Here is a 57,671-nt window from a genome sequence, read left to right on the forward strand (position 1 = left end):
CATTAACATAAGAAAATAGTAACGTGCTTTTAACTTCAAAAATAGTCTAAATCCTTAAGTTGATGGATGTGGGGTACTACCACATCGCCGTCAAGCTAAGACGTTACACTATCCATAGAGCAAAAAATACGTTATTCCTTCCTCTGATTCTGCAGAAAGAATAGCGTATTCTTCCATTAAAAAAGTGGCTTTAATTAAGAGGTATATATACGGAATACCATTAGCATTTCTCTCATTTTCCACTTTAATGTATGGAATGAACTATTTGACGCAAATAACTTCTTCTAATAATAGGGTAGTAAATTATTTGTCCACTAATAAAGCTCGTGAATATGAGAATAGAATTTCCTGCAATAGGTAAGTCTATGTGTCTGCTCTACGCTAAAAACCTTATTGCCAAGAAGGCCACGCTACTGTGAAGAACAGAAATCAAAATAGGTATAAAAAATAATATGCTAATTTGTTGGGTTACAATTTTTTTTATCTCTCTTTTAGTTAACCCTAATCTAGAAAGCATTTGAAATTGGCTTTTATCTCGATCTAAATCTGTAAATAAACGGAAGTACAAGAAACTAATTGTAAATATAAAAAATACAATTCCTACTAGTACACTAAGAATAGATAGTATCGCATGCACTTGTTTACTTTCTAACCATTTTAATACCGGGGAATCAAATATAAAAGATCTATATGCGTTTGTATAATCATTTGGAATTATCTTTGTAAGTTTTTTAGCCACATTTTTATTAGCACAACGAGTTAGCGGCCCGTTAGCGTATGAACAGAGTGTAGCAAGCGGCGAGTCATAGTGGATAGTGAACTTCTGTCATATTTATAAAGAATAATAAAATTTGAGTGGGATCCTGCTGGATTAATAGCTATGTCATAAAAATCATGACATTTTGACACTACCGTATGTGACAGAAAAACAATTAGTATCAAAGAGCAGTTTTTAATACATTAACAATAAATGAGGAGGGGAGATTTTCATTGCGTATGATAAAAATATAAAGAGGCATGAAAGGTGAAACAGGTATGACCTATTTATGAAAAATAAATCAGTAACGAGAGTGTTTTAAGGAAAAGAAGTAATTTTTATGATTAACATACATGTGGAAAAAGAGGGATTTACTATTTGTTAGGATTCAATAGCGTTTGTGAAAATAATATTGAGTAAGATAATTGCAAATTTACCTCGTTTTTTATCTGAATTTTCTAATTTGATTATTTCAACTTTATGAAGATAGTAGCTAGAAAATTTGTGTGATAGTATTTTAAATAGAAAAAAAAGACAATTCTGAAAAGAGGGTGTAATTTGGATGGTTTAACTATTATAAATTTTAGGGTTAGATAGCTGTTAATGGATTATTTTCATTGAGTAGAGTTTTAGCTTGTAGAATATGAAAATCAAAGAAAGTTGTTCAGATAAATTAATGAAATATTATCGTTTTTTACTGTGGTTGTAATGACGATATAACTAGAAATCATTTAATTTGTCCACGTTTATAGGTGAAAAAGATTATTTAGAGTCAGAAGTGAACGTATAAAAACTAAAAATAAATATATTTGAATGCATAAATTATACCAAAGATATTGAATTTTATAGTTATTGAAGTTTGAATACTATTAAATTTCGGATGGATATATGTAGAGTTATAAATTATGTGCAAAAAAGAGGTATTGTGTACACCAAAACATCCGTTTTAGTAAATTTAAGGAGCACATTTTATGAAAACTACCGATTCAAAAGGCCTATTAGGAAATAGGGTTTATTTACAAGTTTTCTCTGCCTATTCATTGCTTATGCTTGGTGTTTTTATTGATATGTTAGCGATTATGACTATAGTTGGGTTTGAATGGGAAGTAGATCCTACTATGATTGGATTGATCCCTGTTGCATATGCACTTCCTGGAATTATTTTTGGCTCATGGGCAGGTGTTATTGCAGATCGTTTTAGAAAAATTCCAATTATGATGTTCTGTAATTTGATGGTTGGTTTAATAACAATTGCTCTTTTATTTGTACAAAATATCCACTGGCTCTTAGTGGCATTAATGATTCGTTCCATTTTTATTGTTTTCTATTATCCTGCACAACAAACACTAACAAGACAGATTGTATCCCCAGATTTGCTTACTAAAGCAGTAAGTATCAACGGAATAGTAGAGCAGGGTACCAAGATAGTAGGCCCACTTATAGGGGGCATGTTGCTGAGTTGGTTTCAGCCAGAGTTCTGCCTCATTATAAGAGCTATAAGTTGTTTATTAGCTACGTTAGTTCTGATACCCACAATAAAATTCAAAGAAACTATATCGAAAGAACTTGTTGAAAAGCAAAAGCAAAGCACTTGGGCCGCTTGGGTACAAGGGTGGGGCTATGTGTTATCTAATCGGATAATATTATCAACTATGATTTTCGTTACAATAGCCATGGCAGTATTACAATTAGTAGACTCACAATTCCCGACTTTATTTAAGAGCTTATTCCCACATGATAAAAGTAAAATGGGATATATCATTTCTATTATTGGTCTTGGCGGAATACTTGGTGCATTACTAACTCAGAAATTAAAACAATTTCAATATGGTTGGGTAGTATGTGGAGGCATGGTTTTAATGGGAATTGGTTTTGGGGGGATTGGTTTGATAACGCCCGGTACGGTCTTCGTTTTGGCCTATCTGATTAGTTTTATCGCTGGTATTGGAAGTGGGCTGATGCTTGTATCTAATCAAGTCATTTTACAAATAGAATCTGATCAAGATCAAGTAGGAAGAGTATTTGGTATTCAAAGCAGTTTAACAAACGCAGTTCTAATTATTTCTCCTGCTATGAGTGGCCCATTAGTGCATTTGTTTGGAGTAACTCAACTCTATGTTTATGGCGGGATTGGGCTTGTTGTCATTGGAGTAATTGGAGTTTCACTGCAGAAATATTTATGGGCTAAACATAAACACGAACCTATAAGAGCAAATAATTTTTGAAGGGAAGATTTTTTATGACCAATGAGGAATGTTTTCCATTAAGTCACCCGCAGCGAAGAATATGGTATACAGAAGTTATTCATTCTGATAAAGGGATATGTAATTTAAGATTTTTATTTAAACTTCATCGAAAAATGAATTATTCAAAATTAAACCAAGTTGTGAATCGTGTTATCAGTGAAAATGACGGTCTGTGCATTAGATTAAAAGAAAATGGGCATCAGGAACCTAAACAATATTTTATTAAACATGAAGAACAAGAATTTGAGTTTTTCGATTTCAGTAATGTGGAGAATTCAGATTTACTTGAGGAATGGATTGAGCAGAAAACAAAAGAAACGTTTACATTATTTAATTCGAATTTATACTATTTCGCCTTAATAAAATTAAACGATAATGAATGTGCAGTCTTTGGAAATGTTCATCATATTATCATGGATGGTTTATCAATTCAAATATTTACTGAGCAGATTGCAAAACATTATTATGAAATGCATAACGAGACTGAGGAAGGCGAAATTAAAAATTCATATGTTCAATTTCTGGCTAATGAACAAACATACTTGAATAGTAGTCGCTTTCAAAAAGATCAAAAATTCTGGTTAGAGGAATTTAAAACACTTCCATCTGTGACCGGATTGAAGCCCTATAATACGTACCAAGTTAGTACCAAAGCATCACGCGAAACGTTTATATTATCAGAGCATTTGAAGAGAAAAATAGAATTGTTTTCCGAAAATTACAAATTTAGTTTATATACTCTTTTTGTCGCTACTTTCTCGTTGTCCATGTATCGGTGGACTTCATCGCTTGATATTGCATTAGGAATGGCTTACGGCAACCGTATGACTAAAATGGAACGAAAATTGATTGGAATGATGGTGAGTACAGTTCCTTTAAGAATGGATATTGACCCAGAAGAAGAAGTGCTTTCATTTATTGGTAGGGTGTCCAGAAAACAAAGTAAATCATTAAGACATCAGAAATATCCATTTGATTTATTATTAAAGCAGATTAATAAAGAGAATAACAGCAATGTGAGACTTTTCGGAACTACGATTGATTATAGGGATCGTGATGAAAGTGGTGACTCACTATGGATCGCAAACCGTGAAGAGGTACAAGATTTTGCAGTGCATATTGAAAATCTAATTGATATAGACTCTTTACATGTACATATTGATTATCGTGAGGAGCTATTTTCTAAGGAAGAGATAAAACGCTTTTTTAACGTTATGTTAGCGATAATGGAAAACACTTTTGAAAACCCAAAGCAGAAGGTAGCTGAAATCGAAATTATTTCTGATGAAGATAAAAGAAAAAGTTTAGTTGAGTTCAACAATCCTAAGCTGGATTTCCCACCTCGGGAAACTCTTCATGAATTGTTCGAACGACAAGCAATGATTTATCCAAACGCTATTGCAGTTACGTATGAAAAAGAAAAAGTTACTTATAAGGAGCTTAATGAACGTGCAAATCAGTTAGCTCATTATCTGCAGAAAAAGGGAATAGGACCTGATACTTTAGTTGGACTGTGTGTTGAACGTTCTCTCGAAATGATTGTAGGTATTTTAGGGATTTTGAAGGCTGGTGGGGCTTATGTTCCACTTGATCCAACATATCCAGAGCAGCGACTTCAATATATTTTAGAGGATGCAAGCATTCAGTTATTCGTAACGCAAGAAAGTTTAAAAGAATTGAAATGGTTACCAGAAAATGTTGAATCGATTTGCCTGGATCGTGATCAAGAAGAGATTGGGAAAGAAAGTAAGACCTTGCCGGTTTCTAATGTGAATTCCCAAAACCTAGCTTACGTAATCTATACTTCGGGATCAACAGGGAATCCAAAGGGCGTTATGATAGATCATCACAATGTCATTCGGTTATTTAAATCGACGGATTGTTGGTATCAATTTAATGAAAAAGATACTTGGACGCTTTTTCATTCTTATGCATTTGATTTCTCAGTATGGGAAATTTGGGGAGCATTATTATATGGTGGAAAATTAGTTGTTGTTCCGTACTGGATTAGTCGATCGCCAAAAGATTTTTATCAATTATTGGTGGAGGAAGAAGTCACAGTTCTAAATCAGACACCTTCCGCATTTCGACAATTAATACGAGTGTGTGAACACGAAGATAAGAATAAAAACTTGCAGCTGCGTTATGTGATATTTGGCGGAGAAGCGTTAGAACCCATTAGCTTGTTACCGTGGTTTCAAAGATATGGGGATAAAGAACCACAGCTAATTAACATGTATGGAATTACAGAAACTACAGTTCATGTTACGTATTATCCAATTACTCTAGATGATGTGCATCATGCTTCGAGAAGTAATATCGGAAAACGGATTCCAGATTTAGAAGTGTATATATTAGATGCTTATCAACAACCTGTTCCTATAGGTGTAGATGGTGAGCTTTATATTGGCGGGGCAGGGCTTGCACGTGGGTATTTAAATAGACCTGAATTAACAGCAGAGCGCTTTATATCTCATCCATTTAGTAGTGATCCGAAAGCAAGATTATACCGGACAGGAGACTTAGCGAGGTATTTGCCAGATGGGAATCTGGATTATCGTGGAAGAATTGATCATCAGGTTAAAATACGTGGTTTCCGAATTGAGATTGGGGAGATTGAGTCTACTTTAAATGCATATGCATCTATAAAAGAGGCAGTTGTAATTGTAAGAGAGGATCAACCGGGTGATAAACGATTAGTAGCTTATGTTGTAGGAGATGGAAATGTAGGTGCGTGGAGAGAGTATCTTAAAGCGAAACTACCGAGCTATATGGTACCTTCGGGATATGTGACGATGGAAGCCATTCCACTTACAGCTAACGGCAAAGTTGATCGTGAGTCCTTACCTATGCCGGAGGAAAAGCAGATTAATAGTGAATGTATTGACCCTCGGAATAGTAATGAACAGATACTCGCTACCATTTGGAAGCAAGTATTAGGTATTAAAAAGGTGGGAATCTATGATAATTTCTTTGAAATTGGTGGCGACTCGATTCTCAGTATTCAAATCATATCTCAAGCAAGTCAATTAGGGTTAAAACTTACTCCAAAGCAAATGTTTGAATGCCCAACTATTGCCGAGCTGGCACAATTGGCTATAGAAACGCAGGGAGTACAAGCGGAGCAGGGGATTGTAACAGGAGATGTGCCTCTTACTCCAATTCAGTACTGGTTCTTCGAGCAAGAACATCCACATCCAGAGCATTGGAATCAATCAATGCTTTTAAGAGTAAAAGAGAGATTGGATGTGAAGTTACTAGAGGGAGCAATATTAAATTTAATCAAACATCATGATGCTTTACGTTTTCGGTACGAGCAGTTACCAAACGGAACATGGAGGCAGAGAAATGAAGGAACTGATGAGCTGTCAGTACTCCATGTTGTAAAACGGAACAAAGTTAATGAAAAAGAGTGGAATAAAATAATACAAGAAGAGATGAACATTAATCAAGCTAGTTTCAATTTAGTTACTGGTCCGTTAATGAGAGTAGTTTACTTTGAGGATAACTTGACTGGAAATGATCGAATATTCTGGGTGATTCATCATTTAGTAGTAGATGGAGTATCGTGGAGAATTCTATTGGAAGATTTACAGGTGGTATATAACCAGATGAAACAAGGTCAAAGAATTCGCTTACCTGCGAAAAGTACATCTTTTAAAGAATGGTCTGAACGACTCCAGACATACAGTGATTCGGGTATTTCAAAAGAAGTACAGATTTATTGGAATGAACAAGTAGAAAAAGAAACGATGACAATTTCAATGGACTATCCAATACAAGAAACAACAGAAGAATCTATTGATCAAGTGACGAGGACTTTAGGAGTAGAAGAAACACAAGCATTGTTACACGAAGTTCCAGTCACTCATAAGACAAGGATTAATGAGGTACTATTGGCGGCATTAGGACAAGCTATCGTCGATTGTACAAATCAGCAAACGGTTTCTATTCATCTAGAAGGACACGGGAGAGAAGAGATGATTGAAGGTATTGATTTATCACGGACAGTGGGCTGGTTTACGAGTATTTATCCTGTTCATCTAAATTTTCAAGGAACTAAAACACCAATTGAAGGCTTAAAGGCTGTCAAAGAACAATTGCGTCGAATTCCGAATCACGGAGTAGACTATGGTATTTTACGTTACTTGAATAAAGAAATACTTCCGTTTTATCAGCAAAAGCCTTCAATAAGCTTTAACTATTTGGGCCAATTTGATCAGGTGTTTTCAAAGGAATCTTTGTTTATGCAAGAGGCAGGGTTTACATTTTTAGATCATGCTCCAGACTCCAAGCCATCTCATCTAATTGATGTTATCGGAATGGTGAAAGATGAAAAGTTACATTTTATTTGGATGTATAGTAGAGAACAGTTTTCTAAATTAAAAATTCAAGTAATAGCAGATGGTATGTTGAGGCATCTTCGCCAACTTATAAATAAACCAACAACAGAGTCAGCTTTTACGGTATCAGATTTTGCTGATGCAGAGGATCTTACGGAAGAAAGCTTGAGCAAAGTATTACTTAAATTAACAAAGAAGAGGGTGTAAAAATGGGAGACGTTATTGATATATATGGTTTATCACCTTTGCAAAAAGGAATACTGTTTCATACTTTATACGATCAAGATGATGAATATTCTTTTTCCTATATTGTACAAGTAGGTTTCTTGCTCGGGGGGCAATTGGATGTTGCTACTTTTGAAAAAGCTTGGGAATATGTTATTCAACGACATGAGGTTCTGCGCTCAGTATTTGTTTGGGAGGAAGTAGAAAAACCTCTACAAGCAGTTTACGAACGTCTTCCTTTTACTATTCATCAAGAGGATTGGAGTACCCATTCACATGAGGAGAAGGAGAAGAAATTACACCAGTTTTTGACTGCAGATCGTAGGAAAGGATTTTTATTGGATGAAGCACCATTGATGAGAGTCACTGCGATTAAAGAAGCAGAAGGGGAAACGAGAATTATTTGGACACATCATCATATTTTGCTAGATGGTTGGAGTGTTTCATTGGTGTTTAGTGAAGTAATGGAAGTTTATCTCAAGATGATAAAGGGAGAATTGTTGAATCTTCCTAAATCTCTTCCTTATAAAAAATATATCCAGTGGATAAATAAACAAGATCAAAGTCAAGCAGAGGAATTTTGGAAAGAAGAATTAAAAGGGTTCTATGCACCTACGCCATTAGCGATGGAAAGAAAGGATCAAGGGCAGGAGAAGGGCTATGGAGAGTGTGTTTATCAGGTATCTGAGGAAATCACTGAGAATTTACAAGAGTGGGTACGAAATAGTCGATTAACATTGAATACATTAGTACAAGGAGCATGGGCCTATTTGATGGGTAGGTATAGCGGTGAAAGTGACATCGTATTTGGCGTAACTAGCTCTGGACGTCCTACTGATTTGATAGGAGCAGAGAATATGGTAGGCCTATTTATTAACACATTACCTACTAGAATTCGATTAACGGATAATACATCTGTAGTAGATTGGCTTCGTAAAATACAGATGAAAGAAATGGAACGAAGACAATATGAGTATAATTCATTGATAGATATTCAAGGGTGGAGTGAGGTTCCGCGAAATAGCTCCTTATTTCATACCTTGTATGTGTTTGAAAATTATCCAATTCAAGGTGAGAGAAATGATGATTTAAGATTACTAGATGTTAAAAGCGCGGAACAAACAAATTATCCTTTAACACTCATTGTAATGCCTGGTAAGAAAATTACTTTAAAGTTGATGTATGATCGAAGCTATTTTAATGAAGAAACAATAAATCGGATTCAGAATCACTTATTGCAAATATTAATCCAGATGACGAAGAGCCTAGATTCAAAACTCTTTGAAATTACTCATTTAACAGCGGAAGAACAGATACAGTTATTAGAGGAATGGAATCATACTCAAGTAAATTATTCGGCTGAAGGCATGATTCATACGATGTTTGAGGAGCAAGTTAAAAAAACGCCTGAAGCAATCGCGGCTATTTACGAAAATGAACAAATTACCTATAAAGAGTTGGAGGAGCGTGCGAATCAGCTAGCTCATTATTTACAAAAGCGTGGTGTAGGCTCAGAGTCTCTGGTTGGGGTATATATAGAACGTTCATTACAAATGATGATAGCGTTATTAGGTATTCTAAAATCAGGAGCAGCGTATGTTCCACTTGATCCTACTTATCCAGAGAGTCGGCTTCAATATATATTAGAGGATGCTGGAATCGAAGTACTAGTGACGGAAGAGAATTCTAAAAATTTGTTTGTATCTGAAAATGTTGAAACGATTTGTATGAATAAAGATTATAATGCAATTGAAAAAGAAGAAACAACCCCATGTATAAGTGGTGTAACAGGAAGAAGTTTAGCGTATGTTATGTATACTTCAGGATCTACAGGGAATCCAAAGGGAGTAATGATTGAGCATCATTCAGTAATCAATTATCTAGAATGGATGCAACATAAATATCCACTTTCTGAAAAGGATGTGGTCTTGCAGAAAACGCCATTCTCATTTGATGTCTCTGTTTGGGAGTTGTTTTGGGGTATTCACGTTGGTGCAAGTGTATCTTTCCTGCCTCCAGGTGGAGAAAAAGATCCTTCTATTATAGCTGAAGTGATTAAAAAACATCAGGTTACTATAGTTCAATTTGTACCTTCGATGTTATCTGTTTTCTTAGATTACTTCAATCATATTGAATTGAACATGAATTGTTCGTCCATACGCCATGTATTTTCTGGTGGGGAAGAACTAAGTTCAGGGTTGGTTAGACGATTTCAACAGAAATGGAATCATAGTGGACAAGTGAAATTAACCAACTTTTATGGACCAACTGAAGCCACTATTTATGTGAATGCATTTGATATTCAGCCAAATCAAGAATTTGTTTCTATTGGGCAGCCGATACAGAACACGCAATTATATGTATTAGACCAAAATCAACGCTTGCAATCAATAGGAATTGAGGGTGAGTTATATATTGGTGGTGCTGGTTTAGCACGTGGATACTTAAATCGTCCGAATCTTACTGCTGAAAAATTCGTTTCGCATCCATATCGATTCGGGGAACGACTATATCGAACAGGAGATTCAGTAAGATATCTAACTGATGGAAATTTAGAATTTATAGGTAGAATGGACCATCAAGTCAAAATGCGTGGTTTTAGGATTGAATTAGGAGAAATTGAAGCGACTTTAGAAAAATGTTCGTTTATTAAAGAGGCTGTCGTATTAGTTAGAGAAGATCGTCCAGGTGATCAACGATTGGTTGCATATGTTATGAGCGATGGAAATACCCAAGAGTGGAGAGAGTATTTACAAAACCAATTACCGAATCATATGATTCCAGCGCACCTTGTAGAGTTAGAACACTTCCCGCTTACTCCGAATGGGAAAATTGACCGAAAGGCCTTGCCAGCACCTGATGAGCAAACTATTGGAGGTTTAAATGTTCTACCTCGGACGCCATCGGAAGAGCTTATTGCCTCGGTTTGGAGTCAAGTGTTAGGAACTGAAAATATCGGTATTCAGGATTCCTTCTTTGAACGGGGTGGGCACTCACTACTCGCTACTCAAATTGTTTCTCGATTACAAGAATTGTTCCAAATCAAAATCCCATTACGTGAACTTTTCAAGCACAATACAGTGGAGGCATTGGCGAAACGAGTAGATCAGTTACGAAAAGAAGATAAAAAACGAGAGGCTGCCCCCCTTGTACCTATGAAACGAGAAGAAGCTATTCCGCTTTCCTATGCGCAGAAACGTCTATGGTTTATTGATCAATTAATGTCAAATAGTGCTATGTACAATATTCATGCAGCGTGTCGCTTAACAGGTAAATGGTCAATTGAAGCGTTGGAGGTCGGATGGAATCAGTTGTTGGAGCGTCATGAATCATTACGGACGATAATTCTAGAACAAGAGGGTGAACCTTTCCAACAGGTTCAATCTCATGTATTCAGACATATCCCTCAATTGAATCTAACAGATCTCTCTTTGGAAGATAGGGAAAGAGAAATGCAACGGCTCATTCAAAACGAAGCGGAGGAACCATTTCATTTTGGACAAGGTCCTCTGATTCGAACACGAATATTGAAAGTGGACAGAGAAGAATGGGTTCTCATTTGTACGATGCATCATATTATTTCAGATGGATGGTCAATGGGGATTTTACTTGAAGAATGGATGGCTTTTTATGAAGGAGTAATAAGCGGAAAACCGGCGGAATTGAAGGAGTTATCTATCCAATATGCAGACTTTGTCATGTGGCAGAAGGAATGGCAAAAAGAAGAGAATTTGGATCAGCACCTTCAATATTGGAAGGAAGAATTGGCTGGGGAGCTACCGATTTTACAATTACCGATGGATCGTCCTCGGCCTGCGGTTCAAACTCACCGTGGTGCAAGTCAGTCCTTAATGGTGGCGAACTCCCTACAGGAAAAGCTCAAAGATTTAAGTCTGCAAGAAGGATGCACTTTATTTATGACATTGATGGCAGCGTATCAAAGCTTCCTTTCTCGTTATACAGGACAGGATGACATCTTGGTTGGAAGCCCAATCGCTAATCGAAATGTTAAAGAGATTGAGGGATTAATAGGTTTCTTTGCAAATACGTTGGTTTATCGAGCTGATTTCAGTGAAAATCCGACGTTCCAAGAACTTTTGTCGCAGGTAAGAAAAAAAGCACTAAAAGCATACGAGTATCAGGACATCCCATTTGAGAAAGTGGTAGAATCCGTAAAGCCGGAACGAAATACAAGTCATTCACCAATATTCCAAACCATGTTTATTTTACAGAATACGAAGCAAGAATTTCCTCAGCTATCTGAAAGACAAATGGAACTCATGGAAAGCCATGCTTCTGTAGCGAAATTTGATTTGAGTTTATTTGTTACTGAGACGGAAGAAGGATTATCACTAACCTTTGAATACAATACTGATTTGTTTGATGATACAACCATTGAACGTATGGCAAGTCATTTTGAGCATTGGTTAAATCAAATTGTCTCTCATCCAAAATGTTTATTATCAGAATTGAATATGTTATCCAAAGTAGAATATAAGCAATTACTAGAAGAATGGAATGAATCAGCTGTTATAGATATAGAAGAATGCGCGATTCATACATTGTTTGAAGAACAAGTGGAAAAAACACCAGAAGCAATTGCAGTAGTATGCGAAGATGAAGAACTAACATATCGAGAGTTGGACGAACGCTCGAATCAGCTGGCACATTATTTACAAAAAAATGGTGTAGGTTGCGAATCATTGGTTGGGATTTGTGTTACACGTTCATCTGAGATGATTGTAGGCCTCTTAGGAATTATGAAGGCAGGAGGAGCATATGTCCCAATAGATCCAGCGTATCCTGAAAGTCGACTGCAATACATTTTAGCGGATGCTCAAATAAAGGTACTAGTAACACAGGAAAAATTACAACAAAAAATGGTTATACCTAAATCCGTTGACGTGATTTGTATTGATCGTGATCGAGCAGAAATAGAACAAGAAGTAACTACGGTGTGTTCGAGTGAAGTGACGGGTGATAACTTAGCCTATATTATCTATACTTCAGGTTCCACTGGAAATCCAAAGGGAGTAATGATTGAGCATAGGAATACAGTAACAATGATTCGTTGGGCGCATCACACATATTCCCGAAAGGATTTAGCGGGAGTGTTGGCCTCCACTTCGCTATCCTTTGATCTATCTGTTTTTGAAGTGTTTGTTCCCCTAACGATGGGTGGTAAGGTGATTGTCGCTGAAAATGCTCTACATCTAGACAAGTTGTCTACCAAGGATGTGACTTTAGTCAATACTGTGCCATCCGCAGCGAAGGAACTGGTTCGAGCAAAAACACTCCCTTCTTCGGTAAAGGTGGTGAATTTGGCTGGAGAACCATTGCCATATTCACTTGTTCAAGATTTATATGAGAGAAGTACGGTTGAGAAGGTGTACAACCTATATGGACCGTCCGAAGATACTACGTATTCCACTTATATGGAATTAGAAAAGGGTGTCGTCCATAGGGTACCACCAATTGGTAAACCAATATTCAATACAGAAGTATATGTACTAAGTATTGAACAAAAAATGGTTCCAATTGGTGTAGTTGGTGAGCTGTACATTGGTGGATCAGGATTAGCACGTGGATACTTAAACCGTCCTGACTTAACGGAAGATCGTTTTATACCGCATCCATTTAAAGAAGGGGAGCGAGTATACCGGACTGGAGATCTTGTAAGGTATCTGCCGGATGGAAATTTGGAGTATCTTGGCCGAATCGATCATCAGGTAAAAATTCGTGGGTTCCGGATTGAACTAGGAGAAATTGAAGCGACATTACAAAAGCATACATTAGTTAACGAAGCTATTGTGACGGTGAGGGAAGATTATCCTGGTGATCTACGTTTGATTGCTTATGTTGTAGGAGATGGGGATGCTCAAAAGTGGCGTGATTATCTCAAGGACCAGCTACCAAATTATATGATTCCAGCCTATTTTGTCGGATTGAATGCATTTCCACTCACTCCAAATGGAAAAATTGATAGGAAGGCCTTACCAGCACCAGAGAAACAGGAGATAGCAAGTGGTTATATTGCTCCTCGTACGCCTACGGAAAAAACAATCGTTTCAATATGGAATGAAGTTTTAGGTATGGAAAACATCGGAATTCAGGATTCGTTTTTTGAAATAGGTGGTCACTCATTACTTGCTACGCAAGCTGTTTCCAGTCTTAAAGAGGCTTTTGGAATTGAGATACCATTGCATGATTTATTTATGTTTCATACAGTGCAGCAATTGGCAGAACAGATTGATCAATTGCTCCATAACAAAAATCAAGAAATGCAGAATGATAGTAAGGAGAATGTAAGTCTTCAAGACTATATTCAAAAAGAAGCAGAAGTGAGTAATGATGAAGAATTACTTGAACTGCTTAAGCAATTAGAAGAGCTATCAGAGGAAGAAGCACAAGGAATATTTGAGAGTAATTTAGTTGAGGAAGGGGTAAAAAAATGAGAAGTGATTTACTTGCAAAGCTGAGTTCACTTTCTCCTGAGAAGAGAGCTTGGCTTCAGAAGCAAATGCAAAAAAAGGAGAATAAAGAAGCGCTCCCGTTGTCTTATGCACAACAACGTTTGTGGTTTATGGACAGATTTAATCCAAACAGTTCTTTATATAATATTCCAACGGTATGGAATCTAAAAGGAAATTGGATACCTGAAGCATTAGAAAAGGGATTCAATCGACTTATTGAACGTCATGAATCATTACGAACTGTTTTTAAAGAAGTAGAAGAACAACCTGTACAACAAATTGTCGAATTCCTTCCTAGAGCATTACCTGTAAGAGATTACTCTCAACTTCCTCTAGAAGTAAAAGAAAAAGAGGTAGATAGTTTAATTGCGAGAGAAGCGCAAGAACCATTTGATTTAATGAATGGTCCTTTAATTCGTAATCACCTTGTTCAATTAGAAAAGGATGAATGGTTATTACTGTGTACGATGCATCATATTATTTCTGATGCTTGGTCCATTGGTATATTCATGAATGAATTACTTGCTTTCTATGAAGAGGAAACGGGCGGAAATCCTGCTAAATTAAGTTCATTATCCATTCAGTATGCAGACTTTGCGAAGTGGCAAAAGGAGTGGTTGCAAGGTGATGTGCTAAATCGTCAGCTTACGTATTGGCAGGAAGAATTGTCTGGTGAGCTCCCTATATTACAACTGCCAGTGGACCGACCTCGACCGGTTACGCAAACTTATTCTGGGGATACGCATCACGTGATTTTTCCTTCTAGATTACTCAGTCAATTAAAAGATTTAAGTCGACAAGAAGGATCTACCTTATTTATGACTTTAATGGCTGCATATCAGAGCTTTCTTGCACGTTATACAGGACAAAAAGATATTCTAGTCGGAAGTCCGATTGCAAATCGGAATCATAAGGGAGTAGAAGGATTAATTGGTTTCTTTGTTAATACGTTGGTTTACCGATCAGATTTGAGTGGCACCCCTACTTTTCGGGAGATTTTGAACCAAACAAAGAAAAAAGCGTTAAAAGCTTACGAATATCAAGATATACCATTTGAAAAAGTGGTAGAAGCTGTGCAACCTGAACGAAGCATGAGCCATTCTCCTATCTTTCAGACCATGTTTACGCTACAGAATATAAAACAAGAAAGACTAGATTTGCCTGGTAGAAGTATTGAAATGGTAGAAAGTAATATGTCTATTGCAAAATTTGATTTGAGCTTAACTGCCTATGAAGTGGAAGAAGGTCTATTTGTCTCATTTGAATACAACACGGATTTATTTGACAGTAGTACCATTGCACGTATGGCAGGCCATTTTGAGAACTGGCTAAATGAAATCGTGCATCATCCAGATGAATCATATACAAAGCTGTCAATGTTATCAGACACTGAGCAGAAACAACTCCTAGAAGAATGGAATGATACAGAAGTAGTTTATGGTCATGATTGTATGATTCATGAGCTATTTGAGCAGCAAGTTGCACGTACACCTGATGCAGTGGCGGTAGTTTATGAGGGTGGAAAGCTAACGTATCAAGAACTCAATGAAAAATCGAATCAATTGGCACATTTTCTACAAAAACGAGGTATTGGACCTGAATCATTGGTTGGTATATGTATTGAACGTTCTCCTGATATGATTATTGGTCTCTTTGGGATTTTGAAAGCAGGTGGGGCTTATGTCCCACTGGACCCAAGTTATCCCGAAAACCGTCTGAGATACATTTTAGAGAATTCACAAATTCAAGTGCTGTTAACAAAAGAGGCACTACAGGACTGGTTACCTAAAGATATTCAAGCAATTTGTTTAGACAGGGATCAAGTAATGATTTCTAAAGAGAGTAATTTAGCTCCGGTGAGTGGAGTAACAGCAAATAACTTAGCCTATATCATATACACTTCGGGTTCAACGGGAAATCCAAAGGGGGTAATGATTGAACATCATTCGGTTATCAACCGCCTACAGTGGATGCAGAAAAAATATCCATTGTCCGAGGAAGATACAATCCTACAAAAGACACCGTTTTCGTTTGATGTTTCCGTTTGGGAATTATTTTGGTGGTCATTTGTAGGAGCACGTGTTTGTTTGCTTCCACCAGGAGGAGAGAAAGATCCTGCAGTGATTGAGGAGTATGTTGAACGATATCGTGTGACCACCATGCACTTTGTTCCGTCCATGTTATCTACTTTCTTGGATTATATGGAACAATATAATTCAAAAAGGGATGTATCGTCTTTAATTCATGTTTTTACTAGTGGAGAAGCATTAAACTCTGAGCAGGTTCGCCGGTTTAAGTGGATCTTTTACAATGTTCAGCAAACACAGTTAATTAATTTGTATGGTCCTACTGAAGCGACTGTGGATGTGACTTATTATGATTGTGATTTAGAAAAAGAATCAATGCTTATTCCAATTGGTCGTCCAATTGATAATACAGAGTTGTATGTGTTAGATCAATATCAACAGGTGGTCCCAATTGGTGTGTCGGGGGAACTTTACCTTGGAGGAGTAGGATTGGCACGTGGCTACTTCAATCGACCAGATTTAACTACTGAACGTTTTATTCCGCATCCCTTTAAGGAAGGGGAACGATTATATCGAACGGGTGACCTGGTGAGATATATGAATAATCGTAATTTAGAATATATTGGAAGGATAGATAACCAAGTCAAAATTAGAGGATTCAGAATTGAATTGGGAGAAATTGAAGCAGCTTTACATGATCACTCATCTGTAAAAGAGGCTGTTGTGTTGGTGAAGGAAGATCGACCAGGAGATAAGCAGTTAGTAGCTTATGTAGTGGGTGAAGGGGATACTGGAGAGTGGCGTGAATATCTCAAGAAGCAACTGCCACATTATATGGTTCCGGCATACTTTTTCAAAATTGAAGGGATGCCACTCACTCCAAATGGTAAGGTGAATCGGAAAGCCTTACTGGAATTGGAAGCACAGTTCATAAGTGAAGATATTACTTCATCACGAACACCAGTGGAGGAGCTCATCGTTTCCGTATGGAGCCAAGTGTTAGGTGTAAAAAATATTAGTGTTCAGGATTCCTTTTTTGAAATCGGTGGTCACTCACTACTAGCTACTCAAGTAGTGTCACGTTTACAGGAAATCTTTCAAATCGAATTACCAGTACGTGAACTATTTGAGTATGCAACGGTGGAGTCACTGGCAAAGCGATTAGATCAGTTACGTAAAGGAGATAGAAAACGAGAGATTCCGCCACTAATGCCGATGGAACGAGGAGAAACTATTCCACTATCTTATGCGCAACAGCGCTTATGGTTTATTGATCAATTTACACCTAATAGTGCCCTTTATAATATGCCAATGGTATGCCGCCTTACAGGGAGTTGGCTACTTGAGGCACTGGAAACAGGATGGAACCAACTAATAGAACGTCATGAATCATTGCGGACGGTCTTTCATGAAGTGAACGGTCAACCCGTACAGCAAATTGAACCGTATGCTTTTCAATCAATTCCGAAAACGGATTTAACTATGCTTTCTCCAGAAGACCGAGAAGAAGAAGTTAAACGTTTGATTCAACAAGAAACAGAAGTGCCATTTGATTTAGCAGAGGGCCCACTAATCAGGACAAGTATTTTGCAAGTGGGAGAGGAAGAATGGATTCTCCTTTGTACTTTACATCATATCATTTCAGATGGATGGTCGATGGGAGTCCTACTTAAAGAATGGATGGCATTCTATGAGAAAGAAACGGATGGAAAGATAGCAGAACTTGAACCATTACCGGTTCAATATGCCGACTTCGCTCAGTGGCAAAAAGGTTGGCTGAAGGAGGAGGTGCTTGATCAACAACTCCAATATTGGAGGGAAGAATTGTCTGGAGAGCTTCCTGTACTCCAACTTCCTATGGATCGTCCGCGTCCTGCAATACAAACTCATCACGGGTCGACATACACACTGGTTCTGCCAAGCACGCTACATGATAACTTGAACAAACTTAGTCGCAAAGAAGGGGCTACACTCTTCATGACGCTGTTGGCTGCATATCAAAGTTTTCTATCCCGTTATACGGGACAAGAAGATATTCTGGTCGGAAGTCCAATTGCGAATCGAAATTATAGAGAAATAGAAGGACTAATTGGTTTCTTCGTCAACACGCTGGTTTATCGAGCTAATCTGAGTGGTAGACCGACATTTCAAGATGTTCTGTCTCAGGTTCGTCAAAAGGCATTGAAGGCATATGAATATCAGGATATCCCTTTTGAAAAAATTGTAGAAGTTGTGCAACCAGAGCGGAGTACAAGTCATTCGCCAATCTTCCAGACCATGTTCATCTTGCAAAATATGAAACAAGAGTTCCCGGTGTTATCTGGTAGAAGTATTGAAATGATAGAAAGCCATAGTCCAATTGCAAAGTTTGATTTAAGTGTAATGGTAGCTGAGACAGAAGAGGGATTGCTTTTTACTTTTGAATACAATAAGGATTTATTCAATGCATCTACTATTGAACGGATGGCAGGACACTTTGAGAAATGGCTACACGAAGTTTCTCATCACCCACAAAATCCGTTGCATGACCTGAGCATGCTATCGGAACCCGAGCGTACTTTGTTATTAGAAACATGGAATGACACTGTAATGGAAATGTCCCATCAGGCTCTTATTTGTGACAGATTTGAGGAACAAGTAGCAAGGCGCCCTGATGCGATTGCCGTTTTTGATCAAACAAAAAAGTGGACTTATGGTGAACTGGATGCACAAGCAAATCAGTTGGCAAATGTTTTACAGCGAAAAGGAGTCGCTCCAGAGTCAGTGGTGGGAGTTTATCTTCCGAGGTCAGCTGAGCTCATGGCAAGTTTACTAGGCATTTTAAAAGCTGGTGGAGCTTATGTTGTTTTAGATCCGTTGTATCCAAAATCAAGGTTAGAATACATGATTGAAGATGCAGGAATTCAATTTGTAGTGACGGCGGAAGGACAAGAAGGCCATTTCGCACACGTCGAAACGGTGAGGTTAGAAGAATTAACAGTGGAAAGCGTAATCGCACCTACACGTCAGTTAAATCCAGAGAACCTAGCTTATATTGTCTATACCTCTGGTTCTACAGGAAAGCCAAAGGGTGTCATGGTTGAATATCGCTCATTAATGAATATGGTTTCTTGGCATCAAGAAGTTTATCGTATTACAGCAGAGGATCGTGCGACCCAGATTGCAGGGATTGCTTTTGATTCGGCTGTCCAGGAAATTTGGCCGTATCTAACTGCTGGTGCAGCACTCTACTTGTCAACAGAGGAACTGAGAATTAATCCAGAAGCACTAAGGGACTGGCTCATTGATTCACGAATAACAGCTAGTTTTGCACCTACACCTATTCTGGAAAGACTCTTGAAATTATCTTGGCCAGATAAAACGGATCTTCGTTTTATCCTTACAGGTGGGGATCAATTAACGCAGTATCCATCTAAAGATATTCCTTTTGCGGTAATTAATCAGTATGGTCCATCGGAAAATACCGTTGTTACTACAGATTGTTATGTGCCTGTAGGAGTGACAACCGGTACGCCATCGATTGGTCGGCCGATTGCGAATACAGAAGTTTATGTATTAGATTCTCATCTTCAGCTAGTACCAATTGGTATAATTGGAGATCTCTATATTGGAGGGAAGAGTCTTGCACGTGGATATGCTAATCGCCCGGATCTCACAAAGGAAAAATTTATTCCACATCCTTTCAAGTCAGGAGAACGTCTCTATTACACAGGAGACAAAGCAAGTTATCTTTCTGATGGTAATCTCCAGTTCCATGGTCGTATAGATGACCAAGTAAAAATTCGTGGTTTCCGGATTGAATTGGGAGAAATAGAAGCTGTTTTGCAGGCGCATTCTTCTGTGAAAGAAGCAGTTGTATTGGTACGAGAGGATAATCAAGATGACAAGAGATTAGTAGCTTATGTAGTTGGTGAAGGAAGTGTACATGAATGGCGAGAACATCTACAAACACATTTACCAAATTACATGGTTCCAACAAACTTTATTGAGATGGAATTTTTGCCACTTACACCGAATGGAAAACTTGATTTGAAGGCATTGCCTATACTTAGTGAACAATCCGCCGAAAATACTGTATACCCACGAACTCCGCTGGAAGAACTTATCGCTTCAGTGTGGAGTCAAGTGCTAGGAATAAAAGAAATTGGTGTTCAGGATTCTTTCTTTGAGCTTGGTGGTCACTCTCTACTTGCTACACAAGTGGTCTCGCGCTTACAAGAAGTCTTTCAAATCAAATTACCGGTACGTGAACTGTTCGAATATCCAACGGTCGAGGCACTATCGAAACGAATAGATCCGTTGCGTAAGGGGAGTGAAAAACGAGAAATTCCACCATTGATGCCGATGGAACGAGGAAATAATATTCCGCTGTCATATGCCCAACAGCGCTTATGGTTTATTGATCAGTTTGAACCTAATAGTGCACTTTATAATATGCCAATGGTATGCCGCCTTACAGGGAATTGGTTACCTGAAGCATTGGAGTTGGGATGGAATCAGTTAATAGAGCGTCATGAATCTTTGCGGACGGTATTTCATGAAGAGGAAGGTCATCCTGTGCAACAGATTCAACCTTATATTTTCCGTCCTCTTCCGCAAATGGACCTAACTAAGCTTTCATTAGAGGAGAGAGAAAGAAAGTTGCAGCAATGGATTCAAACTGAAGTTGAATCTCCATTTGATTTAGAACAAGGACCATTGTTCCGTGGACAAATCATAAGAATTTCAGAAGAAGAATGGGTTCTTCTGTGTAATATGCATCACATTATCTCAGATGGATGGTCGATGGAAATCTTGCTTCAAGAATGGATGACATTTTATGAGAATGCGATTGGTGAAAAACAAGCAGAGCTGGAACCACTACCAGTTCAATATGCCGATTTTGCTCAGTGGCAAAGAGGATGGTTGAAAGATGAAGTACTAAATCAACAGCTTGCATATTGGAAGGAAGAATTATCTGGTGAGTTACCAGTCTTAATGTTGCCAATGGATCGTCCGCGTCCGCCAGTGCAAACCCACCATGGATTAACTCATAATGTGCTGTTGTCACGCTCATTACTGGATAAATTAAACGAACTAAGTCGTCAAGAAGGGGCCACGCTTTTCATGACCTTATTGGCATCGTATCAAAGTTTCCTTTCCCGTTATACGGGACAATCGGATATTATTGTTGGCAGCCCAATTGCAAATCGAAATTATCGAGAAATTGAGGGGCTGATTGGTTTCTTTGTCAACACATTGGTTTATCGGGCTGATTTAAGTAATGCACCGGTATTTCAAGAGTTGTTGTCTCAAGTGCGGATAAAAGCATTGAAGGCGTATGAGTATCAAGATGTTCCGTTTGAGAAAATTGTAGAGGTTATCCAACCTGAACGAAATACAAGCCATTCCCCGATTTTCCAAACCATGTTTACTTTGCAAAATACGGGACAGGAGCTACCAGAACTACATGGAAGAAATATAGAAGTAATGGAAAGTAATGCTCAAATCGCTAAGTTTGATTTAAGTTTAACTGCTGCAGAAGTGGAAGAGGGTTTATTGCTTACTTTTGTTTATAGGACGGATTTATTTGACAGCTTAACTATTGAATCCATGGCTGAACATTTTGGAAACTGGTTGAATGTAATCGTGGAGAATCCTGATAAATCATTAGCTAAGTTGCCTATATTATCAGGATTACAGCAAAAAGAGTTGGAAGAGTGGAATAATAATGCTGTAGTATATCCACGGGAAAGTGCGATTCATCAGCTGTTTGAAGAGCAAGTAAATCGTACACCTGACGCGGTGGCAGTGGTAGATGAAAAACAGCAGTTAACATATCGAGAGCTTAATGAAAAAGCTAATCAATTGGCCCACTATCTTCAGCAATGTGGGATTGGGACTGAATCATTAGTTGGACTTTGCTTTGAGCGTTCAGTTGAGATGATTGTTGGTATTATGGGGATCTGGAAGGCTGGGGCAGCATATGTTCCATTGGACCCATCCTATCCAGAAAGTCGTCTACGATATATTTTGGAGGACACTGGAATTCAAGTATTAGTTACGAATGAGTCATTAGAAGATTGGATACCCAAAGAAGTCAAGGCAGTTTGTCTAGATAGGGATCAAGCAATGATTTCAAAAGAAAGCATTCTTTCACCAAAATGTGAAGTAACAGGAGAAAACCTAGCGTATGTTATCTATACTTCGGGATCGACGGGGAATCCAAAGGGTGTCTTGATACAGCATCATTCTGTAATAAACTTGTCGCATGGTTTACAAAAAGAGGTTTTCGAACATGAGATACCATCTAACATGCATGTCGGTTTAAATGCGTCAATTGCCTTTGATGCATCTATTCAACAATTACAAATGCTGTTATATGGTTCAAGTTTGTATATTATTCCGAATGAAGTACGAAGTGATCCGGAACAGTTTGTAGCTTATATTAGGGAGAACAAGTTAGCAATCTTTGATATAACACCTTCTTTGCTTCAATTACTTATAGATGCCGGATTGTTAGAAACGTACGATGGCGTTCATGTTCCAAGTAAGGTATTGGTTGGCGGCGAAGCGATTATGCCGTCATTATGGGAACAGTTAGTAGAGACTGATAAAATTGAGTTTTATAATGTATATGGTCCTACAGAATGTACGGTTGATGCAACATGCTATCATATCAAAAAAGATAGTGAGAGAGTAACGATTGGGCGTCCGTTGCCTAACGTTCAAACTTATGTATTGGATAGAAATGGGTTGCCAGTTCCAGTTGGTGTGATGGGTGAACTTTATATCGGAGGAGCGGGTCTAGCGAGGGGATACTTAAATCGTCCAGAGTTAACATCCGAACGATTTATTTCTCATCCATTCAAAGAAGGCGAGAGATTATATAGAACAGGCGATCTCGTGAGATATCTTCCTGATGGTAATATAGACTATTTAGGAAGAATTGATAATCAAGTGAAGATTAGAGGATTTCGAATCGAACTTGGGGAGATTGAGTCGACTTTACAGGAGCATGACTTGATAAAAGAGGCAGTTGTAATAGTTAGGGAAAATCAGTCGGGAGATAAGAGGTTGGTAGCTTATATAGTGGGCGAAGGCAGTTTAGAAGAATGGCGCGAGTATCTTAAAATAAAACTGCCAATCCATATGATACCTTCCTACTTTGTCGAAATGGAAGAGTTACCGCTAACCATAAATGGAAAGATTGATCGGAAATCATTGCCTATACCAGATTATCAAGGAACACAAGAAGGCTACGTAGCCCCAAGAAATGAACGTGAACACAAGCTTTCTATCATTTGGGAACGTGTGCTGGGTTCAAAACGTATTGGTATTTATGATAACTTTTTTGAAATTGGTGGAGATTCAATTCTTAGCATTCAGATTGTCTCTCGTGCGAAGCAAACTGGTTTACAATTGACACCAAAACAAATATTTGAACACCAAACGATTGCTGAGTTGGCGCAGGTAGTCAAAGAAGAACAAGGTGTACAAGCCGAACAAGGAATTATAACTGGAGATACGATACTTACACCTATTCAGCAAGGTTTTTTTGCACAAAATCATCCTAACCCACATCATTGGAATCAATCCATGTTCTTTAGAACGAAAGAGAAACTGGATATAGTATCACTGGAGAAGTCAGTGCGTAATCTTCTACTTCATCATGATGCCCTGCGTTTAAGATATGAACGTTTACCTGATGGGGCTTGGAAACAGTGGAATGAAGGAATAGAAGAACAATTGATACTTACTGTCATTTCATTAGCCGAAGTGCCGGAAGCCGATTGGCATCAATTTATTCAAAAAGAGATTAATATTGCACAAGAAAGTTTGAATTTACATGATGGTCCGTTAATGAGAATGGTTTATTTTGATGAAGGTGAGAAGACTGGCCGATTATTTTGGACAATTCATCACTTAGCCGTGGATGGTGTTTCTTGGCGAATTTTATTGGAAGATTTGCAAACAGCGTATACTCAAGCGATTCAAGGGCAGAAAATTCAATTACCTATGAAGAGTACATCCTTTAAAGAGTGGTCGGAAAAATTACATCATTACGCTGAAACTGGAATATCACAAGAAGTGCTGCATTACTGGGAGCAGCAGTCTGAACAAGACGTAGTTAAACTGCCGATAGATGGTACTATAAGTAATTCAGTAAGCGCAGTAACTGAGGAAATTACTGTGGTGTTAAATGAGAATGAGACCCGTATGTTATTGCAAGAGACTTTAAGCACTCACCGTGTCCAAATCAATGAACTATTATTAGCAGCATTGGTACAAGCTACAGCAGCATATACAGGGCAGAAGATATTGAGCGTGGATTTAGAGGGGCATGGTAGAGAAGAAATTATTGAAGATGTTGACTTATCGAGAACCGTGGGATGGTTTACAAGTATTTACCCTGTTCACTTAAATATTACTAGTGCTAATACGCCAATTGCAGCATTAAAAGCAGTTAAAGAACAAGTTCGCAAAATTCCTAATAAGGGTGTTGATTATGGAGTGTTGCGTTACATGAACGCAACAATGTGTGAGCAATTGAGCTCTCAACATACACCGTCTATTAGTTTTAACTATCTTGGACAATTTGATCAAATGTTTTCTAGAGATGCAATGTTTATGCCGGAGAACGAATTTAAGCGTTTAGATCATGCTGCCGGTTCCAAGCGATCGCATGTAATTGATGTAATTGGGGTTGTAACGAATGGAAAACTTCAGTTCACTTGGGTATACAATGTTGGACAATTCGCCAAATCAACGATTCAAAATATTGCACAGAATATGCTATATCAACTGAGCAGATTGATTCAACCTTCAGATAGAGAATCTGCACTGACCATTTCGGATTTTGCAATGGCTAATCTTAACCAAGTAGGTTTGACAAATGTACTAAACAAAATGAATCGTGGAAAGAACAATCAGATTACTGATTTATATCCACTATCACCTTTGCAAGAAGGTATGATTTTCCACACATTGCATGACCAAGGGAATGAACATGTTGCACCGTATATAGTGCAATTAAGTTTTATGATTAAAGGGAAAATGGATATTCCTACTTTTGAGCAGGCGTGGAAATCTGTAATTCAGCGGCATGAAATTTTTCGTACAGCATTTGTTTGGGACGAAATTGAAGAACCATTACAAGTGGTGTATGAAAATATCCCATTTAAAGTGAACAAAGAAGACTGGCGTACAATGACAACTAAAGAGATAGAGGAAAAAAGAAAAGTCTTTTTGGCATTAGATCGAAAACAAGCCTTCCAATTTGATGAAGCGCCATTGATGCGAGTAACGGTCATTCAAGAAGGTGAGGAAGAATATCGAATTGTTTGGACACATCACCATATTTTACTGGATGGATGGAGTTTACCATTGGTCTTTAATGAATTACTTACAGTCTATCAGAAGAGAATGAATGGAGAAGCTGTAAAGTTACCTAAACCCTCACCATATAAGAAATATATCCAATGGCTCAGAGAACAAGATAAGGAGCAGGCGGAACAATTTTGGAGAGAAAAGCTTAAAGGTTTTACTGCACCAACTTTGCTGGGCTTAGAAAGTAAAGAGGAAGAAAAAGGTTATACAGAAAAGGTTACCTATTTATCAGAAGAGCAGACTCAAGCGTTACAAGGATGGGCGAAACACAATAAACTTACTTTGAGTACAGTAATTCAAGGTGCATGGGCATATCTCATGAGCCGGTATAGTGGAGAAAATGACATTGTCTTTGGTGTAACAAGCTCAGGGCGTTCTACGGAGATTATTGATGTTGAAAACATCGTAGGTCCTTTCATTACAACGTCACCGACGCGAATTCAATTGATTGATGATATAAAAGTAATGGATTGGTTGCAGAAGATACAAGAGGAAGAGATAGAAAGAAGACAATATGAGTATGCTTCTTTAACAGAAATTCAGGGATGGAGTGAAGTTCCTAGAGGAACACCGCTGTTTAATAGTTTATATGTGTTTGAAAATTATCCAGTGAAAGAGGAGTCTTCAGAAAATCTAGAAATTGGTGAATTGGAAGGAGTAGAGCAAACCCACTACCCATTAGGGCTGGCTGTAGTTCCAGGAACCCAGTTATCGTTAAAGTTAATGTATGACTGTAGTAAGTTTAATAGAATAACTATTGAACGAGTGTTGGGTCATTTACAACAAGTGTTGATGCAAATGCTCAAAAACATGGATCAAACTCTATCGGAGCTGGTATATATTACGGAAGCTGAACAAAGACAACTATTAGAAGAATGGAATGATAATGCTATATCCTATCCACGTGAGAATGTGATTCATCAACTATTCGAAGAGCAAGTAAATCGTACGCCTGACGCGGTGGCAGTGGTAGATGAAAAACAGCAACTAACATATCGTGAGCTGAATGAAAGAGCTAATCAATTGGCCCATCATCTACAGAAATGTGGAATTCGGACAGAGTCATTGGTTGGCCTCTGCTTTGATCGTTCAGTTGAGATGGTTGTTGGTCTCATGGGAATTTGGAAGGCTGGAGCAGCCTATGTTCCATTGGATCCATCGAATCCGGAAAGCCGCCTGCGATATATTTTAGAAGACACAGGAATTCAAGTATTGGTTACAAATGAGGTATTAGTAGGCTGGATACCTAAAGAAATCAAGACAGTTTGCTTAGATAGGGACCAAGCAATAATTTCTCGAGAAAGCAAACTTTCGCCGATATGTGAGGTAACAGGGGAAAACTTAGCGTATGTTATCTACACTTCCGGTTCGACAGGGAATCCAAAGGGTGCTTTAGTACAGCACCATTCTGTAATAAGCCTATCATATGGTTTACAAAAAGAAGTTTTCTCACATGAGATACCTAGTAATATGCGCGTCGGTTTAAATGCGTCAATTGCCTTTGATGTATCTATTCAGCAATTACAAATGCTGCTTCATGGTTCAAGTGTATATATTATCCCAAGTGAAGTTCGCACTAATCCGGAACAATTTGTGTCCTATATTAGGGAGAATAAATTGGAAATGTTTGATATGACACCTTCATTACTTCAATTACTTATTGATGGAGGATTGCTAGAAACAAGTGCTGATGTTCATGTACCAAGTAAGATATTGGTCGGTGGTGAAGCAATCATGCCGTCATTATGGGAACGGCTAGTAGAGACTGAAAAAATTGATTTTTATAACGTATACGGTCCTACAGAATGTACGGTTGATACAACGTGTTATCATATCCAAACAGATAGTAAGCGAGTTACAATTGGACGTCCATTGCCGAACGTTCAAACTTATGTATTGGATAAAAATCTGTTGCCTGTTCCAGTTGGTGTAACAGGTGAGCTATATATTGGTGGTGCAGGTATAGCGAGAGGATACTTGAATCGTCCAGAATTAACAGCAGAGCGATTCATTCGTCATCCATTTAATGAAGAAGAGCGTTTATATCGTACAGGAGATTTGGTTCGTTATTTACCTGATGGTAATTTAGATTACTTGAGAAGAATTGATAATCAAGTGAAAATTCGGGGCTTCCGTATTGAACTTGAAGAGATTGAAGCGAATCTAGAGAGTCATCCATTGGTAAAAGAAGCAGTAGTTTTGGTAACAGAGGATAAATTAGGAGAGCAGAGATTGGTTGCTTATGTAGTTGGAGCTGGAAGCATGCATGAATGGCGTGAATATCTCAAGACACAAGTACCGAATTATATGGTTCCCGCACACTTTATTGAGGTAGACGAGATTCCTCTTACAATGAATGGGAAAGTTGATCGAAAGGCATTGTACAGTTTAACTATTCAAAGAGAAAATAACTTCTCTACACCAATCATTCCAAGGGATGAAATTGAATATCAGTTGGTTAAAATCTGGCAGGATGTGTTACAGATAGAAGATGTCTATGTAAATGATGATTTCTTTAATAGAGGGGGACACTCTCTCCTTGTAATCAAATTAGTTTCAAAAATTAGGGAGAAGTTTGGAAAAGAGATTAAGGTGTCTACATTGATTAAGAATCCAACATTGGAAGGAATCGCATGCCTTATTCGTGATAAGCATGATATGACAAAATCTGTATCAGCGCTGGTACCACTACAAGAATCAGAGAAAAGACCTTTCTTCTGCGTTCATCCGTTTATGGGGAATGTATTTTGTTACATTCAACTAGCAAGATTGCTTAAGAATCACTGTTCATTTTATGGTTTACAGAATCCTCTCATAGAAAAGAGAGAGATTGACGACTCGACCTTGCCGGAACTAATTCAACTTTACATTAAAGAAATAAAAAGTGTTCAGCCAGAAGGCCCATATCGTCTTGGAGGATGGTCTTTAGGCGGTGCAATTGCTTATAAAATTGCAACTGTACTAAGAAATCAAGGAGAGGAAGTTGAATTGTTGGTACTTATGGATACTAAAGTACCTTCAGAGCAGGATCATAAAACAAGGGAGGATATGCTCTCATATATATCTGAACATTTCATTCCTAGAGGTCTTACTGAGCAGGAAGAAGGCCTCGTCCATAAGCAAGATATGCTTGTGGAGCGATTAATTATGGAAGGAGTACTCCCGCCTGATGCAAATCTTATGAATTTGAAGCAAGTTATCAATGCTCATAGGAAATGCCTGAACTTAATGGCAGAGAATGATTTGATACCATACTTTGGAGAAGTTATCTACTTTAGTGCTGAGGAAGGAAAAGAGTTGTTTACAGATTGGGGACCTTTATTAAAAGGAAGAGTAAAAAAGGATTCTGTCCCTGGATCACATGAAGAAATAGTAGACTTCCCCGCAGTTGAAGAGATAGCTAAGTATCTATTAAATGAATTTGAAGGAATAAAAGAAACATCCCTTTCATTAACTGAAAAGTAGAGAGTGCAAAAGATGCAACGCTATGAAAGAAAAGGGCAGCCCAATAACTGCAAATAAAGTGTAGGCAATAATGAATATATCAAGAGTATTACTTTTTAAGAGGATAATGCAAAAATTACTTGGTAAAGACATAGAAACCTATATGAGTTGCTCATAGAATGATGTAAATGCTCTCCATTTTGTGTAATAGAAGCTAATGCTTTGATGATATTACTGAGGAAAGGTGTATATTTTCATTGATATGTAAATATGCACCTTTTCTATTGTATTTGCAATTTAATAAGGTTAATTTGAATTTATGTAACGCACATATGTGAAGCCATCCTTTAAAAAAGGAAGTGATATATCATACACATTCAAGCTGTGAAAATACCAAAGAATATTGAAAGTCATTTGTTTAAGCAACTTAGTAACTTGGTTTCAAATGAGAAGAAAGAACGAATGAAGCGTTTATTAAACTCATGCGACATTAATAGGACCCTGATAGGGGATTTACTAATCCGATCTCTAATCTGCCAAAAATATAAAATTAATAATGAAGAAATTAGATTTATATATAATGAGTATGGAAAACCTTTTGTTGAAAATTTTTCTGACTTTCATTTTAATCTGTCACATTCAGAAGAATGGGTGGTTTGTACTACTGCTAATTTTAATGTGGGTATTGATATAGAAAAGGTTTCAGAAATAGAGGCTCTTAAATTAGCAAATGAATTTTTTTCAGAGGAAGAATTTTATGATATATCTAAAATGAATTCTGATGAACAAATTAATTATTTTTATGATTTATGGACATTAAAAGAAAGTTATATAAAAACGATTGGAAAAGGGCTTTATATCCCGTTAAATTCATCCTCTATAAAAAAAGAGTCACGAACTTTAATTTCATATAAGTATATACCTCAAAACTTTTACTTTAGACAATATAACATTGAGCCAAATTATAAGATATCTGCTTGTGCAACAAGGGATGAATTTCCGCAAGAGATAATAATTAAAGACATTTATTCAATTTGCCAAAATATATACAAATTTGAAAGTAAGGAGAAAATCAATGCAGAAGACTAAACTTTTTTGCTTTCCACATGCTGGGGGATCTGCGTTTAGTTACGCAAAATGGAAAAATCACTTTAATCCATATATTGAGGTAGTCCCGATAGAGTTAGCTGGTAGAGGATATAGAATTGAAGAAAACTTGTACGAAAGTATGGAAGAGGCCGTAAATGATGTCTACAATAATATAGTTATGCAGATAGATGATTCGCCCTACATTCTATTCGGGCATAGCATGGGAAGTTTGATCGCCTATGAAGTAGCCAGAAAAATAAAGGACTCTAAAAACGTATCGCCTGAATTTCTTGTTTTGTCCGGTAGAAACCATCCAAATAGTAAAATAAAAAATATCCGATATAATCTTTCTAATGAGCAATTTAAAAGAGAAGTTATTGCAATGGGAGGTACACCATCCGGGGTACTACAATCAGAAGAATTAATGGAGATTTTTCTCCCAATTCTAAGAGCAGATTTTAAAATTGTCGAGACATATATTCATGACAATAATATACAACCATGTGATATTGATTTTCTTATATTTAATGGGGAAAATGATGAATTTACTACATATGATCAAGTAATAAAATGGGAGCAATATACAAGTAAAACGTGTACTCTCCATTCTTTTGAAGGTAATCATTTCTTTTTAAATGAAAATATTGAAGAAATAGCAAAGAGCATTATAAGAAAGTTAGATTCTAAAAGATTATCAAATAGTTTTTAGAGGTTTTCTAAGTATATTCATGACTAAGGAACAAAAATATTAAATGTGAAAAATAAAGGTACTGCTGAAATATCATTGAATAAAGGTATTGAAGCCTAAACGAACTGTTCAAAGGCGGGAAAAAAGACTCATTGAATCTTAAGAGCTACTTCCCGTATTTATCTAAAAAAGTGATGCAACTTACTTGCATCACTTTTCTCATCTTTTTATTTTCTTTCTAAAGGTTCTTGCGCCCTCATTTTACAATAGTTATTTCTAAAATTATTATACTGTTTATATATATCTTTGTTATTTCTAAAACTTTCCCCTGATTCCACATAACAATGCAGTGCTTTAGTAAATTCCTCATTTTTATTAGCTAATATTTCGACCGTTGAACCAGGTTCTTTTTGCGTTAAATGATGTAACACTATTTATTATTATCTTTTTTTATCTCCTTTTGTTCAATATTATTGTGTACAGAACTATACAATTTTCTGTACACAAAAAGAGATTTAGCTGTTATGCAAAATATAGGCGAAATCTCTATACATATGAAGTTTTAAAAAATGGGCTATCACATATAAAATTTTCAAAATATAAATTTCATTAAAAAGCACTGTCTAATAAGGTTCTGGTTTAAAAATCATTTTGAACACATATGCATTAAGAACTTTAATGTTTTTAAAAATATTCTAAAGGTATCCCTAATCTACTCTTCACAGGAATTGATGGTAATTTCTTATTTTGGGGAAATGGATGGTAACCCTTGTATATTTTCCTTCTTGTGATTGAATAGAAATATCATGCCCTAATTTTAAAGCCATTTGTTTCGCAAGATACAGGCCCATTCCAGTAGATTTTGTATGTGTTCTTCCAGTAGAACCTGTAAATCCTCTTTCGAACACACGATGTATATCTTCTTGCTTTATCCCAATGCCTGTATCTTGAATAAGCAATCGATTTTCTTTATGATCCTCCTCAAAACGGAAAAAAATCTCTCCACCATCATTTACATACTTTAAAGCATTTGCAGTAATTTGGTCTATGATAAATGCAAGCCATTTGCTATCGCTTTGAACGAATTTCTGCATTTCCTCCATATGTAAGTGAATTCGTTTCGTGATAAAGATTTTGGCATATTTCTTTACACTTTCTTTAATAATTTGATTCAACTGTACATCTGTAATGAAATAGTCTTTAGAAAACGAGTCAATCCGTGAATAGTAAAGAGCCTGTTCCACATAATTATCAATTTTGTTCAGCTCATCTTCAAACTTATCTACAAGAAAATCTACTGTTTTTCCCGTACTGTTCTCAATGAGTAAATTACTTGCGGCAATTGGAAGCTTTACCTCGTGAACCCAGGACATAATAAAATTTTGGTGATCCACTTTCTCGTGAATCAACTTTTGAAGTTGCTTATTATGATTGTCCTGTACTATTTTTATCATTTTGACATATAAAGCTTGTTCATAATTTACTCCCAATTACAATGCGTTCTTCTACTGACGGAACGGTTGGATATGTTTCTAACCTTAGATCAGGGACAATAAGTGTATTAGATTTAGTTAATTACAAGAATGTTCATACCATTGAAGTTGATCCAGGAGATCGAAATACAGATCCTTCTGTAAATCAGGGAGCTCATGGTATAGCTTATATAGAAAGATAAAATAAAAAATGCTATTCTTTTTGTAGAAATATACAGAAAGAATAGCATTTTTTTCTATTTTAAAGGGGTATTTTTTTTTATTTTGATAGACATATATGTTTCCATGTTAAAAGAGTAAGCAAAATTTATAAAGGCTCGTTATTAGTTTTTGTATGAAGTTAATTTTGGATAATTGATTATTGTATTCTTCTAATTGGATTAGATATTCATAATCAATTTGCAACAACCAAACTTCGTGTTTTCAATGTACAATGGATTATATTAATTACTATTGATCACATAAAATCCATCTGCAATCATATCAACTTTTTATCTGTTAAAAAACTTTGCACCGCCCCCCTTTTGGGCTAGCGTATACATCTTTCTAAATTTACGAATTCCTTTACCAATATTATTTAATGTAATGCCAACCCTGAAATTTCCCATAAATTACTTTAGGTTCTTATAATATTATGTCTATTTAAAGAAGAATGGACTCCCACTTGGATAATTGAAAATTAAAACTAATACTTTACTATATTTTTGAGCTGTTGTTAATAACTACCTTTAGAATAAGAAGCTAATAGTGAACATTTCAAGTGTGGCCATATATTCTTCTGACCAAGCTGCTGTAGAAAGCTTAAGAATTCTTAAGAACTTTTGCCCCTTTTTATTAAGGTTTGGAATCTAGATTATGATTATGAATTCGTACCAGTGGGGTGTTTAAACAAGAAAACAATTCGTTTTCTTATTTCTGTATATGATGAACTAAAAATCAGTTGGTGTAGCCCTTTCCAAGTTCGAGGTTTCTTGGAGACAAATTAATTGAAGAAACTGATTTGAAGAAAGGAAATTACATTGTCAAATATGGACCAAGTACAGGTGTATTCACAGAAAAATTAATTAAAATAAGAAGGAAACTTATGAATTGTATATGGTTCAGCAGTAAATGTTGAACAATATATTAGGCGAACGATATAATTTATATCTATTATGTTATTTCTTGTCTTCCGTTTACAAACTTAAGAAAAAAGAAGATACAAATGTCTCACCTGCTTATGTCTTTAGCTGTTTAATACGAGAAAAAATATGGAGGAATCATATGGAGTCAAAAATTCTTATTGTCGATGATGATAAAGAGATTAGAAATCTCATCTCTGTTTATTTGGAAAATGAAGGTTTGAAAACTCAAAAGGCAGAAGATGCTATACAAGCTTTACAACTGTTAGAAGAAAAGGAGTTTGATTTAATTATTTTAGATATTATGATGCCGAATATGGATGGTATTGAAGCGTGTATGAAGATTAGGAAAGATCGCAATATGCCTATCATTATGCTATCTGCAAAATCAGAGGATATAGACAAAATTCAGGGTTTAGCCTCTGGTGCCGACGATTACTTATCAAAACCGTTTAACCCACTAGAATTAATCGCTAGGGTAAAATCCCAATTAAGAAGGTTTAAAACATACAATACGTCAATAGAACATAATAAAAGCATTCTAGAAATTGGTGACTTAACCGTGAATACAGATACGCGCCAAGTATGGGTAAGGGGAAAGGAAACAAGGCTAACTCCAAAAGAGTTTGATATTCTCGAACTACTTGCCCGTAACAAAGGGATTGTCCTGAGTGTAGCAAAAATATATGAATCAGTTTGGAAAGAGGTTTTTTATAAATCAGACAATACCGTCATGGTGCATATTACAAAAATAAGAGACAAAATTGAAGAAGATTCTAAACATCCCATTTATATTAAAACTGTTTGGGGAATTGGGTATAAAATATGAAGAATGTTAGTTTCAGAAATAAGATCATTATAAAACTTCTTGGTGCTGTTGCAGTTAGTTTTTTTATTTCATTTGGTTTAACAATCCTCATTTTGGTATATGTCATAGATCCATTATTTGTAAAATATGAAGAGTTTGGTATGTTTGAATTCAATTTAGCATTGTTGTTCTTATTCGCGTTCGCAATCATTAACTTTATAATAATTTTTTTAATATTGGTTCGAAAGAAAATAGCCTATTTGAAGCTCATTTCGGATAATGTAAATGTTATTGCAAATGGAAAACTGGGTTTGACAATTGGGATTAAGGGGAAGGACGAATTGACCCAACTTGCTCAAAATATCAACTATATGTCCAAGGAATTGGAAAATACATTTGAACAAGAAAGAAGATTAGAACGTACAAAAAATGAACTTATAACCAATGTTTCTCATGACTTACGCACACCGTTAACATCTATTATTGGCTATATAGATTTATTAAAAAGAGGGCAATACAACAGTAACACACAATTACAGGAATATCTTGAAACCACGTATTTAAAATCAAAGAGATTGAAATATTTAATTGATGAACTGTTTGAATATACGCGTTTATCAGGCATCGATGCTAAGTTAAACTTTAATGAAGTCGATTTATCAGGTTTGTTGGAGCAAATAGTTGGAGAATATACTCCTATATTTGAAAAGGAAAGTTTAATTGTTCAAAAATCAATAACGGAAGAAACAATACCTATTTTCATGGATGTAGAAAAAATGGTACGTGTTTATGAAAATCTGTTTATGAATGCGATAAAGTACAGCATGAAACCATCGGAATTATGCGTATGTCTTGAACTAATAGGTAATAAAGCAATTTTGAATGTATCGAATAAAGTCGAGAAGCCACCTGTTAGCGACCCTAATAAATTGTTTGAAAGATTTTTCAGGGGTGATAAGGCAAGAAAAAGTGATCAAGGAAATGGACTGGGACTTGCTATCTCAAAAAGAATTGTTGAACTTCATCATGGTAATATATATGCAGAATATAAAGAAGGTTGGATATCCTTTATTGTTGAACATCCAATCAAATAGATTGGCTTATGGAATTACATGTTCCATAAGCTTTTTTTATAAACCTTAAGAATTCTTAAGGTTTTTTCAGGGTGTTTCCTAATTTTTATAGTTTATCATGTATGTATTCAAAGCGATGAGGTGAGTGGAGAAATTAAAATAAAATTTTCTTTACAGCTTTCAATTGGATACATCGTGATAGTCTTTTGGAAAAGGTAGATGCAACATGACTATTTTGTTAGTAGCAAATATGAATAGCAACTTATTTTAAAGAAATGAAAAAACAAACGTAGGAGGATATATATGACGAAACCAGTTGTAGACGTGAAAAACGTACAAAAAGTGTACGGTAAAAAAGGTGAGAACCAATCACACGCGTTAAAAGGTGTTTCATTCTCAATTCAAGAGGGTGAGTTTATCGGAATTATGGGGCCATCTGGTTCTGGTAAAACAACATTATTAAATGTAATTTCAACGTTAGATAAAGCGACAGGCGGCGTTGTTGAAATTGCAGGAACGGATATTACGAAAATGAAGCAAGGTGAGCTTTCTGATTTTCGTTCGCAAAAATTAGGATTCATTTTCCAAGACTTTAACTTATTAGAAAACTTATCTATTTACGAAAATATTGCACTTCCACTTTCACTTCAGGGTGTCCCATCACGAAATATTGGACAGAAAGTAGAAAAAGTAGCTGATATGTTAGGAATTTCAGCAATCCTTCAAAAGTATCCATCTGAAGTATCGGGTGGACAAAAACAGCGCTCCGCAGCAGCACGTGCGTTAGTGCATGAGCCAGCAATTATTTTAGGGGACGAGCCGACAGGAGCGCTTGATTCTAAAAATGCAGCAAGTTTACTGGATGCGATGACAAGCTTAAATAAAGAACAAGGTGTATCCATTATGATGGTTACGCATGATCCATATAGTGCAAGTTACTGTCAGCGTATTTTATTCATTCAAGATGGTGAGTTATATAAAGAAATTCATCGTGGTGGTACCCGTGAAGAATTCTATAAAGAAATTTTAGATGTGCTTGCAAACTTAGGCACACAAAAAGCGTAAGGAAGGAAGTTCAATCATGTTATTTAAGCTTTCCATGTCAGGCCTAAAAAGTAAGTTGCGAGATTATATTGTTTTACTTGTTGGTCTTATTGTCTCTATTTCGACTTTTTATATGTTTCAAACGCTAGCATCCAATAAAACGTTCCTTGAATCTAACTCTTCTATTAGGGATATTGTGTCTGTATTTAAAATTGGTTCCTTTTTGTTAGCGGTTATCACATTTTTTTATATTTTATATGCAAACTCTTTCTTATCAGCTCTTCGCCAAAAAGAATTTGGTATGTATATGATGTTAGGAGCAAAAAAGCATAAAGTTACCTTACTTATGTTTATCGAAACAATCATATTAGGTGCCACATCTCTTTTGATTGGAATTACAATTGGTGTAGGACTTGCAGAAGGTATCGGTCAGTTATTAATGAAACAACTCGAGTTTACTGGTGAAGGTTATAAAGCATTTTATCTGCCATCTATCATTATTACTTGCGTCTTCTTCTTTGCACTATTTATATTATCAGCAATTATGAATAGCATTAAATTATCGCGTATTTCTGTACTGCAACTTGTACATGCAGATGCCCAAACAGAACGTGTCGCCGTAAAAGGAAAAATGACAGTTGTAGTTGCATTCCTTGGTATTCTTTTATTAGGTATTGGTTATGCATCACTGATTTATATTTCTCATGCAAATTCGCTAATTGTTTTGGGATTAATGGCCGTTGGATTAATCACAGCAACCGTTGGTACTTACCTTATATTTGGATCACTTCTCCCAGTTATGATTAACAAGCTAAAGAGTAATAAAAAACATAGTGAAAAAGGACTAAATGCTTTTACTTTTGCACAATTAAATTTCCGCATTAATGGTCTAACAAATGTGCTTGCAACAGTAGCAATCTTAGTGGCTCTTGGTGCTGGTGGAATTGCTTGTGGTATGGCATTTAAAAATAACATCCTAAAAATGACAGATCAAATGCGAATTTACGATTCAGTCATTCATAATCCAACAGCGGAAGAAAAGAAAATTTTGAGTGGTATCTTATTTCAAGAAAAACTTGAATATCATTACAAAGTTGATGATAGGTATGTTTATTATCTTAAAGAAGATGTAGAAAAAAATCGCCCTTTCTTGCAAGGTATGAAAATAGAGAAAGTTTCAGAGGAAATACCCACTGGTGCATTTTCAATAAAACGGGTTCAAGGAGAGACGGACACAAAACAATGGATCCAGGCTTTCAGTGCGATTCAGCCAGATTATATGTATCCTGATTATGAAATGAAAATTGTAGATCAAAACATATACGATGGTATGAAGGGTAAAGAAAGTACTGTGTTTATGGGGAAAACAGATGATTTTGGGTCATACATAAAAAAATGGAAAAAACTTGATGAATTACAGATAGCAAAATATAAAAATGTAAAAGCGGAAGAATTGGATAGTAAGTATCAAGCGTATATTGTGAGTCATAATTTTGCCAGCGGACTAATGTTTATGGGTTTTTTCGTTGGAGTTGCATTTTTAGCAATGATGGCAAGCTGCTTAATGTTTAAAATTCTATCCGGTGCATCCAAAGATAGTACACGTTATCAAATGCTTCGTAAAATCGGTGTTCGCAGGGAGTTATTAATACAATCGATTTATAAAGAGTTATTCTTCGTATTTTTAGTCCCAGCAATTGTGGGTATTGTTCACGTATTAGTTGGTATAAACATGTTCAGCGTTCTTTTGGCTGATCCGTACTTTCGTATTTGGCTACCAATTAGTATTTTCGTAGTGATTTACTCGATTTACTACTTGATTACAGTTCAATTGTATAAAGGGATTGTACTTCCGAAAGAAAAATAGTTTTATAAAACATACAAAATGTTAAACTCATAAAGCCCAGTAATATCGGTACCTATGTATGATATTACTGGGCTTTTATTTGGATATTCAACGCCGTGTTTTAAAAATTATATAAATACCTAAACTTAGTTTTATTTTTTATATATGGGGTGCGTCCCCTATATAGAAGGTTTCTTCAATATGTATGAAGCGTATTTTAAATTTTTCTAATATTAATATTGTTTAGAATTAGTATATATATTATTATAAATAATGGTATATTAGTGAATTTTTGATACATATTCTATTCAATCTCTAAAAATATAATTCTTGGAGGCGTTGTTGTGCGTAAAAAATGGAAAATCGGGCTAATGAGTACGCTTCTTGCCTGTACGACCTTCACATCTGTAGCATTTGCAGCAGAAAAGCCAGTCGATCAACCCAAATGGGAGGAATGGCTAAATGGACATGCAAAAAGATTAAATGAACCCACTTCCCAAACAAAAGAAGATTTATCTTTTCTAAAAGAGGCCGTACAGGACAAGCGTATTGTTGTACTTGGCGAAAGTACGCATGGTGCTAAGGAAATGAATCAATCCAAAATACGTATGATTAAGTACTTACATGAAGAAATGGGATATGATGTAATTGCATTTGAATCAGGATTTGCAGAAGCAAGTACGGTTCAACAAAATTTTGATAACTTAACCGCTACTGAAGCTATGAAACAATCTTTAGAAGGTGTATGGCAAACAGAGGAAGTTGAACAATTGTTTACCTATATGAAAGAACAAAAAGAAAAAGGAAAGCCACTAACATTAGCTGGTTTTGATATAAATTTGTTTTATAGATCTTCATTCCACTCGTATGCGAAAGACTGGTTGCAAAAACTAAGTCCTGAAGTGGCATCTGAATTTGATGCAGCAGTAACAGAGTTGATTAAACTGGATAAGTATTACAATGGTTATAAAGGTACATATCCCTATGATCAATATAAAATAGAAATTCAACCTGTTATCAACAAGTTTGAAAATGTGAGAACTTTTATTCAGAATCATAAAGCTAAATTGACTCAAGTTGCACCTCACCCTACGTATGATGTGAATTTCCTTGAGAAATCAATCAATATACGGATTGATGCGATTAAAACACATCTAGATGCTTATATGAAATTTAGAGGTGGCATCTTCTCTACTAATGTTAGAGACTACGCTGATTATATCCGAGATCAAAAAATGGCTCAACACCTAGCATGGCTCACTGAAATGCAATATAAAGACAATAAAATTATTGTATGGGGACATAATTATCATATTCGGAAACAAAATTCGAAAATGATATTAGACTATACGAAGTTACAGCAATACAATTTTGTAGGCCCTAATATGATGGATTATCTTCCGCAGCGCATCAAAAACCAAATGTACACGATTGGCGTATTTGCGTATAGTGGGAGCAGTTGGAACTCTGCAAATAACAAAATTGTTACTGTACATACAGAACATGAAGAACAAAGTGTAGAAAAAATAATAAGCACCGTTGGAAGTCCAAATGTCTTTGTAAACTTACAAGGAGAAAGTAACCGACCAGAAACGTCATGGATGTTTACCCCAACTGCAGCAAGTTACTGGGGGGACAAAGATCGAGAAGAAATCATGATTCCTATCGAACAATATGATGGCATTTTATGGTTAGAAAAGACTTCGCCTTCTGTTCTTAAATAAAAGAGAGCATCCTTACATGTTAAGGATGCTCTTTTTCTTGTCATGATTGTACGTAAACAACATTCAATTGGATTCATTCCCTATAGAAAATACTAACAATCAAACAATATATTCATTATAGGGGAGCGTCACACCGCCATCAAGCTAAGAAAATACAACTACTCCCAGAACGAAATTTTGTGCTAACTTGTAACAAAAAAGCTCATTTTTTCATTTTGGGGTAATTCTGAATTCTTAAGTTGATGGGCATGGGGTAGCACCACGCTATCAAGCTAATATTTTAAAGTATCCCAAAACGAAAAATTCATATCACTACAACAGTTATTTATGAGAATTTAGTGTGTTTTTTGTGTTTTGGGGAACAATCAATTTTTTTAATAGAGGAAACTCATTCAAAATGGAAGAATGGAGAAATAACTGCTGTTATATTTATGGAAATGTTAGAACTAAAGAAAAAAACCTTTTATAAAATTATGAAGGAATATGAAGAAGTAAATTAGGGCTTTTCCTATAAAGCGTACCACCAACACTTTAATGAAACTCTAGCAAACCATCCGAATTTAAAATCTGTACGTATTTTGATTGGTAATGGAGAAACATCAAAACGTTTTAATTATAATTTAACTAGATTTGATAAAGACGGTAAAGAAAAAAGAATTAGAATTCAATACTCAAAAACACCTTCGTAAAGAAGCATTCCTACGCGTCTACTACTCTGATAAAAAAGTTGAAGAAGATGTATCAGGTTGGGAAGAAGTGAAGCAGGACGAGATTCCTGCGAAAGTGAAAGAAAAACTAGCTGCGAAATAATAAAAATAAAAAGGGTTTGGTCTTATCGGTCGAATCCTTTTCTGTTTTCAAAATCTTTTTCTGAAATGACTATGAATCCATGTCTTTTAAATAGAGCTGTTGTTACGCCGTAATCAGTTTGTTTATTTCCATTAATTACATAAGTCTTATCGTTTTTTGCACCAGAACAGATATCCCTACATTTATCTGCCTCTTTGTTAAGGCATCGAATAATCCTTACTTATACCATCGCGATTTCTGATAACTTATATGTAGAGGTATCACTCAATATAACAAAAATGTAATGTTAATGAAATGTAATTCCATCGATACTATAAATGAAATTATATAAAATTAGTTACATAAATGAATGAGAGCTAAAGAATTTTTATAATGAAAAAGGAGAAGTATTAATGCGAAATATATTAAGTGTAGAAAAAATTGAAAAATATTATGGTAATAAAGATAATGTAACAAAGGCTATAGATAATATTAGTTTTAAGGTAGATGAGGGAGAATTTGTTGGGATAATGGGGCCTTCAGGAAGTGGCAAAACTACATTACTTAACTGTATATCAACTATTGATAATGTTACTACGGGAAAAATAATGATAAATAATAGTGACATTACTCGGTTAAAATCAAAGTCACTAGATAAGTTTAGACAAAATGAATTAGGGTTTATATTTCAAGACTTTAATTTATTAGATACCCTTACTGCTTATGAAAATATTGCCCTAGCGTTAACAATAAAAGGTGAGAAAAGTTCAAAAATTGATGGAAAAATACAAGCAGTTGCAAAGTATTTAGACATTGAACAAGTATTAAGCAAATACCCTTATCAAATGTCAGGCGGACAAAAACAAAGGGTTGGTTCGGCAAGAGCTATCGTAACAGATCCATCTTTAGTACTTGCAGATGAACCAACAGGATCGTTAGATTCTAAATCAGCTAGATTATTACTAGAAAGATTTGAAAGTCTTAATAAGGATTTAAAAGCTACAATACTTATGGTTACTCATGATGCATTTACAGCAAGCTATGCTCGTAGAATTCTTTTTATTAAAGATGGAAAAATATTTATCGAGTTGGTAAGAGGGAATGATTCTAGAAAAGAATTCTTTACTAAAATTATCGAAGTTATAACCCTTCTTGGAGGTGACGATAATAATGTACTCTAAGATTGCTATTGGGAATGTAAAGAAAAGTTTTAAAGATTATGCAATATATTTCTTAACACTAACACTGGCTGTTTGTATATTTTATAGCTTTAACTCAATAGAATCACAAAAGGCACTTATGGAAATTAACGCTTCAGATAGAAAGTATGTGCCTACAGTAATGAACGCTATCTCAAATGTGTCAGTATTTGTATCCGTAATATTAGGTGGTTTAATATTGTATGCAAATAATTTCTTAATTAAAAAACGTAAAAAAGAATTAGGAATATACATGACTTTAGGTATGGGAAGAAGAAACATATCCAGAATATTAGTAACAGAGACATTTCTAGTTGGCGTTATATCTTTAATGAGTGGACTTATAATAGGTATTGGAGTATCGCAGGGGTTATCTACATTTGCATTAAAGCTATTTGACTTGCCCATCAATAAATATAAATTTGCAATTTCAACAGGTGCTATAGGTAAAAGCGTATTATACTTTGGAATCATGTTTTTACTTGTTATGTTATTTAATGTATATGTTGTTTCTAAATACAAAATAATTGATTTGTTAACAGCAGGTAGAAAAAACGAAGATGTAAAATTTAGAAATCCTCTTATCTATGTAATCACATTTATTATGTGTGTAGCATCACTTGGATATGCATATGTGACTGTACTAAAAATCGGATTGAATTTTACTAATCCTATGCTCGTGGTATCAATCATTCTTGGCATATTAGGTACATTGCTGTTTTTTTTTAGTTTATCTGGATTTATATTATATGTTGTAAAGAAGAATAAAAAAGTCTATTTTAAAGGTTTAAATATATTTATCATCAAACAAATAAATAGTAAGGTTAATACAAATTTTATATCCATGTCTGTAATCTGTTTAATGTTATTCCTTACAATGGTGGCTTTATCTACAGGAATCAGCTTTAACAGAATGATGGACGCCACAACGAAAGAAATAACACCATTTGATGCCAGTATTACGTTGGAGAATAAGGATGAAAGTTACACTATAGAAGAAGTATTAAATAAAGCTAATTTTAAAATAAGTAATAACGAAAAATATGTATCTTATAATGTATATCGAACAGGGATGGAAGTGGTGGACTTTGTACCAGAAGGTAAAGATTATAATAACGATATAGATTTCATTAAAGTATCTGATTATAATAAAATTTTAAATCTTAAAGGTGAAAAGGAAATCACTTTAAATAACAATGAAATTTTACTTTTATCAAATGAAAGCCGGTTGGCTAATTCGACAAATGAAAGATTAAAAACTAGCAATAAGGTGAATATTAAAGAAAAAGAATATTTGGTAAAAAACGCTAAAGTTATACAAGAGAATCTTTACACTTATGATGTGCGAACTAATTACTTCACAATCGTTATAAATGATGAGTTTTTATCAGGCTACAAAATTACTGAATCCGTACTTAATGTAAATTATTTAGATGGAAATAGAGAAGAATATAATAAAAAATATGATAACGTTGCACGGGGCTTTTATGACGAAAATGGCCCGAAATTAAATATTAATCGTATAGCAGGCAAATCAAAGGATGAAGTTTGTGCAGGAAGTAAGGGATTGAAAACTATCGTACTGTTTATTGGGATATATATAGGTATTGTATTTTTAATAACGAGTATGGCTGTATTAGCTCTTCAACAATTATCAGAAGCCAGTGATAGCATAGAACGATATAAATCTCTGAAGAGAATTGGTTCAAACGAGACAATGATCGACAAAACGATTTTCATTCAAACTTTCGTATACTTTAGTCTTCCAGTTTTTCTTTCCATAATTCATTCTATAGTTGGAATTTATGTAGTCAATTATTATATTAACACATTTCAACAAACAGACATTATTTTACCAGCATTGATGACGGGCTTAGTATTTCTTGTAGTGTATGTAGGATATTTCTACACGACATATGTCGGGTATAAAAATATTGTAAAAAGTAATACTTAATTTTATAATGCTCATTAAGGCTATTACACCTTGTTTCTCAAGATGTAATAGCCTTATATTCTATATAGGAAGGGAAAAATCATGAAAAAAATCATTCTGATTGAAGATGATGAAATCATCAGAGAAGAATTACAACATTTTTTTATAAAGTATGGATATGAAGTAAAGGCTCCTACAGAATTTAATCATATTATCGAATATATAGAAATTGAGAATGCAGACCTTATATTACTAGACATAAATCTTCCTGTGTTCGATGGCTATTATATATGCAGAGAAATACGTAAAACTTCAGATGTTCCAATCTTCATGGTTACAAGCAGAGATAGTGATGTAGATGAACTAATAAGTATGAATTTAGGAGCAGACGATTTTATAACAAAGCCGTATAATACAGAAATACTATTAGCAAGAGTAACAAATATTTTAAGAAGAACATCTGGAGATTTCAAGATGAATCATATCTTAATTTATAGGGATTTTAATTTAAATCTTTCAAATGCAACAGTTACTTATCAAGACAAGTCTGTAGAATTAACTAAAAATGAAGTTAAAATACTCTCATGCTTAATAAATAATCGCGGAAATATTGTAAAAAGAGATTCACTCATAGAAACTTTATGGAAATCTGATTATTTTGTGGATGATAGCACCTTAACTGTTAATATAAATAGATTAAGAAAAAAGCTTGAAGAGATAGGTATAGAAAATCCAATTGCAACAAGAAGAAGCTTAGGGTATGTAATGCCATGAATATAGGTGAATTTATTAAAGATAAAATAGTAGTAATACTATCAAATGTACTGGTATATATCATACTAGCAGGTATATTGCTGACTGCGCACATTCCGTTCATTATCATATTCTTTGTCTTTTGTATTTGGTTTTTTCCATTGATTTCATATATGGCTATAGAATTTATAAGATGTAAAAATTATTATAATGAGATTAACAGCATATTAGAAAACTTGGAGAAAAAATACTTACTTCCAGAGGTAGTAAAGGAAGCAAACTTTATACATGGGGAAAAGCTTAACGCTATACTGAAAGAAGTAAGCAGAGATATGCATGAAAATGTAAAGTATTATAGAGATATGCAGTTGGATTACAGAGAATATATAGAGACATGGGTGCATGAAATTAAGACACCAATAGCTTCTACAAAGCTTATAATTGAAAATAATCAAAATGAAGTAACGAATAAAATTGACTCTCAAATGAATCGGATTGAGGGGTTTGTTGAACAGGTTCTGTATTATTCTCGAAGCTCTAACGTGAATAAAGACTATATGATAAAGCCAATCAATCTTGATAATGTAGTAAGGAATGTAATTAAAAGAAACTATAGGGATTTTATTCATAAGAGAATAAAATTAGATATACAGGATATTGATGAGATTGTATATAGTGATGGAAAATGGATTGAATTTATTATTAATCAAATAATAGGAAATTCTATAAAGTACTCAAATAACAAAGAACAAATGATACGTATATACACAATTAAGAAAACTAACTCAGTAATACTAGCTATAGAGGATAATGGAGTAGGGATAGTACCTAAAGATATAAATAGAGTTTTTGAGAAAGGGTTTACTGGAGAGAATGGAAGAAGATTTAGCAAAAGTACAGGAATGGGCTTGTATCTATGCGAAAAACTGTGCTCAAAATTAGGGATGAAAATTAGCATTGAATCTGAAGTGAATAAAGGAACTAGAGTTACATTAATATTTCCGTTGTCAGGTATGGCAACTTTTGATCCTTGTTTATAAAAGAGATGCTGCCATCTTTCCACGAATTTCGTATGAACTTATAAACAAATTTAAAACGGTATGAAAAGAGTAGAAATTCTTTTCATACCGTTTGTACTATTTATCCATTTAACATATTGGTATATGTAATTGTGAGTCGGATGGATGTTAATCTGGATTAGTCATTACTATTTTTGATGTCCACTAATACTTAACGTAAGATTTGGTTCGGTTGCTACATAGGCCTCGTAAGCGAAAAATTGTCCATTATATAAAACAGTAAAACAAATATCCGATTCCTTAGCGTACAAGGAATCGGATATTTTGTGTCTAAATTGTGTCGAAATGTACAGTTTTCTTTTTTTGGTATGGCGACCCCATGTCTATCAAGCTAAGATTGGATTTTCTATGAAATTCCATTTCTCGTTGTTGTACCCCTATTAAAGTTTCGGTTCCGTTACTATAAAAACTCAAATTTCTTCCTCATATTAAAGTGGAACAAATTTATTACTTAAATTGTCTATTAAATGTAATCCTAAAAACTTAGTGCCTAAACATGATACATTGAGTCTGGTTTGACATCTATTTTAAGTACTGCTAAACACGAAAGGACTGATTATCTTGAAAAGTACAAGGATGTTAAAAATAGGGATGTGTGTTGGAGTATTAAGTTTAAGTCTTGCAAGTGTAAAACTTTTTACAGGTGAACCATTTTAGATGGAAGCAAAAGAAAAAGTAGAGAAAACTAAATATGCAAATCATACGCCTCATTGAGCACTCACGCAACTTGAGAAAAGTTTGACGCTTGACTGGGTTACTATCCAATCGACGCTGATACAAAATGGGCGGTTACCTATCGATTACCTTACGAACGGTTTGTTTACGCATCTACCTTTAAGGCTCTGATTGCAGGGGCATTTTTACTACAATATCCAATTGACAAATTAGGTGATATTTTCACTTATACAAAATATGATTTAGTCAAGTATTCACCAATTACAGAGAACCAAGTGGATACCGGTATGACTCTTAGGGGAAATTGCTGAGACGGATATTCATTATAGTGATAACACAGCGGGGAACATTTTATTCGAAAAATTAGAAGTCGATTCTTTTTTACATCAAAAGAATCGTTTTTTACATTCTTTTCATTACGATTATGCTAACAAGAACCATTATATTAGACGAGTAATGTAAGAACTCACTATTACAAATATTGGATAAAGCGCAAAGAGATGAGGAACAGCTTACAATTTTCTTGCTTTAAGGGAAAGCATTATTATACAGAATAGAGATGGAATAGTTAGTTCAAGAGTTAATCTAAGTTTTATAATCTATAGATTATAAAAATATGTACTGTTTCTGATTAGCACACTTTTTAAATATAAGTATATTTCTGAAGGTAACCTCAATAATTTTAAGTAAATCAACAGGAGAATTGAAAGGCAGGAGAAAGTAGCATGTCAGAAAATTATCGTTCTCGAGAGGAGCGACGACAAGTTAAAAAGAAAAAACAACCAGCAGCTAAAAAACAAAAACCAAAAGGTAAAACATCATTTTTTCGTAAGTTTTTAATTAGTTGTTTATTACTTGGTATTGTAGGGTTAGTCACAGGGGTTGCTACTTTTTTCGTTATGATCAAGGATGCGCCAAAACTTGAGAAAACAAAACTTGTTAATCCGTTATCCTCAAAAATTTATAATAAAGATGGGAAATTGATATATGAATATGGGAAAGAAAAACGAACAAATATTATGTATGGTCAAATTCCTAAATTAGTAGAAAATGCGTTTTTAGCAGCAGAAGATGCACGTTTTTATGAGCATAGAGGTGTAGACTTTAAAGGTACTACACGTGCAGTTTTAGTCAGCCTAAAAGGGGATTACGGCTCTCAAGGTGGAAGTACGATTACACAGCAAATTATTAAAAATTACTTCTTATCGATGGAAAAAACGTCAAAGAGAAAGGCGCAAGAAATATATTTAGCATATAAGCTAGAACAACAGTATTCAAAACATGAAATTTTAGAAATGTATTTAAATAAAATTTACTTAGGTAACCGTTCATACGGAATTGCAACAGCAGTACAAAATTACTATGGTAAGGAATTAAAAGATTTAACACTACCAGAAGTTGCAATGCTTGCTGGTTTAATGAAAGCTCCTAATAACTATGATCCAACGAAAGAACAAAATATCAAAAAAGCAACAGAAAGAAGAAATGTTGTACTTAAATTAATGAATCGGCATGGTTATATTACAAAAAAAGAAATGGAAGAAGCATCAAAAGTTCCAGTAACAGATGGACTGAAGAAAGCAACTGAACAAAAAGAAATGCCATATCCCGCGTTTATGGATGCGGTTGTGAAAGAAGTTGAAAAAGAGTTGCCAGATGCTAATATTGGATCTGACGGTTTAGAAATTTATACAACATTAGATCCAAAGGCACAAGATTTTGCGGACAAGCTTTTAAATGAAAATATTATTAATTATCCAAATGAGAAATTCCAAGGGGCTTTTACATTTATGGATACGAAAACTGGAGAAGTTCGTGCAATTGGTAGCGGACGTGGTGAAAATAAAGCTGTATTTAAAGGGCATAATATAGCAATTGAATTAAATCGCTCAGCAGGTTCAACGATGAAACCAATTTTTGATTACGCTCCTGCAATTGAATATTTAAAATGGGCTACTTACCATCAAATTGATGACTCTCCATTTAAGTATTCAACAGGACAAGAAGTTAGAAATGCAGATAGAAAGCATTTAGGAGCAATTACAATGCGTGATGCATTGAAAACGTCCCGAAATATCCCGGCAATAAAAACTGCAAAAGAAGTAGGAATTAATAAATCAAAAGCTTTCTCTGAAAAGCTAGGTATTACATTTAATGTAGCACCGACTGAATCAACAGCGATTGGTACAAATGAAGCGTCACCAACTGAAATTGCAGGTGCTTATGCGGCATTTGGTAATGATGGTAAGTATACGAAACCGCATTTTGTTAAGAAAGTCGTTTATCCAGATGGTAAATCAAAAAACTTTGAGCAAAAGCCAAAACGAGTTATGAAGGATTCTACAGCATATATGATTACTGATATGCTTCGTACTTTTGTTTCATCTGGATTGGGTACAACAGCTAATATAGGTTCTTTAGATATAGCAGGTAAAACAGGTACAACAAACTATTCTTTAGAACAAATAGCAAAATATAATTTACCAGAAAGTGCAACCCGTGATAGTTGGTTTGCTGGTTATACACCACAATATACGATGGCAGTATGGACTGGATATATAAAAGATAGTAAAGAAAATTATATTAGTAGTAAAAATACGAAGATTGCTCAGTTGATTTTTAAAGAAATGATGACTAATTTTGCTACAGATAAGTCGCAATTTAAAATGCCGAACAGTGTAGTTCAAGAAGGTAGCGAATTACGTATTAAAGGTGAGAAGCGTGATTCTGCTCCAAATGCAAAAATAGCAAATACGACTGAACAGCCGAATGAAAATAAGCAAAAAGAAAAGAAAAAGAAACAAGAAGAATTAAAGAAACCTGAAGAGCAAAAGCAAAGTGAGCCAAACAGTGGTAGTGGCGAAGGAAATACAAAGCCGCCAAACAGTGGTAGTGGCGAAGGAAATACAAAGCCACCAAACAATGGTAGTGGCGAAGGAAATACAAAGCCAACAAACAGTGGTAGTGGCGAAGGAAATACAAAGCCACCAAACAATGGTAGTGGCGAAGGAAGTACAAAGCCACCAAACAATGGTAGTGGCGAAGGAAATACAAAGCTACCAAACAATGAGGATGGCCATGGAGCGCCGATGCAACCAAGTAATGATGAGAATTCAGGAGAGGATCCAGCCAATAATAGCTAATAAGTAATACGAAGATATTGTTGGTCCTTTTGCAAATTTAAAAAAGCATAAACAATTAGTAAATGAGGAACAGCGTTTAGGAAGTAGCTAGTAGTCGTTGAAGTACATTGTAAGTGAAAGGGTAAAGTCTCTTTATATAGTACCTTTTAAATGAAAAATACGCTATTCTTTCTACAGAATTATAGGAAAGGATGGCGTTTTTCTATGTATTTATCGATTCGAGATGAATTTCACTTCTTCGGTGAATCTCTACATATTCTTCTACAACTTGCAAAAGAGCCAGGATTTATAAAACTAAAAATTAAGAATGGTGCACAAGACTGGGCTGCTTTATGTAATTTGGGTTAGTCAACATGTGACATTATATCCATTCTAAAAAAGTATAATTTTTTTCGGAACTCCACATGTAACTTTCATCAATCCAGTTTTATTGACTAATATTGAGAAAATATTAATTTAATTAAAAAATAACATTTTTTCAATTTATTGTAATTATAATTAAAGGTATTCTGTTAGTCTTATTCAGATGTATCTCTCGATTTATTCCATGTATGAATCTAGTCTGGCTATCAACAGAATATGCCACATACTATTGAAAAAGGGGGAAAGTTTATGCAAAGAATTTTTAAATTCCTGTTCATGTCCGTTTTTTCTTTAATTTGTGTTTTGTATGTTCAAACGAACGCTTTTGCCGCACCAGCACACAATGGAATTTTCAAAATGAAGCAGCCTTCAGGCGAATCTTTTGAGGGCACGTTACATGGAGATGAATGGTTCCATTGGGTAAGCACAAAGGATGGCGACGTACTTTTACAAGATCAGAAGGGATATTGGAATTACGCTGAGCTTACATCAGATGAACTGAAATCAACGGGTACAAAATATAAAATTGATAAGAAGCCTTCAATGGCGGTAAATGAAGACAATTTGAATAAGTGGATAAAAAAATACAACCCTCAAGCAAAGAAAAAACAGGAGCACATGAATAAATTACAAAAAGAATCACCAAAAAATATTGATGGAACTGTCACTCCAGTTTTAGGAAACAAAAAATTACTTGTTTTGTTAATTGGGTTTACAGATGTTGATATTGCATATAACGATAACGACTGGAGTAACAAATTCTTTTCTACAAATCAAAAGTCAGTTAAGAATTACTATAATGAAGTAAGTAACGGAAAAGTACAGATAACTCCAGCTCCTGAAACATATGGTACTCAAAATGATGGAGTGGTTAAAGTGAAATTAGATTACGCTCATCCGAGTACATCGGGAAAAAGTATGGGTACGGTTATAACAGATGCACTGGCTAAAGCTGATTCTCAAGTGAATTTTGCTAGTCTTGATACTAATAATGATCAAGTCATTGACTCTAAAGATGGCTTCTACATTGTAAGTTTTCTTGCTGGTAATGAACAGGCTGCTCCTGGTGCCCCACTTCCTTATATTTGGGCACATCAGTCGTATGCTCCCAATACAAATCACGATGGTGTTACTGTATCAGGCATGTATACGGCGCAGGGTGAAAAACAATATGGTCATATGGCAACGATTGGTATCCCTGCGCACGAGTTAGGTCATTCCTTTGGTCTTCCAGATCTATATGGTGATAATAATCGTGTGGGTAGCCTAAGTATAATGGGTAATGGATCTTGGAATAATCTTCAAGGAGAAGATTATGGAGCTACACCCGGTCATATGGATGCTTGGTCAAAAGTAAAATTAGGATTTGTAACACCAAATGTAGTAAATACCACTAATAACTTTACTCTAAATGCGATTCCAAATAACTATAATGTGTTAAAGATTCCTTTAAAGGATAATACGTATTTTTTAGTTGAGAATCGCGCAAAGGTTGGGTATGATGCGAGCTTACCAACAAATTCTGGTGGTATTGCGGTTTGGCATATTGATGAATCCATGAATAATAATTCCAGTGATCCTCATCCCTTCATTGATATAGAGCAATCAGTCAGTGAATACCAAGACCCGTTCTATTACACGAATCAAAATCATGCTGCTACCTTTGGTCCAGACACTAATCCGAATAGTAATACGTACACGGGAGAAAAATCAGGAGTAACGATTACAACTACAAGTACAAGTAATTCAGCTATGAATGTAGCAGTCACAACAAAAGAAGCTAGTTTAATTCCGCAAACAAACTGGACACTAAAATATGTAGATAGTTATAATTGGTACAATTTAGGTTCATATGCATTTGATGGAAACAAAGACACATTTTGGCATACTAACTGGAGCCCTGTAGCTCCAATGCCGCACGAGATTCAAATTGATTTAGGTGCAACCTATAACCTCTCCAAATTCAGCTACTTGCCAAGGCAAGACGGCCAAATAAATGGAACGATTAAGGACTATGAGTTTTACGTCAGTAGTGATGGAGTAAACTGGGGAACAGCTGTATCCATAGGTGCTTTTGCAAACAATACTAACTTGAAAGAGGTCAGCTTTGCAAGCAAGACAGGTCGTTATATTAAACTACGTGCATTAAGCGAGGTAAACAACAATCCATGGACAAGTGCCGCTGAAATCAATGTATTTGGAGTGGCTCAATAATATATTTGTGAGGGTATCTATTTAAATCATTGATACGCTATTTCAGAAGGTTATCATCCGCTGAGAGTTTCGTTCGGCCTTTGATAACCTTTTTATTAGATCTATTCCAGCTAATTCTAGCCACTATATATTCAATAGCAAACAAAAACGAAACAACTAGTATGAACTTGATAATGACACCAAACCATTCCATTAGGCTTTGCGGTAATGGATTATGATACGTAATAGAAGCAACACCACCTAAACATAAAAGGAAAGTAAAAGTAAACTTCTCCTTCAATTTTAGATTCATTTTTTCTTTACTGTCGACCTCTGGCTCATACACACCTGCAAACAAACATCTGATAAAAAAAAGCACACCAAAACTGACAACAATCCCAAGTGTTGTAGCCCATTCTATAAAGGGACGATGTAAAAAGAAGCCTCGTATGATGACATCAGCAAGGGCAATCAAAAGGATGAATACACCCGATTGTGCCCAAATGTTCAATTCAATCTTTTGAATCCGTTCATCTGGATGTGTAGTAAGTGAAAACCAATTTTTTAATTTCTCCATTTTTTCCTCCCGAAATATATCTTTTCATATTGTATTTTGTACACCGCGAAATCTATGAGAAGCTTTCAGTGTATCGCCTGAAACTAGGTAAGACGTGCGATGTAAAAATAACCCTGCAATAATTTTATAATCTATATATTAAATTATAACAATTAAAAACGCAATATATACCTTACATTAAGTCTTGTATAAATTACTTATTGGCCGTTTTTATATAAAAGTGTTTCTAAGCTAAACTTTGTGAATGTTCTGTAAAAATATTATCAATTTTCTATTTATTTTTAATGTTAATGTATTATACATGTAAAGATTTTTTCTACAAATCAATTGATGAAAGAGTGGTATGTATCATCAGTTTTTTTCCTGGAAAGGGAAGAGAGCTGAATATACAAGGGGGTTTCTTTCTCTTGTATAATAAGTTCATTATTCTTGTCATATAAAATATGTGGAACCATCCGATTATTCCTATATAAACTGTATATTGATAAAATTTTACAAATATATAAAAATATGAAAAGTAATTATACAATGGATTCGAAACATATACTAATTGGGGAGTGGATGATTTTGAAACGAATCTTTGGTGTACTTTCAACAAGTTTATTAGCTGGTGTCATGTTATTTGGTGTATCCAACATCGAGGCAAAAGCTGCAGAAAAGACAGATAAGCCTTACAAAGTAGTGGAGCCAGGGTTTAATGGAGAACAAACGACAATTGGATTTGATACAAAAGCAGATTTCGAGAATCATATTAAAACGCACCCTGTTTCAAAGAATAGCACGATTAAACCGCTAGCAGCAATTTACTCTACTTTTTATCACGATATTAATGCAAGTGGACCAAACTTCAATGTAAATGCTAGTAGAAACCCAGTTGTAGTTACAAATTTCGCAGGCTGGAGTAACGATGCTGTATCGAGTGTGCGTACGCATTCGTATGGAGACCACACAATTATTTATGAGCATGCTAATGCACAAGGGCGTGGACTTGCACTTGCGAACACGGGTGCCGTCTATAATTTGACAAATTATAGTATGGGTGACGGGGCTAGAACGTGGAGTGATGAAGCATCTTCAACGATAGTAAAATCGAATTAATTACTATACTAATAAAAACAATGATCCTGACAATTTTAGGATCATTGTTTTTTTGATTGAAACACTGTAATAAATTTAGATACATTAAGATTTACCACATATGTAATTAACGTAAGAACCCTTTAAATTAGAATTGGGAGAGTTTCAGTAAAGATATTTTGTACATTTCGATTGTACCCCATGCCAATCAACTTAAGGGGAAAACAAACTGAACCTTCATTCAGCCAGGTCAAAACATTCATCAATAAATTAAAATATAAAAGAAATCTCTTCATAAACATATATTCCATTCTGCATATTAATGCAAATAAAGAAAACTTGTACTGTTATTCTGCTGAAATTGTAATGGAAAAGTAAAATGGTTGAAAACGCACACATTAAAAAATGGTTTTATTTACCAATAATATTTTCTTTATTTCGTAGCATAATAAACCTACTGGAGGTGATATATGATGGCAAACAATCGTAACAACTCTTTAGTGATACCAGGTGCAGAAAGCGCACTGGATCAAATGAAATATGAAATTGCACAAGAATTCGGCGTACAATTAGGCGCTGATTCAACTGCAAGAGCGAACGGCTCTGTAGGTGGAGAAATCACAAAACGTCTCGTTGCTATGGCAGAACAGCAACTTGGTGGATATAACAAATAATGCTAGATGCAAATTAGAAAAAGGAGAGATTATATCTCTCCTTTTTTTGTTTAATATTCGATTATAAATAGTACATTTGTTATCTTTCTTGTCTCTCATTATTTGTTTTTTCCAACCACTTAGAAACGGATTCTTGCATACGAGATTCTAATGATTGTATCGTTTCATTTGATATAGCAAGTGCTTGATCCTCATACTTCTTCGGGAACATGTTGCGTAAAGTAGGTTCGTTTTCAGCACCATCACTTGGTTCACGGTAATCTTCAATGATGTAATTATTCCCATTTTTTATGACTGTCACACGGACTGGAAGTAAATGCCCTGCTTGAGAAACAGTCTGCGTTTCACGGTTATATCCTTGCATGAGGGAATGAAGGTAGACATACATTTTTTCATCCTTCATCTCAGTTCCATAGATTACATGCGTCTCAAATTGCTTTTCTGTATGATTTAATTTGTCTTGATTCCAGGCAATGATACTTTCTGAAATAAGGAAATCTAGTTTGCTGTTAATCGGAACATCCTTTGCATCATTTGGGCCTGAATCACACCCTGTTGCAATGAAGACGAGTATGACAATGCTTACGGTAATCATTATTCTTCTCAAAATCTTATTTTCATATGTTAATCCAAAACGCCTGTTTATCTATTCACTCCGTTCCGATTCCTCGTGATTATCCACAGATAAAAATCTCCATATGGCAATAGAAAAATCGTCTCCGAACTAGAAAATTATTCTATCCAAGGGGATATATTGAATTATATACTATACGATTCTTACATATTACGGGAGAGAATCTATGAGAAAAGTTATAATTTATTGCGGGATCTTTATTATGATTCTTTTAAGCGGGTTGTATCCGCTTCAGAAAAGATACTACAGATACGATTTATCTCATTCCTGAAGCGTACGAAGAAATGGTAACAGAAAAGACAGATTATAAAATCACAATTGGTTCCATTCCAACAGATTCTGAGTCCGATAGTAATTTTTTTCTGTTTATTAATGGGGTAACGGAAGAGAAATTAGATGAACTTGGTTCAATTGTTCGTCAGTTTACAGGGGTACCATCAATCATTACAATCATGGCATAGAAAAGAGATAGAATAACAGAAGAAAACACACGGTTCCAAGTTAACATTCCGCGTGTTTTTTGAGCATACACTCTTCATATTATAACATATATATTGAATATACTGATATACCGTGTTATAATATGAAGGAGAAACTCGCGTGTTTCAAATACAACATTTTTATCTTCTTTAGGATCTCTTATCTTTCCGTAAGAGGTCCTTTTTTATCTCTCCGTATTGCATATCCATCAAAATGCTCTACAAAGATACTAGAGTTTTCTACACGGTGATATTCTCTAGTGTTTTTTCTTTATCCAGATTATCTATTTCTGAGTAATCAATAAATTATGCCTATTTTGTATAATTTTATCAAAATTACTTTGACCCATTATTAATTTCACTATAAAATAATAAAAGGATATATCTGGCTAACGGTTATATGCATAGGTATGTCCTTTTTTGTAATGATATTACGAATTAATGCCTAATACTGATACGGTAAATGAGATGAATCAGGCTGAAATAGGTAGTAAGGAAAGCAAAACAGTAATAGCAGACAATACATATCGTGAAAACGTTCATAATGGACTATCTATGGATGGAGAGAAGAAGTACGAAAAGATAAGGGGCAAAAGAATATGAACAGATCACTCAAAGGTATCGCATTAACAGGGCTAAGTGTAAGTTTCTTGCTAGCGGGTTGCACAACAGAAACATATGGACTTACACAGTCAGAGTACAAACTGGTAGATAAAGAATTTAAAGCAGATAAAATGGTAGAAGACATGAAGCGTTTGCACTATAGTGATGAAGAGATTGAAAGACAATTAAGAGGTGCATTAGCTACAATTAAAACTGAAAAAGATGAGAAGAATAAATCTGAAAAGAAGGCTGAAGTGAAAGCTGAGTCATATAGTAGAGAAAGTAAACCAGAAACAAACAAGTCAGGATACGACAACGATGTAGAGGGGTTTCCTTCAGACGAAGTAGATAATGCAGATATAAAGATGGTAAAAGTTTCAGAAAAAGAGTATCCGTATCGTCTATACGAACAATTTGTAAACATTCAATATGAAGCGAAGGAACTAGAGAAGAGAAACAATTTATTATTTACAGGTGATAAAGTTCATATAACTCGTGTATTAGACCAAATAGATACAACAAAGAATGATGTAAACAAATTTGCCAGCCTAACTCCACCTTCCCATTTTAAAGACTATTATGAGCATGCCATCCTAAGAGGGACAAAGGATATAAAAGGAAACTTACAGAAAGTAGAAGATGCGGTTAAAAGGTATGAAGACGGTACGTACAGTATATCTAAAATGAAAGAAATCGTAGAAAATGGTACGAAAAGTATAGAAGAAGGGATTTATATGTGGTTAGGGCTGTTTGAGGAGATAGACGAGAAATACCCTGATGCAAGGCAAAAAGCACTTGATAAGATGAAGAAGGATATGAAGGATTCTGTCAATAAAACCTATATTGATGATGATTCTGTGCCTGATCCTAAAGATGGAATAATTGAACTTTCTTCAAGCGGCAAGGAGTTAGTCGGAGTATGGGACTTTTATAAATTTGAAAAGGTAACTTTTAGTATAGACTTCAAAAAAGACGGAAAGATGACCATGTATGAAAGTCAAGACAAAGAACAACAAAAGAAAAACTATGCAACAGGAAATTGGTCATACGATGGAGACAAAAAACAAATTACCTTATCATTAAAAGAGTTTATTGAAAACGGTAAGAAAAACGAAGAGAACGATTATGAAAAGAATCTACCCTTCACAGTAAAGTCTTTCACAGGTGATTCTTTACGAATAGCCGATAAAAGAGGTAGCGTTGAAAAAGCGAAGAAACAGAAGTAATTTCGTATAAAAAGAGTATATAAAAAATAAAATAATGAAGTTCATTACACTAATATGAAATCAGTAGTAGAGGGGATTGAAAATCTCCTAAAGAGATGTAAATGAGGTTGAAGATGTGGATAACTAAGTTCAGTATCCTGACTTTCTATATAATATATGTGTATTCTGTAGAATGAATCCCTCGGAGGGCAGGGCTATTATGGAACCTTTAATCGATGTTATTTTATACTTTGTATTTTATTTTGGAGCACTGTTTCTTATACTGGGTACTGCATTGGTTTTATTTATCGCGTCTGCATTACCAAAAATCTGGAGTAAAAATCTATCATTCGTAATGATTGGTTTAGGGATAAATATACTTGCTATTCCGTTGTCTTTTTTTATAGGTGGGATGGCAACAGATTCTCCTGATAGTACTAGGTTAGATTTTTGGAAAGGATTTTTCTTTATTCAAAAAATACCGCTCTTTTTACTAATTTTTTTATTATTTTTAACTGTGGTGTT

At 35.2% G+C, this 57,671-nt stretch carries 26 protein-coding genes and 4 pseudogenes (1 of these 30 running past the window's edge); 25 read left to right on the plus strand and 5 right to left on the minus strand.

The window, feature by feature from the left end:
- Window positions 1–244 precede the first annotated feature (244 nt).
- Window positions 245–742: pseudogene (locus JDS81_RS30580) on the minus strand (ABC transporter permease); the annotation flags it as partial.
- Between the two features lie 986 nt (window positions 743–1,728).
- On the opposite strand from JDS81_RS30580, the gene JDS81_RS25420 reads away from it, so the two are divergent.
- The 6 genes from JDS81_RS25420 (at window position 1,729) to JDS81_RS25445 (ending at window position 30,682) form a co-directional block, all read left to right on the plus strand.
- Window positions 1,729–2,982: an MFS transporter gene (locus tag JDS81_RS25420; RefSeq protein WP_000858625.1), complete on the plus strand. Its 1,254-nt coding sequence runs from the start codon at window positions 1,729–1,731 to the stop codon at window positions 2,980–2,982.
- A gap of 14 nt (window positions 2,983–2,996) precedes the next feature.
- Window positions 2,997–7,553, plus strand: a complete 4,557-nt coding sequence (locus JDS81_RS25425; protein WP_097954262.1) for a non-ribosomal peptide synthetase — start codon at window positions 2,997–2,999, stop codon at window positions 7,551–7,553.
- Window positions 7,554–7,555: 2 nt separating this feature from the next.
- Complete coding sequence (locus JDS81_RS25430) at window positions 7,556–14,026, plus strand: non-ribosomal peptide synthetase (protein ID WP_097954261.1); 6,471 nt, start codon at window positions 7,556–7,558, stop codon at window positions 14,024–14,026.
- A complete protein-coding gene (locus tag JDS81_RS25435) occupies window positions 14,023–28,905 on the plus strand; it encodes a non-ribosomal peptide synthetase (RefSeq protein WP_142316336.1) in 14,883 nt (4,960 codons plus the stop codon). The genes JDS81_RS25430 and JDS81_RS25435 overlap by 4 nt, the downstream gene beginning before the upstream one ends.
- 363 nt (window positions 28,906–29,268) lie before the next feature.
- Window positions 29,269–29,973, plus strand: coding sequence for a 4'-phosphopantetheinyl transferase family protein (locus tag JDS81_RS25440; RefSeq protein ID WP_097954259.1), 705 nt, complete (start codon window positions 29,269–29,271; stop codon window positions 29,971–29,973).
- A complete protein-coding gene (locus JDS81_RS25445; protein WP_097954258.1) occupies window positions 29,960–30,682 on the plus strand; it encodes a thioesterase II family protein in 723 nt (240 codons plus the stop codon). The genes JDS81_RS25440 and JDS81_RS25445 overlap by 14 nt, the downstream gene beginning before the upstream one ends.
- Before the next feature lie 206 nt (window positions 30,683–30,888).
- On the opposite strand, the gene JDS81_RS25450 is transcribed toward JDS81_RS25445, so the two are convergent.
- Both JDS81_RS25450 and JDS81_RS25455 read right to left on the minus strand, forming a co-directional pair.
- The gene (locus tag JDS81_RS25450; protein WP_252199197.1) at window positions 30,889–31,092 is read right to left on the minus strand and encodes an HNH/ENDO VII family nuclease; all 204 of its coding nucleotides are present in this window, start codon (window positions 31,090–31,092) and stop codon (window positions 30,889–30,891) included.
- A 288-nt stretch (window positions 31,093–31,380) separates the two neighbouring features.
- Window positions 31,381–32,142: pseudogene (locus tag JDS81_RS25455) on the minus strand (ATP-binding protein); the annotation flags it as partial.
- A 1,275-nt stretch (window positions 32,143–33,417) separates the two neighbouring features.
- Between JDS81_RS25455 and JDS81_RS25460 the strand changes: the two are divergent.
- The 14 genes and pseudogenes from JDS81_RS25460 to JDS81_RS25525 all read left to right on the plus strand — a co-directional run bounded on the left by JDS81_RS25460 (window position 33,418) and on the right by JDS81_RS25525 (window position 51,918).
- Complete coding sequence (locus tag JDS81_RS25460) at window positions 33,418–34,104, plus strand: response regulator transcription factor (protein ID WP_097954256.1); 687 nt, start codon at window positions 33,418–33,420, stop codon at window positions 34,102–34,104.
- Entirely contained in the window at window positions 34,101–35,177 is a 1,077-nt protein-coding gene (locus JDS81_RS25465) for a HAMP domain-containing sensor histidine kinase (protein WP_088122180.1), read from the plus strand. The genes JDS81_RS25460 and JDS81_RS25465 overlap by 4 nt, the downstream gene beginning before the upstream one ends.
- Window positions 35,178–35,459: 282 nt before the next feature.
- Entirely contained in the window at window positions 35,460–36,221 is a 762-nt protein-coding gene (locus tag JDS81_RS25470; RefSeq protein ID WP_097954255.1) for an ABC transporter ATP-binding protein, read from the plus strand.
- Between the two features lie 16 nt (window positions 36,222–36,237).
- Window positions 36,238–38,067: an FtsX-like permease family protein gene (locus tag JDS81_RS25475; protein ID WP_097954254.1), complete on the plus strand. Its 1,830-nt coding sequence runs from the start codon at window positions 36,238–36,240 to the stop codon at window positions 38,065–38,067.
- A 323-nt stretch (window positions 38,068–38,390) separates the two neighbouring features.
- Window positions 38,391–39,770 carry an erythromycin esterase family protein gene (locus JDS81_RS25480; protein WP_142307078.1) on the plus strand — a complete coding sequence of 460 codons (1,380 nt, stop codon included), beginning with the start codon at window positions 38,391–38,393 and terminating at the stop codon, window positions 39,768–39,770.
- A 359-nt stretch (window positions 39,771–40,129) separates the two neighbouring features.
- Window positions 40,130–40,270: pseudogene (locus JDS81_RS30585) on the plus strand (integrase); the annotation flags it as partial.
- An 87-nt stretch (window positions 40,271–40,357) separates the two neighbouring features.
- Window positions 40,358–40,580 (plus strand): annotated as a pseudogene (locus JDS81_RS25485) (YxeA family protein); the annotation flags it as partial.
- A 392-nt stretch (window positions 40,581–40,972) separates the two neighbouring features.
- On the plus strand, window positions 40,973–41,740 hold the full coding sequence (locus tag JDS81_RS25495) for an ABC transporter ATP-binding protein (protein ID WP_001244401.1): 768 nt from the start codon (window positions 40,973–40,975) through the stop codon (window positions 41,738–41,740).
- Window positions 41,730–43,712, plus strand: coding sequence for an FtsX-like permease family protein (locus JDS81_RS25500; RefSeq protein ID WP_097954253.1), 1,983 nt, complete (start codon window positions 41,730–41,732; stop codon window positions 43,710–43,712). The genes JDS81_RS25495 and JDS81_RS25500 overlap by 11 nt, the downstream gene beginning before the upstream one ends.
- 81 nt (window positions 43,713–43,793) lie before the next feature.
- Window positions 43,794–44,465, plus strand: coding sequence for a response regulator transcription factor (locus tag JDS81_RS25505; protein ID WP_097954252.1), 672 nt, complete (start codon window positions 43,794–43,796; stop codon window positions 44,463–44,465).
- Window positions 44,462–45,484, plus strand: a complete 1,023-nt coding sequence (locus tag JDS81_RS25510; protein ID WP_097954251.1) for a sensor histidine kinase — start codon at window positions 44,462–44,464, stop codon at window positions 45,482–45,484. The genes JDS81_RS25505 and JDS81_RS25510 overlap by 4 nt, the downstream gene beginning before the upstream one ends.
- Before the next feature lie 1,439 nt (window positions 45,485–46,923).
- Window positions 46,924–49,341 carry a transglycosylase domain-containing protein gene (locus tag JDS81_RS25515; protein WP_097954250.1) on the plus strand — a complete coding sequence of 806 codons (2,418 nt, stop codon included), beginning with the start codon at window positions 46,924–46,926 and terminating at the stop codon, window positions 49,339–49,341.
- A gap of 204 nt (window positions 49,342–49,545) precedes the next feature.
- The gene (locus JDS81_RS25520; RefSeq protein WP_179864514.1) at window positions 49,546–49,689 is read left to right on the plus strand and encodes a hypothetical protein; all 144 of its coding nucleotides are present in this window, start codon (window positions 49,546–49,548) and stop codon (window positions 49,687–49,689) included.
- Window positions 49,690–49,953: 264 nt separating this feature from the next.
- Window positions 49,954–51,918: a M6 family metalloprotease domain-containing protein gene (locus JDS81_RS25525; protein ID WP_097954249.1), complete on the plus strand. Its 1,965-nt coding sequence runs from the start codon at window positions 49,954–49,956 to the stop codon at window positions 51,916–51,918.
- 37 nt (window positions 51,919–51,955) lie between these two features.
- On the opposite strand, the gene JDS81_RS25530 is transcribed toward JDS81_RS25525, so the two are convergent.
- Window positions 51,956–52,474 (minus strand): DUF6773 family protein, encoded by a 519-nt coding sequence (locus JDS81_RS25530; protein ID WP_097954248.1) that lies wholly within the window; start codon window positions 52,472–52,474, stop codon window positions 51,956–51,958.
- 567 nt (window positions 52,475–53,041) lie between these two features.
- Between JDS81_RS25530 and JDS81_RS25535 the strand changes: the two genes are divergently transcribed.
- On the plus strand, window positions 53,042–53,572 hold the full coding sequence (locus tag JDS81_RS25535; RefSeq protein WP_242481396.1) for a hypothetical protein: 531 nt from the start codon (window positions 53,042–53,044) through the stop codon (window positions 53,570–53,572).
- A gap of 452 nt (window positions 53,573–54,024) precedes the next feature.
- Window positions 54,025–54,225: an alpha/beta-type small acid-soluble spore protein gene (locus JDS81_RS25540; RefSeq protein ID WP_033666981.1), complete on the plus strand. Its 201-nt coding sequence runs from the start codon at window positions 54,025–54,027 to the stop codon at window positions 54,223–54,225.
- A 79-nt stretch (window positions 54,226–54,304) separates the two neighbouring features.
- Here the strand turns inward: JDS81_RS25540 and JDS81_RS25545 are convergent, their stop codons facing one another.
- Window positions 54,305–54,871 (minus strand): peptidase M56, encoded by a 567-nt coding sequence (locus tag JDS81_RS25545; protein ID WP_097954247.1) that lies wholly within the window; start codon window positions 54,869–54,871, stop codon window positions 54,305–54,307.
- Between the two features lie 272 nt (window positions 54,872–55,143).
- On the opposite strand from JDS81_RS25545, the gene JDS81_RS25550 reads away from it, so the two are divergent.
- The 3 genes from JDS81_RS25550 to JDS81_RS25560 form a co-directional block, all read left to right on the plus strand.
- Window positions 55,144–55,320: a hypothetical protein gene (locus JDS81_RS25550; protein WP_242481398.1), complete on the plus strand. Its 177-nt coding sequence runs from the start codon at window positions 55,144–55,146 to the stop codon at window positions 55,318–55,320.
- Between the two features lie 617 nt (window positions 55,321–55,937).
- Window positions 55,938–57,167: a DUF3994 domain-containing protein gene (locus tag JDS81_RS25555; RefSeq protein ID WP_097954246.1), complete on the plus strand. Its 1,230-nt coding sequence runs from the start codon at window positions 55,938–55,940 to the stop codon at window positions 57,165–57,167.
- Window positions 57,168–57,378: 211 nt separating this feature from the next.
- Window positions 57,379–57,671, plus strand: the 5' portion of a protein-coding gene (locus tag JDS81_RS25560; RefSeq protein WP_097859912.1) for a hypothetical protein. Its footprint extends 40 nt past the window's final position; the window shows 293 of its 333 coding nt (coding positions 1–293); the start codon lies at window positions 57,379–57,381; its stop codon lies beyond the right edge, outside the window.

This window comes from Bacillus cereus group sp. N31 (genome assembly GCF_016483245.1).
In the GTDB taxonomy this organism is placed as follows: domain Bacteria; phylum Bacillota; class Bacilli; order Bacillales; family Bacillaceae_G; genus Bacillus_A; species Bacillus_A toyonensis.

Excerpts from the sequence above, each read along its gene's own strand:
- JDS81_RS25475 (WP_097954254.1), top strand. The coding sequence starts at position 36,238 with ATGTTATTTAAGCTTTCCATGTCAGGCCTAAAAAGTAAGTTGCGAGAT.
- JDS81_RS25550 (WP_242481398.1), top strand. The coding sequence starts at position 55,144 with ATGGTAACAGAAAAGACAGATTATAAAATCACAATTGGTTCCATTCCA.
- JDS81_RS25430 (WP_097954261.1), top strand. The coding sequence starts at position 7,556 with ATGGGAGACGTTATTGATATATATGGTTTATCACCTTTGCAAAAAGGA.
- JDS81_RS25540 (WP_033666981.1), top strand. The coding sequence starts at position 54,025 with ATGGCAAACAATCGTAACAACTCTTTAGTGATACCAGGTGCAGAAAGC.
- JDS81_RS25525 (WP_097954249.1), top strand. The coding sequence starts at position 49,954 with ATGCAAAGAATTTTTAAATTCCTGTTCATGTCCGTTTTTTCTTTAATT.
- JDS81_RS25515 (WP_097954250.1), top strand. The coding sequence starts at position 46,924 with ATGTCAGAAAATTATCGTTCTCGAGAGGAGCGACGACAAGTTAAAAAG.
- JDS81_RS25500 (WP_097954253.1), top strand. The coding sequence starts at position 41,730 with ATGTACTCTAAGATTGCTATTGGGAATGTAAAGAAAAGTTTTAAAGAT.
- JDS81_RS25460 (WP_097954256.1), top strand. The coding sequence starts at position 33,418 with ATGGAGTCAAAAATTCTTATTGTCGATGATGATAAAGAGATTAGAAAT.
- JDS81_RS25435 (WP_142316336.1), top strand. The coding sequence starts at position 14,023 with ATGAGAAGTGATTTACTTGCAAAGCTGAGTTCACTTTCTCCTGAGAAG.
- JDS81_RS25510 (WP_097954251.1), top strand. The coding sequence starts at position 44,462 with ATGAATATAGGTGAATTTATTAAAGATAAAATAGTAGTAATACTATCA.
- JDS81_RS25555 (WP_097954246.1), top strand. The coding sequence starts at position 55,938 with ATGAACAGATCACTCAAAGGTATCGCATTAACAGGGCTAAGTGTAAGT.
- JDS81_RS25520 (WP_179864514.1), top strand. The coding sequence starts at position 49,546 with ATGTATTTATCGATTCGAGATGAATTTCACTTCTTCGGTGAATCTCTA.
- JDS81_RS25505 (WP_097954252.1), top strand. The coding sequence starts at position 43,794 with ATGAAAAAAATCATTCTGATTGAAGATGATGAAATCATCAGAGAAGAA.
- JDS81_RS25445 (WP_097954258.1), top strand. The coding sequence starts at position 29,960 with ATGCAGAAGACTAAACTTTTTTGCTTTCCACATGCTGGGGGATCTGCG.
- JDS81_RS25420 (WP_000858625.1), top strand. The coding sequence starts at position 1,729 with ATGAAAACTACCGATTCAAAAGGCCTATTAGGAAATAGGGTTTATTTA.
- JDS81_RS25465 (WP_088122180.1), top strand. The coding sequence starts at position 34,101 with ATGAAGAATGTTAGTTTCAGAAATAAGATCATTATAAAACTTCTTGGT.
- JDS81_RS25470 (WP_097954255.1), top strand. The coding sequence starts at position 35,460 with ATGACGAAACCAGTTGTAGACGTGAAAAACGTACAAAAAGTGTACGGT.
- JDS81_RS25530 (WP_097954248.1), bottom strand. The coding sequence starts at position 52,474 with ATGGAGAAATTAAAAAATTGGTTTTCACTTACTACACATCCAGATGAA.
- JDS81_RS25425 (WP_097954262.1), top strand. The coding sequence starts at position 2,997 with ATGACCAATGAGGAATGTTTTCCATTAAGTCACCCGCAGCGAAGAATA.
- JDS81_RS25495 (WP_001244401.1), top strand. The coding sequence starts at position 40,973 with ATGCGAAATATATTAAGTGTAGAAAAAATTGAAAAATATTATGGTAAT.